The sequence below is a fragment of the Siccirubricoccus soli genome (assembly GCF_024178315.1).
Taxonomy (GTDB): Bacteria; Pseudomonadota; Alphaproteobacteria; order Acetobacterales; family Acetobacteraceae; genus Siccirubricoccus; species Siccirubricoccus soli.
Genome location: NZ_JAMZIK010000070.1, coordinates 55,340 through 107,348 on the forward strand (window position 1 = coordinate 55,340; position 52,009 = coordinate 107,348).

Sequence of the window (52,009 nt, forward strand, 5' to 3'; positions counted from 1 at the left end):
AGGCGACCCTGCCGTTCTGAGCGAAATGCGGGAAGCCCGGCACGCCGGGGACGGCCAGGCCGATGGCATCGATTTCCGGGCAGGCGAGCTGCCCCTGGGCATACATCCCCGGCACCTCGAAGACCCGGTGCGGGTCGCCCGCCAGCACCGGCCGGCCGGTCGAGGAGAGATGCCCCGCCACCACCCAGTTGTTGCTGCCGCCGCCCGTCGCGTCCGGCGCCGCCGCCTCCAGCAGCGCGGCGGCGGCCGGGGCAAGCTCGGCAAGGCTGGCACGCCAGCGCTCGGCTTCCACCCCCGCCGGGGTGATGAGCAGATCGCCGCCACCATCATCGTAGCGCAGCAGCGTCACCGCCTCGCCCGCGATCGGCAGGGCGGCGGCACGCCACAGCTTGAACCAGACCGAACCCATCAGCAGCCCGAGCCGACGCATGACGGCAAGGCAGTGCCAATCCTCCCAGGGCTCCGGCGTCGCGCCCAGCAGCGCGTATTCCACCGGCAGCGGCGCGCCGGAGGCGAGGAAGGCGTTCACCCCCGCGACATAGGCGGCGAGCATGGCGCGCGCCTCCCCGCCCAGCGCCTCGGTGTCGCGCCGGCAGGCCGCCGCCATGCCGAGGCGCCGCGCCAGCGCATCCGCGGCGAAGGCCACAGGGCCCAGCCATTCGGCGGAACGTCCCAGGGCGCGCCGCCGGTTCAGCTCCATCTGGAAGAGCCGATCCTGGGCATGGGTGAAGCCCTGGGCGAAGAAGGCATCCGCCATGTTCGCCGCCCGGATGTGCGGGACGCCGAAGCCGTCCCGCAGCACGGCGACGGGTGCGGTGAGTCCGGCGAGACGCAGCTCGCCCTCCAATGGCGGCACCGCCTGCTGCGCCGCCTCTGCCCATTGCCGCATGCCTGGCTCCCGCTCCCTCCCGCGCATCCTGGACCTGGCGGCGTGCGGTGCAAAGTGGTGCTGGACCCTGCTGCGGCGCCGGTCTCAAATGCGCCCAGAGGGAGGACCGGGGGCTTCCGGCCATCGGCGCCACAAGCGCCTGGCCCGGCATCGCCCCCGGCATGCGCAGGCGGGTCAGGGGACCCGCCGGCCATGTGCGGCATTCCCGAGGCGCCCCCCGCGCGGGGCAAGGATGCGGGGGGCGCGGCGCGGGCCCTCCCAAGCTGCTGGGAGCATCTCGATGCAGGGCATGTCCATCACCCGCCGCACCGCCTTGGGCGCCGGCCTGGCGATCCCCTTCTTCCCCCGGGCCCGGGCGCAGGCGGCGCCGGTGAACGTCATGCTGGAAAGCGAGGTGGTCATCCTCGACCCGCATGCCACCACCGCCGCCATCACCCGCACCTTCGCCACCCATGTCTTCGACACGCTGTTCAGCATGGACGGCCGGGGAATGATCCGGCCGCAGATGGTCGAGGCCTGGGAGCGCAGCGCCGATGGCCTCGCCTGGAGCTTCCGTCTCCGCCCTGGGCTCCGCTGGCATGATGGCGGGGAGGTCACCGCCGCGGATTGCGTCGCCAGCCTGGAGCGCTGGGCGCCGCGCGACAGCCTCGGCCGCATGCTCTGGGCGGCGAAGGCGGAGCTCGTGGCGCAGGACGCCCGCAGCTTCCGCCTGACCCTGACCCGCCCCTTTCCCCTGGTGCTGGAGGTGCTGGGCAAGCCCAACGCGCCCCTGCCGGTGATGCTGCCGGAACGCCTGGCGCGCATCCCGGTGGAGCAGCGCATCCGCGAGCCGATCGGCAGCGGCCCCTTCCGCTTCCGCGCCACGGAGTGGCGCCCCGGCAATGTCATGGTGCTGGAGCGCTTCGAGGCCTATGTGCCGCGCGAGGAGCCGGCCAATTTCCTCGCCGGCGGCAAGCGCGTGCACCTGCCGGCGGTGGCGCTGAAGACCCTGACCGACCAGACCACCGGCGCCAATGCACTGATGGCCGGCGAGATCGACTACATGCAGTACCTGCCCTTCGACCTGCTGCCGCGGCTGGAGCGCGCCCGCGGGGTGCGGGTGATCGGGCTCGGCGGCATCCACATGTTCCAGGGCAATTTCCGCATCAACCACGCGGCTTCGCCGATGGACGACCCCGCCATCCGCCGCGTGCTGTGGCGCTGCGCCGACCAGGCCTCCATCCTCACCGCCATCGGCGTGCCGCCCGCCTACCGGGCACCGGCCTGCCCCGCCTTCTTCCTCTGCGACGCGCCGCTCGACAGCCGCGCCGGCGCCGCCGAGATGGCCTATGACCCGGCCGAGGCGAAAAGGATGCTCGCCGCCACCCGGTACAAGGGGGAGAAGCTGGTCTTCATGACCACCGCCGGCGGCATCAGCCAGACGGCGACGGAGGTGATGATCCAGTCCATGCAGCAGGCCGGCTTCCAGGTGGAGGAGCAGGTGATGGACTGGGGCACGGTGCTGGCCCGGCGGGCGAAGCGGGAAGGCTGGCACCTCTTCGCCGTCTATGCCAACGGCACGGACATGTTCTCCCCGCTGACGCATTTCTACATCGCCAATACCTGCGCCGATTATCCCGGCTGGGATTGCGACCGGGAGGTGGCGGCGCTGCTGACCGCCTTCGCCGAAGCCGGTGACCCCGCCGAGCGGCGGCGGATCGCGGAGGCGATCCAGGCGGCGGCAGCGAAGCATGTGCCCGCCGTGATGTGGGGCCAGTTCACCATCCCGGCCGGGGTGCGGGAGCGGCTGCGCGACATGCCGCGCGCAGCCTACCCGATGTTCTGGGAGGCGCGGGTTTGAGGGCTGCGGCAGCGGGCGGCGCGTCCCATTCCCACGCGGCGCGGCGGCCGGAGGGGCGGGGCGGCTGGCCCTCGCCATGTCGGCCTCGAACCGCTCCTGCCGGGCTTCCGGACCGCCAGGCGATCCCGCCCGGCTTGGAGCATCTCCTGGCCGCAATTCCCCGGCCGCGGCGGCGGCGGAAGGCGCCGGGAGGTGGCAGGCAGCGGCCATGCCGGCCCGTCCGGCGCCTGGCGCGCCGCGCTGCCGGGGCATCACGGATGGACGCATCGCTGGCCCGCCATTATGACCGGCGGGCCATGGCGACGGGGCCGGACCGCATGGGATCGCAGCGCGCCCTTCGGGGCGGATGGTGAGCATCGGCCTTTCGCCGGAGGAATGGCAGGCCGTCCGGCTCAGCCTCGAGGTCGCGGCGCGCGCCGTGCTGGTGAACCTGCTGCCTGCCATCGCCGCCGCCTGGGTGCTGGCGCGCTGCCGCTTCCCTGGCCGCCTGCTGCTGGATGCGGCGTTGCACCTGCCGCTGGTGGTGCCGCCGGTGGTGGTGGGCTGGGCGCTGCTGCTGCTCTTCGGCGTGCGCGGCCCGATCGGCGCGCCGCTGCAGGAGTGGTTCGGCATCCGGCTGGTCTTCTCCACTGCCGGCGCCTCGCTGGCCACGGCGGTGATGAATTTCCCGCTCATCGTCCGGGCCGTACGCCTCGGGCTGGAGGCGGTGGATCCGGGGCTGGAGGCGGCGGCGCGCACCCTCGGCGCCGGCCCGCTTGACCGCTTCCTCACCGTCACCCTGCCGCTGATGTCGCCCGGCATCCTGGCCGGCGCGGTCACCGCCTTCGCCGCCGGCCTCGGGGAGTTCGGCGCCGTCATCACCTTCGCCTCCAACATCCCGGGCGAGACCCAGACCCTGCCGCTGGCCATCTATGCCGCCACCCAGACCCCGGGCGGGGAGGCGACGGCGGCGCGGCTGGCGCTGGTCTCCTTCGCCCTGGCCATCTGCGGCTTGGTGCTGGCGGAGCTGATCGCCGGCCGCATGCATCGCTGGCTGGGCCGCGCCTGATGCTGGAGGTGGCGCTGCGGCACCGCTTCGGCCCGGCCGGCTTCGCGCTGGAGGCGGCCTTCGCCACCCCGCCGCAGGGGGTGACGGCGCTGTTCGGCCCCTCCGGCTGCGGCAAGAGCACCATCCTCGCCGCCGTCGCGGGTTTGCTGCGGCCGCAGGCGGGGCGCATCGCCCTGGACGGCACCCTGCTGCTGGATACCGCCACCCGCCTCTTCCTCCCGCCCGAGCGGCGGCGCTGCGGCATGGTGTTCCAGGATGCGCGTCTCTTCCCGCATCTCGGGGTGGAGAGGAATCTGCGCTACGGCGAGCGCCGCGCGCCGCAGGACGCCACCGGCCCCGGCTTCGAGGAGGTGGTGGCGCTGCTCGGCCTCGGCCCGCTGATGGGGCGCCGGGTCGTGCAGCTCTCGGGCGGGGAGCGGCAGCGCGTCGCCCTCGGCCGTGCCCTGCTCTCCCGCCCCCGCCTGCTGCTGATGGACGAGCCCCTGGCGGCGCTCGATGCCGAACGCCGGCAGGAGGTGCTGCCCTTCCTCGCCCGGCTGCGCGATGTCGCCGGCCTGCCCATCCTCTACGTGACCCATGCGCTGGAGGAGGTGGACGCGCTCGCCGATGCGCTGGTGCTGCTGGAGGGCGGCCGGGTACTGGCCGCCGGCCCGGTGGAGGAGCTGACCGCCCGCACCGACCTGCCCCTCGCCCGGCGCCGCGATGCCGGGGTGCTGCTCGGCTGCCAGGTGGCGGAAACCGGGCAGGACGGGCTGACCCGCCTCAGCTTCCCCGGCGGCGCGCTGCTCACCACCCTGCCGCCCGGCCCCCCGGGCACGAAGCTGCGCCTGCGCCTCCGCGCCCGGGACATCGCTGTGGCGCTGGCGGAGCCGCGGGACATTTCCACCCGCAACGTCCTGAAGGCGCGCATCGCCGCCATCCAGCCTGCCCCGGCGCCGCAGGAGGTGTTCCTGGATCTCGCCATCGGCCCCAGCCATCTGCTGGCCTGCGTCACCCGGGACAGCGTGGCGCGGCTTGGCCTGCGTCCGGGCCTCGAGCTCTGGGCGCTGGTGAAGGCCGTCACCTTCGAACACCGCGTGGCGAGCGGGGAACCGCCCGCCGCCTCGGCGGCTATGGGGTGATCCGCCTCCTCGCGCCGGAGCCTGCCCATGCGTTCCTGCATTGCCTGCCGCTTCATGCTCTGCCACGCCGCCATCGGCTTCGGCATCGCCACCCTGTTCCTTGCCGCGCTGCTGCGGGCCGATCCGGGCGGCGTCGCCGGGGTGCTGCGCCAGGCCGGCGGCCATCCCTGGCCGCTGCTGCTGCTCTGGCTCTTCTGCGGCCTGACCTTCGGCGGCCTCCAGATCGGCGCCGCCATCATGCTGCTGGCGGAGCGGCCGGACGGCCGGGGGGAGGGGCATCTGCGGCCCATCCCCATCCGGGTCACTCGGCGCGGATCCCGAGCTGGCTGATCAGCGGGCCGAACAGCCCCCAGAGCTGGCGGAGCTGGTCGAGGAATTCGGTTGGCCCGCGCGGCCCGACCTCGACCGCGATGGTTTCGAAATGCTGGCGCAGCGCCGGCCTTGCCAGCCCGTCCCGCACCTCGGTCCAGAGCCGCTCGATGATCGGCTGCGGCGTGCCGGCCGGCACCATCAGCCCGTTCCAGCCGCCGATGTCGTAATCCCGCGGCCCGCCCACCGCGGCAAGGGGCGGGATCTCCGGCATCAGCCGCGACGGGGTGGCGGTGGTGAGGCCGAGGGCACGCAGCTTGCCCTCCCGCACCAGGCGCAGCGCCGCGGCGGGGGTGTCGAAGCCGAAATCCACATTGCCCCCGAGCAGCGCGGCAACCGCCGGGGCGCTGCCCTGGAAGGGGATGTGCAGCGCCTGCAGCCCCGCCTTCGCCAGGAACAGGGCGGTGACCAGGTGCTGCGCCCCGCCGACGCCGGAGGAGCCATAGCTGTACTTGTCTGGGGCGTCGTGCAGCAGGCGGAGGAAGGCGGCGAGGTCGGTGGCGGGGAATTCCGGCTTCACCAGCAGCATGAAGGGGGTGAGGCCGTAGCTGGCCACCGGTGCCAGCTCCCGCTCCACGTCATAGGGCGTGCGCTGGACCAGCGGGCTGAAGCTGATCGGCCCGATGGAGGCGGCGAGCAGGGTGTAGCCATCCGGCGGCGCCTTGGCGACCATGTTGGTGCCGATCTGCCCGCCGGCCCCCGGCCGGTTCTCCGGCACCACGATCTGGCCGAGCTTCTCGGTGAAGAGCTGGGCGACGAGCCGGCCCTGGACATCCGTGGACTGGCCGGGCGGCCAGGGGATGATCATGCGCATCTGCCGGCTGGGCCAGGGCGGCTCGGTCTGGGCCAGGGCAGGGCGGGCGAGGGGCAGCAGGGCGGGCATGGCCCGCAACAGGTGGCGGCGGCGTGGCATGGTCGTTTCCCCCGGGCCGGCAGCGGCCTCGGACGTGCCGCTTCGCTGGCCCGGCGCAGCCTAGAGCAGATATCCGGGAGGGCAAGGATCCCTGCGGCGGGCATTTCACCCTGAGACGTGATCGCCCCGGGCAGTGCGGAGGCGGGGAGGAGGCCGTGCCACCGGGCCGGAAGCGGGCGCGCGATTCCCATGGCGGGAATGTTTGTGGCTTGCCCGCCCCCGCGCACCTCGGTAGAGTTCTCCGACATTGCGAATGACTCGCAATTTGGCAAGGTGGCGAGAGTGTCAGGCATGCAGGCTTCGGTCATGCGAGAGTCGATTGCCGGGGCGGGTGGCACGATGCGGCGCTGCGAGCGGGCCGTGGTCAATGCCTACCGGGAGCTGCGCGAGGCCGGCTCGGACGATCTCATCGCCTTTCGTGCCTGCACCACCATCTACCGGGTGCACCACCCGGAGGCCTCCATCCAGGAGGCGCGGCATCTGGTCGCCGAATGGATCGACCACCACGTCATCCGCGGCGATGACGGCCCGACCGAGGGCTGCGACTGCGACTGAGGCCGCCGACCGCCACCACCGGCAGGCTGTGAAGGGCGCCTCGGGCGCCCTTTTTCATTTGCTTGGTGCGCCGAGCCGCCGGCCCCTTGCCCCGGCGGCCGATCCCTGACCGCCCGCTGCCAGTCGCGGCTTTGCCGCGGCTGGCTGTGCGAGGCCCTCGGGCCGGAAACGCCGCCGGGACCCCGGCGGCGTTGCGCGGCAACCCCGTAGGGGAGTTCAGCCCGGGCTGCCGCGCTGCCCGCCGCGCAGGCGGAGCGGCACGAAGCGCTGGCCCTGCTGGGTCTCGATCAGCAGCAGCGCGCTCGGCCGGTTCTGCTTGCGGAGCTGCTCCAGCCGCTGCTGCACCTCCTGCGGCGTGGTCACCCGCTCCTGCTGCACCTCGACGATGACGTCGCCGGGCCTGAGCTCGCGCTCCGCCGCCGGGCTGTCCGGCGCCACCTCCATGATGACCACGCCGCGCTGGTCCGGGCGCAGGCTGAAGCGGTCCCGCACCTCCGGCGAGATCGGCGCGACGCGGAGCCCGAGGCCCGACAATTCGGTCGGCCGGCTGGCCGGCGCCTGGGGATTCGCCGCCGCCTGCTGCTGGTCGCCCGGCAGCTCGCCCACGGTGACGGAGAGCGTCACCTCCTTGCCGTCGCGCCAGACCACCACCGGCACCTGCCGGTCCACCGGCGTATCGGCCACGATGCGGGGCAGGTTGCGCATCTCCCGCACCTCCTGCCCGTTGAAGCGGAGGATGACGTCGCCGTTGCGGATGCCGCTCTTGGCCGCCGGCCCGTCCTCCTGCGCCCGCGCCACCAGCGCGCCGCGGCCGCCGCCGGAGAGGCCGAGGCTCTCGGCGATCTCGTCCGTCACCTGCTGGATGTTCACCCCCAGCCAGCCGCGCCGCACCCGCCCGCCTTCCTGGAGCTGCGCCACGATGTTGCGCGCGAGGTTGGAGGGGATCGAGAAGCCGATGCCGATGGAGCCACCGGTCGGCGAGTAGATGGCGGTGTTGATGCCGATCACCTGGCCGTCCAGGTTGAACAGCGGGCCGCCTGAATTGCCCCGGTTGATCGCCGCATCCGTCTGGATGAAGTCGTCATAGAGGCCCTGGTTGATGTTGCGGCCGCGGGCGGAGACGATGCCCGCCGTGACCGTGCCGCCGAGGCCGAAGGGGTTGCCGATGGCCAGCACCCAGTCGCCAACCTGCGCCGTGTCGCTGTCGCCGAAGCGCACCGCGGTCAGCGGCTTGTCGGTGCGGATCTTCAGCACGGCGATGTCGGTGCGCGGGTCGGTGCCCAGCAGCTCGGCGCGGATGCTGGTGTTGTCCTGCAGGATGACGTTGATCTCGTCGGCGCCGTCGATGACATGGTTGTTCGTCACCACGATGCCGTTCTGCGCATCCACCACGAAGCCGGAGCCGAGGGCGCGGGCCTGGCGCCGCTGCGGCGCCTCCGGCGCGCCGGGGCCACCCGGCCCGCCCGGGCGGTTGCGGTTGAAGAAGTCGCGGAAGAATTCCTCGAAGGGGCTGCCGGGCGGCGCCTGCGGGGTGTCCGGCGCATCCGGCCGCTGGCCGGGCCGGGCGGCGTTCTGGCTGGTGGAGATGTTCACCACCGCCGGCAGCAGCTGCCGGGCGAGCGGGGCGAAGGAGGAGGGGGCATCCCGCATCGGCACCGCATGCGGGGCATTGGCCGAGGGGTCGGCCGGCGGCACCGCTGCCGGCGGCGTGGTGGGCGGGGCCGCCGGCGCCTGGGCGAAGGCGGGCCCCAGGGGCAGGGCGGCAACCAGCGTGGCCAGGGCAAGCGGGGCCAAAGCAAGCCGGGCAGGGGCAAGCCGGACCGGGGCGGGTGGGGAACTGCGCATCAGCTTGTCCTCATCTCCTCGCGGCGGGGTGCTTCCCCGGCCGCGGCGGTAGGGTGAGCGGACGGGCCGGCGGCCCGCCCTGGTCAGGGCTGCGCCGCGGCCGGGGCCGGCGCGGCGGCCGGGCCCGGGGGGGAGGCCGGGGCGGCCGCCTGGGGCAGGCTGCGGAAATAGCGGAAGAACTCGCTGTCCGGGCTCAGCAGCATGCGGGACTCCCCATCCGAGAAGGCTTCCCGCATCGCCTGCATGGTGCGCCAGAACTGGAAGAATTCCGGGTCCTGCTGGAAGGCCTCGGCGAAGATGCGGATGGCCATCTGCTCGCCCTGGCCGCGCAGGATCTCGGCCTGGGACTGCGCCTCGGCCAGCAGCACGGTGCGGTCGCGCTCGGCCGCGGCGCGGATGCGCTGGGCCTGCTCGGCGCCCTCCGCCCGCTGCTCCCGCGCCACCCGCTCGCGCTCCGACTGCATGCGGGAGAGGATGGCCTGGGTGTTCTCCTCCGGCAGGTCGGCGCGGCGGATGCGCACATCCGTCACCTCGATGCCGAAGTTCTTCGCCTCCTGGTCCACCCGTTGGCGGATCTCGCCCATGATCCGGGCGCGGTCGGCCGAGAGGACGGCGAGCAGGGTCTCGCTGCCCAGCGTATTGCGCAGGGTGGAGGAGACAATGGGGGCGAGCCGCAGGCGGATGCCACCCTCCGTCGCGCCCACCGTCTGGTAGAAGCGCAGCGGGTTGGTGATGCGGTAGCGGGTGAAGGTGTCCACCACGATCCGCCGCTGGTCGCCGAGGATCACCTCCTGCCCCGGCGCGTCGAAATCCAGCAGCCGCCGGTCGAAGGCGATCACCGAATCGACGAGCGGAACCTTCCAGTTCAGGCCGGGCTCGGAGATCACCCGGCGCGGTTCGCCGAAGCGGGTGATCAGCACCTGCTGGGTCTGATGGACGGTGAAGAGGGCGGACATGGCGCCGACGACCACGACGCCGAGCACCACGACAAGGAGGATGAGGCGATTCATCGCGCCGCCCCCGTCGCGCCGCGCGGCGCGTTGCCGAGGGTGGGCGCCGCGGCGCCTGGCGCCGGGCGCGGCGCCCGGGCGGCCTCGCCGCCGAGATTCAGGAAGGGCACCAGCCCCTGCAGCCGGTCATCGACGATGACCTTCGGATTGCGCCGCAGGATGTCCTCCATGGTTTCGAGATAGATGCGCCGCATGGTGATGTCGCGCGCCTGGCTGTAGGCCGCGAGCACCTGGGTGAAGCGCTGCGCCTCGCCGCGCGCCCTTGCTTCCTGGCTGTCGCGGAAGGCCTGGGCTTCCTGCAGCATGCGCTCCGCCTCGCCGCGGGCGCGAGGGATGATGTCGTTGCGGTAGGCCTCGGCCTCGTTGCGCTGCCGCTCGCGGTCCGCCGCGGCGCGCTGCACGTCGCGGAAGGCCTCGATGACGGCCGCCGGCGGATCCACCTTCTGCAGCTGCACCTGGGTGATGGCGACGCCCGCCCGGTACTGGTCCATGATGGCCTGGGTGCCCTGCGCCACCTGGGTCTCGATCAGCCCGCGCGCCTCGGTCAGCGCCGGCTGGATCGGCGTGCGGCCGATCACCTCGCGCATCACGCTCTCGGCCGCCGATTTGATGGTGGTTTCCGGGTTGCGGGTGTTGAACAGGAAGTCGCCGGCATCGCGGATGCGCCAGCGGACGACGAAGTCGATGTCGATGATGTTCTCGTCGCCCGTCAGCATGAGCGACTCCTCCAGCACGTCGCGCCCGACCGGGCCGCGCGCGGTCGGCTGCTCGCCGGAGCGGTAGCCGATGAAGACGAGGTTCTCCGTGGTGACGCGGGGCGTCATCACGCTCTCGATCGGCCAGGGGAGGTGGTAGTTCAGGCCGGGCTGGGTGGTGCCGGTGAAGGCGCCGAAGCGCAGCACCACGCCCTGTTCGTCCGGCTGGACGCGGTAGATGCCGGAAGCCGCCCAGGCGGCGAGGAGGAGGAGCAGCAGCACGCCGACGGCGAGCCCGCTGCCGCTGCCCTGCGGCAGCCAGCCGAGCGGGCCGCGCATCCAGTCCTGCGCGCGGCGGATGAGTTCGTCGAGATCCGGGCCCGGCCCGCCCCCGGGGCCGCGATTGCCGCCCCCGGGCGGGTTCGGCGGTGGCGTTCCCCACGGCCCCCCCGGACGGGGATTGCCCCAGGGGCTGGGTCCGCCATTGTTCAACGCCATTGCTTGTGTCGGCCTCCGCTGGTCGTCCCGGCCAGACCGCCAGGCAGCATCCGCGCGCCGGGGGCTGGATGCGTTCCGTCGGTCCAGCCATATGTCACCGCCCAGGCCGCCGCAAGTCGGGCGCCGCCCCTGCCGCAGGGAGCGGCCCCGGAGTGGCCCCGCGGGGCGACGGCACGGGCGGCGTGCTGTTTCGGCGCGATATTGTCGGGTGGTGGGAGCTTTTCAAGCGATGGCCGAACAACTGGTCGAGGCGGTGACGGCGGCGCTCCGCCGGGTGCAGGACCCGGTCTCCGGCCGCGACCTGGTCAGCGCCGGCATGGTGCAGGGGCTCGCGGCGCGGGACGGGCTGGTGCAATTCGCCCTCGCCGTGCCGCGGGAGCGGGCGCGGGAGATGGAGCCGCTGCGCCAGGCGGCGGAGCAGGCGGCGGCGGCCGTGCCCGGGGTGCTGAGCGCGACCGTGGTGCTGACGGCGCATCGCGAGCCGCAGGGGCCGAAGCCGGGCGGTGCCGGGCAGGCGGCGCCGGCGCATGGCCATGCGCATGCCCATGCGCCGCGCCCCGGCCCGAAGGCCCCGGCGGGCCAGGGGCCGCTGCTGCTGCCGGAGGTGTCGAAAATCGTCGCCGTCGCTTCCGGCAAGGGCGGCGTCGGCAAGTCCACCACCGCGGTGAACCTCGCGGTCGCGCTGGCGGCGCAGGGGCTGCGCGTCGGCCTGCTGGATGCCGACATCTACGGCCCCTCCCTGCCGCAGATGCTGGGGGCACGGGAGAAGCCGCGCACCGAAGGCCAGCAGATCATCCCGCTTTCCCGCTGGGGGCTGAAGGCGATGTCCATTGGCTTCCTGGTCGATACCGAGACGCCGATGATCTGGCGCGGCCCGATGGTGATGGGGGCGCTGGAGCAGCTCATGGGCCAGGTGGCCTGGGGCGCGCTCGACGTCATGCTCGTAGACATGCCGCCGGGCACCGGCGATGCGCAGCTCACCATGTCCCAGCGCGTGCCGCTGGCCGGCGCCGTCATCGTCTCCACGCCGCAGGACGTGGCGCTGCTGGATGCGCGGCGCGGCATCCGCATGTTCGAGAAGGTGAACGTCCCGGTGCTCGGGCTGATCGAGAACATGTCCTTCTATTGTTGCCCGAATTGCGGGCACCGGGCGGAGCTCTTCGGCCATGGCGGGGCGCGGGCCGAGGCGGAGAAGCTGGGGGTAGAATTCCTCGGCGAGTTGCCGCTGAAGCTCGAGATCCGGGAGCTGGCGGATGCCGGCACGCCGATCGTCGCGGCACGGCCCGAGACGCCGGAGGCGCGGGCCTATGCGGCGATTGCGGCGCGGCTCTGGGCGAAGCTTTCGGGCGCGGCGGCGGCGGCGGGGCCGCGGATCGTGATCGAATAGGGGAGGGCGGTTGCCGGCGCCGGGCCCCTGTCCCCCGGCAGCCGGGCCGCCGGAGGACAGGGGGACGCCTCGCCCGGGGGGCAGCGGGGCGTGGCGCGGTCGGGCTCAGTCCGGCAGGCGCATGAAATTCGCAGCCGCGGTGGCGCGCGACATCAGCGCCCGCATGTCCGGGTTGTCCTGCGAATTCTCCGCGATCAGCGCTTCCATGGGGCAGAAGAACTCATGCGCCTGGGCGATCTGGCTACGGGCGAAGCCGTCATAGTGCCGGCTCTTCAGGCCGAAGACCACGCGCACGTCGCGGACCGGCAGGATGAGCGGCGTCTGCGGCTCCGCCTTCAGCATGCGGATGAGCTTCCAGCGCGGCATCGCGTCATTCGGCTGCACCGGCGCCAGCAGCCAGGGCACCGGGCAATAGGCGAGCAGCGAGCTGGTGCTCGGCGCGAAGCGGGAGCGCTTGTCGAGCAGGTTCTGCAGGGAGGAGCAGGCCTCAATGCAGAGGATGTCCACATAGGGGTCGATGGCCGAGGGGCTGAAATGCAGCCACAGCCCGTCCGGCAGGGTGCGCAGCCGGTTGGAGCCGGGCAGCTTCAGGAAGGGCTGCGCCGCCACGCTCGGGTCCCCGGGACGGCCGCGGAGCCAGGTTCCCGGCTGCTTCGGGGAGGCTTCCACCCCGGGCGGTCGCTGGGGCCACTTCTTCAGTTGTGTCCGGACCATGTTGTCGAGAGCGTAGTGCGTGGAATAGGCCAAAGCCTCGCTCATTGGAAGAGTCCCGCCGAATGAATGCAACCTGCGGGTATAACAGAGCGCGAATAATTCTGTTTCGCAAGGGTTAATCGCATCGGCATCGTAATTTCCTTAAGCAATTCAGGGGATTCGCACTATCCGTCCGCCGATCCTGAAGCAGAATCTGACATCTGGCCCAGATAGCATTGTAATTGGGCCTAAATTTAAGCCACGGGCAGGAGGTATTCGTGCTGCTGGAAGCGGTCTCGCCAAGCGCGAGCAGTGGCGGCCGGAGAGATGCACCCACTTGGCATGCACCTTCCGGTGGTGGCTGTGCGGCAAATCCGTATTGTTAGTGCAATAATTTCGGATTTTCTAAAGATTGATACGATATTGGACGGCCCGCTTACCGGTGCGGATTGCTGCGCCGCAGTCCCGGCCAGCCCAGGGCCGCGGGCCTCGGCCGCCGGCATTCCCAGCCCCGGTTTGCCGGCGCCGCATCCTGTGGTCCGATGCGCCCATGCCTGTCCTCGTCTTCGGCTCCATCAACCTCGACTTGGTCTTCGCCCTGCCCAGCCTGCCGGTGCCGGGCGAGACCGTGCTCGCCCCCGGCTATCGTCCGCTGCCGGGCGGCAAAGGTGCCAACCAGGCGCTGGCCGCGGCGCTGGACGGCGCGGCAGTGGGTTTCGCCGGCGCGGTGGGCGAGGATGCCTTCGCCGAGCTCGCCCTGGCCGGGTTGCGCAGCGCGAGGGTGGATCTTTCCCGCTTGGCGCGCGTCGCCGCGCCCACCGCCTGCGCCGCGGTGCAGGTGGATCCGGCAGGGCGCAACCAGATCGCGGTCGGCAGCGGCGCCAACCGCCTGCTTCGCGCGGCGCAGGTGGAGGATGCGGCGCTCTCGCCCGCCACCACCCTGCTGCTGCAGATGGAGGTGCCGGCGGCGGAGAACGAGGCGCTGCTCCGCCGCGCCCGCGCTGCCGGGGTGCGGCTGCTGCTGAACCTGGCACCCGCCGCGCCGCTGGCGCGGGAGGCGCTGGCGGCGCTCGACCTGCTGATCGTGAACGAGCCCGAAGCAGCCTGGCTGGCCGCGCAACTCGGTTGCGGGGCCGGGGCCCTGGCGCTGCAGCGGGCGCTCGGCATCGACGTGGCGGTGACGCTGGGGGAGGCGGGGTCGGAGGCTGCCACCGCTGCGGGCCTGCTGCGGCAGCCGGCCTTCGCCGTGGCGGCGGTGGATACCACCGGCGCCGGCGATGCCTGGTGCGGCGTGCTGGCCGCCGCCCTGGACCACGGCCTGCCGCTGGAGCAGGCGATGCGCCGCGCCAGCGCCGCCGCTGCCCTCTGCTGCACCCGCCCCGGCGCCGCCATGCCCCGGGCGGCGGAGACCGAGGCGCTGCTGCGCGGAGGCTGAGGCGGCGCTTGCCAGGCGCGCCCGGGCCCGGGAGAGTCCTCGGCACAGCACGTGGTGGAAGAGGGGTGCGATGGACAAGGTGCTCGGGGTGCTGGGCGGCATGGGGCCGCTGGCCAGCGCGCATTTCATGGTGCGCCTGACCCTGCTGACGCCGGCGGCGCGGGACCAGGACCACCTGCCCGCCGTGCTGTGGTCGGACCCGCGCGTGCCGGACCGCACCGCCGCAAGGCTGCGCGCCGGCGAAGACCCCCTGCCGGCGCTGCTGTGCGGGGTACGCGGGCTGGAAGCGGCCGGGGCAGGGGCCATCGCCATTCCCTGCAACACCGCCCATGGCTGGTATGCCGAAATGCAGGCGGCGACGAGGCTGCCCATCCTGCACATCGTCGATGCCGCGGCGGCGGAATTGCGGCGGCTTGGCGTGCCGGAGGGGCGGATCGGCGTGATGGGCACGGCGGCGACGCTGGCGATGCGGCTTTACCAGGAGCGGCTGGGGCAGCTCGGCTATGACTGCTTGGTGCCCTCGGAGGCCGAGATGGCCTCGCGCGTGACGCCTGCCATCGCTGAGGTGAAGGCGAACCGGGTGGCGGAGGCTTACGCGCCCCTGGCCGAGGTCGCGCGGGCGCTGGTGGTGCGCGGGGCGCGGGCGGTGGTGCTGGGCTGCACGGAGATTCCGCTCGGCATCGCGGCGGGGCCGGTGCTGCCCTTCCCGGTGGCGGATACCATCGATGGGTTGGCGCGGGCGTCCCTGCGGTGGGCGGGGTATTGAGGGAGGGCGCTGGTTGCGGCAGTGCCGCAACCCCTCAAGCTCCCATCCGTCAACCCCATTGGAACCTTGAGTCGGCAGGTTCGGCCCGCGAGACTCGAACTCATGGTTTCCAAAGGCCCTTCGGGCTTTGGCGGAGGGAGTTTGAGGGAGGCAGAGCCTTCCTCAATCATACGGCGACGCCATCCACCGGATTGAACGGCCCCGGAAACACGCCCCGCGGCTGGATCATCTCGTAGGGCCCGCGCGGCAGGAACTGCCCGAAGCCCGGCGGCGCCAGCACCTTGCCCTGGTCCACCACCGTCACGCCACGCACCAGCGTCGTCTCCGGCCAGCCGGTGACCTCCATCCCCTCATAGGGGGTATGGTCATTGGCGTCCTGCATCAGCGCCGCCGTCAGCGTCACCTTCTTCTGCGGGTCCCAGATGGCGATATCGGCATCGCTGCCCACCGCGATGGTGCCCTTCCTCGGGTGCAGGCCGAACAGCTTCGCCGCATGGGTGGCGGTGATGGAGACGAAGGTCGGCAGGTCGATCCGCCCCTTCACCACGCCTTCACTGAACAGCACCGGCAGTCGCGCGGCGAGACCCGGCACGCCGTTCGGGATCCTGGTGAAGGGCGCGTCCAGCCCCACCGCACTCTTGCCGTCCGGTCCCGCATAGCGCGTCGGCGCATGGTCCGAGGTGACGTTCTGGATGACGCCGCGGCGGATCATCTCCCACAGCGCCGCCTGGTCCGCGGTGCTGCGCGGCGCCGGGCTGCACAGCCATTTGGCGCCCTCGAAGCCCGGGCGGTCGAGGTCATCGGCGGTGAAGACCAGGTATTGCGTGCAGGTCTCACCCCACACCTGCACCCCGCGCTGCTGCGCCCGCTCGATCTCCTCCGCCGCCTCGCCGCCGCTGACGTGGAAGACCTGGATCGGCACGTCCAGCGCCTCCGCCATGGCGGCGACGCGGTTCACGCATTCCCGCTCCACGATCATCGGCTTGGCCCAGGCATGGTGCTTCGGCCGGTCGAGCCCCGCCGCCAGCAGCGCCTTGGTGTAAAAGTCGATCAGCTCGTGATTCTCGGCATGGATGCAGGTGAGGGCGCCGAGCCGCCGCGCCGTGGCCAGCACCTGCAGCGCCTCGGCATCCGAGATGCGGGCGCCCTCATAGGTCAGGAAGATCTTGAAGCTGCGATGGCCGCTCTCGACCAGCTTCGGCAATTCCTGCGCCAGGACCTCCGGCCGTGGGTCGGTCAGGACCATGTGGAAGGAGTAGTCGATGCGGGCGGATTTTGCCCGCTCATGGTGCTCCGCCACCCCGGCCGCCATGGAGCCGCCGCGGGCCTGCCGGGCGAAGCCGATGACGGTGGTGGTGCCGCCCGCCGCGGCGGAGGCGGTGCCGGAGGCGAAGCTGTCGGCATTGACGGTCGGCCCGCCGCGCGGCTCCTCGATATGGGTGTGGGTATCGACGCCGCCGGGCAGCACCAGCTTGCCGGTGGCGTCAATCTCCTTCGCGCCGGGGCCGAGCGCCCTGCCCAGCGCCGCCACCTGGCCGCCGATGATGCCGATATCGGCGGCGAAGACGTCGCTGGCCGTGGCGACGGTACCATGGCGGATGACGAGGTCGAATTCGGGCATTTGCGGGTCTCCCGTATCAGGTGCCCAGCCTCGCCGCTTCGCTGCCCTGCGGCAAGCCCGGGCGTGCGGCCGGCGGCACGTGGCTTGCTCACATGCATCGCCTGCGTCGCCGGTCCGCGGGCACCGTGCGGCTTGGGCGCAGATGGGAAGGGGATGGATGATGGCGGATGCAGGTCTGGATCTGGCCGGGGCGATGTTCGCGGCGCTGCGGCAGGCCTCGCTGGACCCGCCGGGCGTCAGCCGCGCCAGCTACGGCGCCGGCGAGCGCGCCGCCCATGCCATCGCCCGCGCCGAAGCCGAGAGGCTGGGGCTGGAGATCCGCACCGACCCGGTCGGCACCCTGTTCATGACCCTGCCCGGCGCCGATCGCGGGCTGAAGCCGCTGCTCATCGGCTCGCATCTCGATGCCGTGTCGCATGGCGGGAATTTCGACGGCGCGGCGGGGGTGGTGATGGGCCTGGCCCTGGCCGCCAGGTTGCGCGCCGCGGGCCGGGTGCTGCCGCGGGATCTCACCGTGCTCGGCATCCGGGCGGAGGAGATGGTGTGGTTCCCGATGCTCTATCTGGGCAGCCGCGCCGCCTTCGGCCTGCTGCCGCCGGAGGCGCCGGATGTCCTGCGCCGTACCGACAGCCAGCGGACGCTGGCCGAGCACATGACGGAGGAGGGGTTCGACCCTGGCTTCATCCGCGCCGGCAGCGCCTCGCTAGACCCGGCCCGCATCCACGCCTTCCTCGAGCCGCATATCGAGCAGGGCCCGGTGCTGGTGGCGGAGGGCGTTCCTGCCGCCGTGGTCACCGGCATCCGCGGCAGCATCCGCTACCGCGCCTGCACCGCGACCGGCGCCTGGGCGCATGCCGGGGCGGTACCGCGCGACCGGCGCCGGGATGCGGTGCTGGCGGTCGCCGACCTGGCCATGACCTTGGAGCGCTTCTGGCGCAAGGCCGAGGCGGCGGGCCGCGACCTGGTGCTGACCATGGGCGAGTGCTTCACCGACCCTGCCATGCAGGGGGTGACCAAGGTGCCGGGCAAGGTCACCTTCACCCTCGACATCCGCAGCGAGGATGCGGCGATGCTGGAGGAGGCCGAGGCGCTGCTGGGACGCGAGGCCGCGCGCATCGCGGCGGAGCGCGGCGTCGCCATCGCCTATGGCGAGAAGCTGCCGGTGCCGCCGGCGGTGATGGATGCCGGGCTGCGGGCGGCGCTGCTGCGAGGTGCCGAAAGGGCCGGCGTGCCGGTGCGCCAGATGGCCTCCGGCGCCGGGCATGATGCGCTGACCTTCGCCGGCCTCGGCGTGCCGACCGCGATGCTGTTCATCCGCAATGACCATGGCAGCCACAACCCGGCGGAAGCCATGGAGCTGGCGGATTTCGCCGCCGCCCTCGATGTGCTGGAGGCGGCGATCGGGGAGATCGCCGCCTGAGGTCGGCCGGACGCCGCTCACTGCCTGCCCCGCCTGGCGCTGTCCTGGCCGCCCAGGCCTGGGCGTGACGGTGAGGGAGCCGGCGAGGGCGCCCCCAAGGCCGGTCAGGGAATCGTATAACCCCGCGCCGCGCCCACGGTGCGGTTCCACACCGCGGCGCATTCGCCCCAGACGCGGTTGCAGCTGTCGCGGAAGGTGGGCAGCACCACGGCGTTCACCGCCTCCCGCACCCGCGCATCATCCTCGGCCGGGACCGGGGAGATCACGCTGTTGAAGCGCCGTCCGGTGCAGTCCGGTTTGCCCTCGAGGCAGGCAAGCGACTGCGCGTCGCTCACCTTGGCGAAGTCCCACAGCTCGGCCTCCAGCTTGCGGAAGGCGGCGGCGATCGCCTGCTGCTGCGGCGGGGTGAAGCGGCGCCAGGCGGCCGCGCTCATGAAATGCCCCTGGATGCCGCCAGCGACGGAGAGCGGCAGCACATGCGTCGTCACCTCCCCCCAATTCCCGGTATGGGCGGAGACGGCGGAGGTGACGCCGCAGGCCACCAGCCCGCGCTGCAGCGCCGGGTAGACCTCGCTGAACTGCAGGGTCACCGGGATGGCGCCCCAGTGCTGCAGCAGTGCCGTCATGGAGGGCGTGTAGCTGCGCACCTTCAGGCCGCGGAGGTCGGCCACGCCGCGCACCGGGGCGTTGCAGAAGAAGATCTGCGGGCCGAAGGGCCAGATGGCCAGGGCGTGGGCGCCGAAGCGCTCCTGCAGCCTTTTGTCGAAGGCCTCCCGCCCCGCCGCCACCGCCTTTTCCAGGTCGGCGACATTGGTGGAGACGCCGATCAGGTCCAGCCCGTCGAAGAAGGGCTCGTCGCGGGAGGTCTGGCCGATCAGCACCGCCATGACGTCGAAGGCGCCGGCGCGCAGGTGACGCAGCGCATCGGCGGCCTGGAGCCCGATCTGGTCCATCGGGTTGAAGGTGATGGCCAGGTTGATGCCGGTCTCCGCCGGCAGCCGGTCGTAGAAGGCCCGCTCGATCTCCACCTGGTGGGTGTTGGCGGAGAAATGCCCGACGGCGCGCAGCGGCATGGGCGCGGTCTGCGAGAAGGCGGGCAGGGCGGCGGCGCAGAGCAGCGCGGCGGCGAGGGCGAGGCGGCGGATCATGGCGTCTCCGTCTGGGCAGGCTCGGCACGGGTTGTGCAAGAACGGTGCCGAACAGAGGAGCATTGCGATGCGCCGTGACCTTGTCGGCTATGGGCTCAACCCGCCACGCCTCGCTTGGCCCGGCGGCGCCGCGGTCGCCGTCTCCATCGTCGTGAATTACGAGGAGGGGGCGGAGATGGCGATCGAGGCCGGCGATCCGGAGAATGAGCGGATCGGCGAGGTCATCAGCGTCGTCCCGCCCGGCCGGCGCGATTATGGGCAGGAGGCGATCTTCTCCTACGGCACCCGCGCCGGCCTCGGCCGCTTCCTGGAGGCCTTCGACCGCCATGGCGTGAAGGTCAGCTTCTTCATGTGCGGCCGCGCGGTGGAGCGCAGCCCGGAGCTGGCGGCAGAGTGCATCCGCCGCGGGCATGAGGCGGCGAACCATGGCTGGGTCTGGCGCCCCAACGCCGACTACGCCAGCCGGGAGGAGGAAGCGGCGGCGCTGCGGCGCGCCGCGGCGGCGATCAAGGCGGCGACGGGGGAGCAGCCGGTCGGCTTCTTCTGCCGCGGCAGCCCGAGCCCCTGGACGCGCGAGCTGCTGGCGGAGCAGGGCTACCTCTATGACAGCAACGCCTTCGACGACGATTTGCCCTATTGGGACCGGGAGGTGAAGGGCGGGCCGATGCTGGTGCTGCCCTATGCGCTCGACTGCAACGACATGAAATTCTTCCACCCCAATGGCTTCGTGGTGCCGGAGCAATTCGTGCAATACGCCGAGGCGGCGCTGGACCAGCTCATCGAGGAAGGCGAGCGGGGGGTGCCGAAGCTGCTGAATATCGGCCTGCACCTGCGGATCTGCGGCCGGCCGGCCAGGTTCCGGGCGGTGGAAGGGATCCTGCGGGCGCTGGCGCGGCGGAAGGGCAAGGTGTGGGTGGCGCGGCGGCGGGACATCGCGGAGTGGGTGCGGGGAAGGTTGCCGCCGGGCTGAGGGAGGGCTCTGGTTGCGGCAGTGTCGCAACTCCCCCGGCTGCCATCTGCCAGGAGTGGAAGGCCCTGGCCCCCCGACTTTGCAGGTTGAGCCTTCAGTTCAGAAGCCTATCCCTCAACCTGGCGGAGTGTCTGTTCCGATCCCTACGGCTTCATGCGACGCTGCCTTGCTGCCGATGTCGCTGCGGGTTAGGCGTTAGCCATGGCGCGTCTCGATCTTCCCGGATGGGTCGCCGTGCGATCCGGAGCGTCCGGCGATGCGGTTTATCGCCGGGGCGACGGCGCCGCCTTCGCCAAGGTCGCAGGCCCGGATCGCAAGGCCGAGCTCAAGGGCGAGCGGGATCGTCTGTTGTGGCTGGAGGATTGGGGCATTCCCTGCCCGCGTCCTCGAATGGCAGGAAGCCGAGGCCTGCCTCGTGACCAGCGCGGTGCCTGGCGTCCCGGCCAGCGAATTGTCGGGCGGCGACCTGTTCGCTGCCTGGCCATCGATCGTGGCGACGCTCGGAGCGCTGCATCAGCTCGATCCTCGCGGCTGCCCTTTCGACCGGGGGCTCGGGCAAATGCTCGCGCGGGCGCGCGACGTCGTGGCGCGCAGTGCCGTGAATCCGGACTTCCTTTCCGAAACGGACCGGCCTGTGCCGCCGGCGATGCTGCTGGCACAAGTGGAGAGCGAGATCCCGGCGTGCCTGGAGGCCGAGGCGCACGAGAGGGTAGTCTGCCACGGCGATGCCACCATGCCGAATCTGATGGTCGATCCGGTTACGCTTCGCTGCACCGGCTTCGTCGATCTTGGCCGCATGGGCACTGCCGATCCCTATGTCGACTTCTCCCTCATGCTGGCCAACGCGGGCGAGGCCTGGACGTCCGAGGCGCAGGCCCGCCATGCCTTCGAAACCTTGTTCCGTGAGCTCGGCATCGACCGTCCGGATCACGGGCGCCTCGACTTCTATCTCAGGCTCGATCCATTGACCTGGGGCTAAGGCAGGATCCTCGGGAGGGGCAACGCCCCCCCCGGCTATTGCGTATAGGTCAGCCGCGGCAGCCAGGTCGCCATCTCGGGAAACGCGATCAGCAGCCCCGTCATCACCACCATGGCCAGGAAGAACGGCACCGTGCCCGCGAAGACCTGCGCGATCGTCCCCTCCTTCCGCACCGCTTGGATGACGTAGAGCGTCATCCCCACCGGCGGGGAGATGAGCGAGATCTCGCACATCAGCACGATGAACACCCCGAACCACACCGGGTCGATCCCCGCCGCCATGATCACCGGGAACACCACCGGCACCGTGCCGACCAGCATCGGCAGCGTCTCGAAGAAGATGCCGAGCAGCAGGTAGAACACTGTCAGCGCCAGGATCAGCCCGAGCTGGGAGACATCCATCTGCGCCACGAAGGCCCCCAGCGCCGGCGTTACCCCCAGCAGCCCGAGCACGAAATTCAGGTAGAAGGCGATGGAGAGGATCAGCAGGCTCATTGCGGTGAGACTTGCCGTCGCCACGAAGCACTCATGCAGCATGCGGATGGACAACCGGCCATAGAGCGCCGCGATGGGCAGCGCCGCCAGCACCGCCAGCGCCGCGCTTTCCGTCACCGTCGCCCAGCCGGTATAGATGCTGCCCATGATGATGGCGAAGATCACCAGCGGCGGCAGCAGATCCACCAGCCGCCGCAGCCGCACCGCCAGCCGGTCCACCGCCTCCTGCTGCCGGACCAAGCCCGGGCGGACTAATGCGATCAGCATGATGGTCGCCATGAACAGCGCCGTCATGACGATGCCCGGCACCACCGCCCCGGCATAGAGCTGCCCGACCGAGGTATTGGTCATGGCGCCATAGACGATCAGCGCAATGCCCGGCGGGATCAGGTTGCCAAGCGACGCCCCGGCAGCGATCGAGCCCAGCACCAGCCGCTCATCGTATTTCCGCGTCCGGAAGCTCGGCAGTGCCACGGTGGCGACGGTGGCCGCTGTGGCGACGGAGGAGCCGGAAACCGCCGAGAAGATGGCCGAGGCCCCGACATTGGTGTGCAGCAAGCCGCCCGGCAGGATGTTCAGCCAATCTGCCAGGCTGCGGTACAGCCGGTCCGTGCTGCCGCTTCGCACCAGGATCTCGCCCAGCAGGATGTAGAGCGGGATGGAGAGCAGGACGTAGTCCTCCATCGAGGCCCAGAGCTGGGTCCCGAGCGCCTCCACCAAAGCGGGCGAGAGGTAGAGCGAGGCCCCCAGCACCGCCACCAGGAACATGGCGGTCGCCACATGCAGGCCGAGGAAGAGCAGCACCACCAGGATGCCGAAGCCCATCGCGGCCTCGCCGACGCCGATCATCGTGCGACCTCCCCGCCCGCCCCACGGGGCAAGGCCCCGTCCGGCTCGGGAGCCAGGGCACTGCCTTCCACGCCGCGGGCCATGATGGCGCTGGCCTCGGTGGCGACCTCCTCTTCCAAGGTCAGCGGGCCGTAAAGCCGGTTCACCCGCCGCCAATCCGTCAGCAGCAGCAGCACCGCATGGGCGGCGAAGGCGCCGGCGGCGATGGCGAAGGCCACCAGCCCTGCCAGCCAGGCGCTCTGCGGCAGCCAGAGCGGGGTCTGCAGCGGGGAATTGGCATGGCTCTGGAACTCCAGGCTTTCCTCCAGCACCGCCCAGCCCCGCCAGGCGCCGTAGATGGCCAGCGCCGCCAGCAGCACATAGGCGAGCGCGTTCAGCACGGCGCGCACTGGCCCCGGCATATGGCCCAGCAGGAAATCCACGCGGGTATGGGACTTCACCAGCAGTGCATGGGCGAAGCTGAGCGTCGAGAAGACCGCCAGCGTATAGGCGCCGATCTCATCCACCCCCTGCAGCGAGACCGAGAGGAATTTGCGGCAGAAGATCTCCACCACCGTCAGCGCGGAGAGCGCCATCAGCCACCAGCCGCCGAGGATGGCGATCCAGCGCGCAGGCGGCTCCAGCCAGCGCGCCACCGGGTTCCCGCCGCTCATGCCGGCAGGCCCGAAAGGGCACGCCAATGCGTCGCGATGTCCCGCCTGCGGGCGATCCAGACGCCCGGCTGGCGGGTGACGTAGTCCAGCAGCAGCTCCAGCCCCCTTATCCGCCCCGGACGGCCGATGGTGCGCAGATGCAGCCCCACCGACATCATCTTCGGGCTGGTCCGCGCCTCCCGCATCAGCCAGTCGAAGGCGCCGATGCAGTAGTCGGAGAAATCGGTCGGCTGGACGAAGCCCTGACCCGGAGCGAAGCGCATGTCGTTGGTGTCGAAGGCATAGGGCAGCACCACATGCGGCCGGCCGGCCACCGCCACCAGCCGTGGCAGGTCGTCGTCATAGGCGTCCGAATCGTAGAGGAAGCCGCCTTCCTCGACCAACAATCGGCGGGTGTTCACCGAGGCGGCGGATTTGGTGTGCCAGCCCACCGGCCGCGCCCCGGCCTGCTCCGCCAGCACCGCCACGGTCCTGGCGATCACCGCCCGCTCGGTCGCCTCCGCCATGCCGGCATGAGATTCCCAGCGCCAGCCATGCGCGCTCACCTCATGCCCGCCGGCGGCCGGCGCGGCGGCGAGGGCAGGGGTCGCCGCCACCGCCCGGCCGCAGCAGGAGAAGGTCGCCTTCACGCCGTAGCTGTCCAGCAGATCCATCACCCGCCACAGCGCGACACGGGCGCCATAGGCGAAATGCGTCTCCATGCACGGGTCGGGATGGCCCTCCACCAGCTGCCGGGTCTCCGGCACCCCCTCGTTGCGCTCGTCGCCGCTGGCGATGGAGAGCTCCGCCCCCTCCTCGACATTCACCACGAAGGAAAGGGCGAGGCGCGCGCCATCCGGCCAGCGCGGATCGGGCGGGGTGCGGCCATAGCCGACCAGGTCGCGGAAGGCGGGCGGCATGCCGCCGGGGATGGTCATGGCACGTGCTCCGGGCGGATGCGGCCGGCGGCCTGCGATGCAGGGGACGGTTCGGCCCGGCGGTTTGGCAAGCGATGTGCCAAGGCCCGGACCCGCCGGGGAGCCGATGCCGGGCATCCGCTGCCCGCCATGCTGGCGGGTTCCTGCGCATCCTGCCGAAAGCGGGGGCAGGGAGACAGCATCGGGGCCGAAGATCATGGCGTTGCCCGTTGGCGGCAGTGCTGCCATCTCCCCGCCGCGGGATGGACCACCCCCGGACCCCGATGCGGGTCTCAGAGCCGGAGGTTCAGCCCGCCGGCCTACGCCGTCTTCGCATTCGCGCATTCGGCGCGCAGCCGCGTCATCGCCTCATCCAGCGCCGCCAGGGAGTCCGCGGCGACCGCCAGCACCGCCTCCCGCAGCGCCAGGCGTTCCGGCGGCGGAAGCTGCGCCGCGTGCTCCTGCAATTGCCGGGCGCCGGTCGCCAGTCGCGTTGCGCCGAGCGTCGAGGCCGCCCCGACCAGGCGATGCGCCGCCGGGATCACCGCCTGCTCCGCCGGCGCATCCGGCGCGGCGGCACCCAGCGCGGCGGCAGCCAGGCGGATCTCGCTGATGAACTCCGGCGCCAGCCGCAGCGCCGTCCGGGCATCCAGCCCCGGCAGGCTCAGGGCGGCGCCGCCGCGCTGGGTCAGCAGCGGCAATTGCCGGAAATCCACCGCCGCCGCGCTGGGGGCCACCGCCTCCTGCGGCGCCTCGCCGCCGGTCAGCCGATCCAGCGTCGCCAGCAGCGAGTCCCGCTCGATCGGCTTGGCCTGATGCGCATCCATGCCGGCGGCGAGGCAGGCGGCCACATCCTCGGCGAAGGCACTGGCGGTGATGGCGAGGATCGGCACCCGGCCGAGCGGGCCCGGCAGCTCGCGGATGCGCCGCGTCGCCTCCAGCCCGTCCATCACCGGCATCATCACATCCATCAGCACGGCGTCGAAGCGCCGCCCGTCCTGGCCCGCCTGCACCGCCTCCAGCGCCTGGGCGCCGTCCGCGACGCAATGCACCCGGTGGCCGGCGGATTCCAGCAGGGCGCGGGCGACGGCGAGGTTGGCCGGCACGTCGTCCGCGACCAGGATGGCCAGGGAGCGGCGCCGCGGCGGGGCCGGCTCCGCCTCCTTCGGCCCGGCATCGGCCTCCGCCTCCGCCAGGGGCCGCAGCGGCACCTCGAACCAGAAGAGTGCGCCGCTGCCGGCAGGGTTGTCGCAGCAGCCGATCCGGCCTTCCATCTGTGCCACGATGCCGGCGGCGATGGCGAGCCCAAGGCCGGTGCCGCCCATCCGGCTGCCGGGCTCGAGCTGGACGAAATCGCCGAACACCACGCCCCGCTCCGCCTCCGGCACGCCGGGGCCGCGGTCGCGCACCTCGATGCGTACCGGCACCCGGCCATCCGCACCGGGCGGGCCGGCCGGCCGCGCCTCCAGCTCCACCGTGCCGCCTGCGGGGGAGAATTTCACGGCGTTGGAGAGCAGGTTGAGGATCGCCTGTTGCAGCCGGGTACGGTCGGTCTCGAACCGGGTCGGCAGCCCGGGCCCGATCTCGACGCGGAGCAGCACGGATTTCTCCTCCGCTGCCGGGCGGATCAGCGCGGCGCAGCCTTCCAGCACCTGCCCCAGGGTCGCCGGGGCCAGGCGCAGCTCCAGCCGCCCGGCCTCGATCCGCGCCAGGTCCAGCACGTCGTTCGCCACCGCCACCAGGTGCCGGCCGGCGGCTTCCAGGGTGCGGGCCCGGGCCCGCTGCTCGCCGGTCAGCACCGGGTCCCGCGCCAGGGCCTGGGCCAGGCCGAGCACGCCGTTCAGCGGGGTGCGCAGCTCATGGCTCATCCGCGCGAGGAAGCGGGATTTCGCCTCGGTCGCCGCCGCCGCCTGGTCGCGCGCCTGGGCCAGCTCGGCCATGGCCTGCTTCAGGGCGGTGATCTCGGTGCGGATGCCCACCGTGCCGCCATCCGGCGTGCTGCGCTCCGTCACCATGACCCAGCGGCCATCCGGCAGCAGGCGTTCCATGCTGGGGCGGTTGCCGCGGCGCCAGGCGGCCATCTCGATGACGAAGCCTTCGATGTCGTCCTTCACATAGGGGTACTGGCCGCGCCTGGCGCCTTCCCGGATGATGTCCTCGAAGCGCGCCCCGGGCACGATGAAGGGGGCGCTGATGGCGTAGAGGTCGCGGAAACGCTGGTTGCAGATCACCAGCCGGTCGTTGGCGTCGTACATGACGAAGCCGTCCGGCATGGTCTCGATAGCGCTTTCCAGCACCACCCGGGCCTGGGCCCGCTCGGCTTCCACCTTCTCCCGCTGCCGCAGGGCGAGGGTGAGGGCGAGGGCGAGCAGGATCAGCAGCGCGCCGGTGCCGGTGGCGACGCCCAGCACCCGCCGGCGGTCCAGGGTCCAGGTGGCGAAGGCGTCGTCCAGCTCGTAGCTGACCGAGATGTGGACGTCCTGGTAAAGGGTCGGGCGGGTGGCGAGGAAGCTCTCCTGCCCGTGGGGCTGGGTGCGGAGCGTGATGGCGCCGCCATCCCTCGCCGGGGGCGCGGCGCCCTCGGCCGGCTTGCGCCCTAGCAGCTGCTCGTCATGCGGCAGGCGCAGCAGCACCATGCCGTCCGCGCGCTCGATGCCGATGGCAAGGCCCGGCACTTCCCCGACCGGGCTGAGCAGGGTGGAGACCAGGGTGAGAGGCACCTCCGCAATGGCCACCAGCGGCCCGACCTCGGGCAGCGCGATGGCGCGGAGGAAGAAGAGGGCCCATTCCCCGGTCAGCGGGTTGCGGGCCGGCCCGCTGATGAGCGCGGCACCGATCCGCTGCGCCTCCGTCAGCCGCTCCGCCTCCACCGGCAGCTCGCGGCTGCGGGAGGCGGGCAGGGCGGAGGCCCAGGGCCGCCCGTCCGGGCGCACCAGCACCAGGTCGCGGAAGTTGAAATTCTGAAAGTTCAGCTCCCGCAGCACCCGCGTGGCGGAATCCTGGTCGAGCGTCACGCCGCCATGGACCTGGGCAAGGATGGCGGGCAGCCCTGCCAGCATCCCGTCCACGGCGAGGAATTGCCGGTTGACCGTGCTTTCCACCACCCGAGCGACGCGCTGCACGGTCTGGCGCGCATTCTCCTCTGCCGTATGGCGCATCCGCCCCACCAGCAATTCGGTGCCGAGGGAGAGGCCGGCCAGCAACATGCCGGTGGCACCGATGATGGTGAGGCGGAGGCGGCGAGTCGGCATGGCTCAGTGTGCCGTCGCGCGCAGTCCGCGCACCGGGGCGATGTAGCGGTTCCACGCCTCCGCGCAGTCCGGGCCGCAGCGCTGGATCCAGCTCGGCAGCACGGTGTCGCGCAGCAGCTGGGCGCGCAGCGCGCGGTCGGCCGGGCTGTCCTCGACGACGACCATGCGGCCGCGACGGCCGCCGCGGCAGGCCTCGCCCCCGGCGTTGCAGATCAGCCCGTCCTCCGTCTCCCGCGCCGCGGCCTGCCATATCTGCTCCTGCAGCTCGGCCAGCCCCGCCCGCAGCTTCGCCTGCAGCTCCGGCGGGATCCGCGCCCAGGCGGCCTGGTTGGTGGCAAAGAGGGAGATGCCCCAGGTGATGGCCACGGGGGAGACATGGGTGGTCACCTCATGCAGCCCGATCGTATTGCCCGAGAGGGTGCCGGTGATGGCGCATTCCACGATGCCGGCGCGCAGGGCGCCGATCACCTCGGCGAAGGGCACCAGGATGGGGATGGCGCCGAGGCCGGTGACCAGCTCCGCCTGGGCGACGGAGGAGACGCGGATGCGCCGCCCGGACAGGTCGCCGAGGCCGGTGAAGGGCCTCTGGCAGAACATCACCTGCGCCGGGTAGGTGTAGATGGCCAGCAATTCCACGTTGTAGCGGGTGCGCAGCAGCGCCTCGATGCGCGGCCGGTAGAGCGCGACGGTCTCCCGCAGCGTCGCCTGGTCGGGGCTCATCACCGGCAGGTCGATGGCGTTCAGCTCCGGCTCATCCGCCGCCGACAGGCCAAGTAGTGCGGTGGCGAAGGGCACCACGCCGAGGCGGAGCAATTGCAGGGTTTCCTGCCCGCGCACCCCGCTGCGGTCGAAGGGCGAGATCTCGCCGCGGATCCGCCCGCCGGTGAGCTCCGGCACCCGCCTGGTCCAGAACGGCGCTTCGAAGCTGACATACTGGCTGACCCCGGCGAGCCCGCCCAGCACCTTGACGGTCATCGCATCCCGGTCCGCCCCGCGCGCGGACAGGGTGCCGAGCAGCAGGGCGAGGAGCGCCAGGATCCACTGGGGCCGCGGCCGGGCTGGGGCTGCAGGTGTCATCGGGACATCGCGGGACATTTCCCCAATCATACACCGGAATGGAAACCATACACCGGAATGGATCGGCGCAAGGGAGTCGCTGCCCCTGCGTGGCGCCCGCGGCCCGGACGGACCCGATGCCGTGCCTGCCGGGGCCGGGGCTGCGCCTGCCCTGCCCGTTCCTGCGTCCCTGCCGGCCCAGCTCCGGACGCGGCGGCGTGGCGGCGCCGGTGCGGACTATCCAGGCGGAAGGGCGACGCGTCCATGTCATTTTCCGCCGCCCATGGCGCAAGCGCCGCGGGTGGCCGGAAGGCAAGGCAACGCGCGCCGGGCGAGGCGCGCCCGGTTCAGCCTCGCGGCGCCCAGGCGGGCGGCGCCACGCTGCCGGTCTGGGCGGTGATGCGGCCATAGGCCTCCGGCCGGCGGTGCCGGGCAAAATCGAAGATGGTCTTCCGCCCCAGCTCGCACATGCCAAGGTCGCATTCGGCGACGATCAGCTCATCCCCCCAGCTCGTCGCTTGGGCCATGATCTCGCCCTGCGGGTTGACGATGATGGAGTGGCCGAACAGCTCATGCCCGTCCTCGTCGCCCGCCTTGGCGACGCCGGCGGCGAAGCAGGCATTCTGGTAGCAGCCCGCCTGGATGGAGAGGTGGCTGTGGAAGACGCGCAGGTGATGCGCCTCGAAGCCCCGGTTCTCCATGTTCAGGGAGGGGGTGTTGTAGCCGAGCATGACGAGTTCCACCTGCTGCAGCCCGAGCACCCGCCAGGCTTCCGGCCAGCGGCGGTCGTTGCAGATCATCATGCCGATATTGACCTGGGTCTCGCCGACCGGGGCGCGGACCACCGGGAAGCCGAGATCGCCCACCTCGAAATAGCGCTTCTCCAGGTGCTGCACGCGGCGCTGCGGGTCGTATTCCTTGTGGCCGGGCAGATGCACCTTGCGGTACTTCAGCACCACCTCGCCCGAGGGATGCACATAGACCGCGGTGTTGAAGCGGCGCCCCTCCGGCGTCTTCTCGGCATAGCCGAGATGGAAGCCGATGCCGTATGTCCGCGCCGCCGCGAAGAGCGGGGCGGTGGCGTTGGAGGGGAGGGCGGTCTCGTACCAGTGGTCGGCGTTGGCGAGGTCTTCCTCATACCAGCGGGGAAAGAAGGTGGTCAGGGCGAGTTCGGGAAAGACCACCACCTCCGCGCCGCGGCGATGCGCCGTCTCCATCAGCCGGACCATGCGGCCCACGGCGACCTCGCGGCCCTCCGCCTTCTGGATGGGACCGAGCTGGGCGGCGGCGAGGACGAGGCGGCGGGACATGCGGCGGGCTCCGGTGCTGCGACCCTACTGGTCGCATCCCGGGCGGCGTGGGGGCAAGTGGTCGGGCAGGGGGAAGGCGGCGGCCCGCGCCGCGCCCGGCCGCTACCAGGGGAAGACCGGGTCCGGCGCGATCTCCACGGCTTCGATGACGCCCTGGAAGCCCGGGTCGCAGAACAGCCGGACCTCCACCTGGTCCAGATCCGCCTCCGAGCTGAAGGGCAGCGTCACCGCGCCATCGCCCGAGGCCATGATCATCCCATCGAGCGCGCGGGTGGCGAGGATGGCGTTGCCGGCATGGGCCGCCACATCCATCCGCGCCGCGCCGCGCGGGGCGTCGTTCCGGGCGAAGCGGATCATCGCCCGGTAATGCCCGGCCGGCAGGGCGATATAGGGCCCGTAGAGCCCGGTGCCAGGCGCCTTGGCCGCCAGCACGATGCCGCGCCCGGTCCGCTCGCCGATGGCGGTGTTGATGCGCGGATCGGCGCCGGCGGCGCGGAACACCGGCTGGCCGAGCCGCCGCGCCTCCCACAGCGTCATCCACCCCGGCTCGCGGCAGGGGAGCTTCAGCCCGAACCAGCCGGTGCGGCGGAGCGCCTGGCGGAAGTATTCCTCGCGGAAGCCCAGCTCCAGCCAGCCATTCTTGCGGATGGCCCAGAGCGAGTTGCCGTCCAGCCGCAGCCCCCAGGGCATCGGGAACTCCGGCTGGATCGGCTCCGCGGCGAAGAAGATGCGGGCCTCGGGCGTCAGCGCCGGGCCCAGCGCCTGCAGCAGGCGCAGATGGTCGGCGCAATGGTGGAAGCATTCGAAGAACAGCGCGGCGTCAAAGCGGTCGCGCGCCTTCTCCACCCAGAGGAAATCGTCGTTCACCACCTCGATCTCGAGACCCTCCATCGCGGCGCGGCGGCGGATCAGCTCGCAGAAGCGAGGCTCGATATCGACGGCGGTGACCCGGTGGCCGAGCTTCGCCAGCATCAGGGTGGTGTGGCCCCAGCCCGGGCCGAACTCGATCACCCGGGAGCTGGGCGGCAGCGCCATCGCCCGCAGCAGGGCGCCGATGGCCATGAAGTAGTCGCCCGTCGTCACGCCGCTGGCGGTGGAGAAGGGGAAGGGCCGGCGGATCGCCGCCTCGATGTCGAAGGGCGTGGCCTCGTTGCCGAGCGCGTAGTCGCGCCCGGCGATGCGGCAATAGAGCGCCATCTGCGCCTGGCGGTAGGCGTCCGAGAGCGGGTCGGCGGGCAGGTCCCAGGGCGGCTCCATGCGGAAGGTGCCGAAGACGGCCCGCATGGCATCGTCCGAGATGGCCTCGGCGCGGTTGCACTCGGCGATTTTCTCGTCGAGTTCGCCGAGCGTCGTGATGATCTGCATGCGGTCGTCCTGTCGCGGCGCGGCAGGGCCGTGGGTGCGGCCATGCCCTGGCAAGGGTGATGTCCGGGGCAGCCTATCCCGATCCGTCCGGACCGGGGAGCGGTCCGGGCAGCCTGTCCGGGGGCGGCGACGGCTAAGCGGTGCGGCGCGGCACCGGGCGCCGGCAGGGCCAGCCATCGGTGACCCAGTCGTTGAACGCGGTTGCTCCGGATGGACGACCTGCAAGTGGCGGGGGCCCCGCAGGGTCGCCGCTGCGATAGGAATATCCTGCGTCGGCAGCACCTCCGACGGGGACAATATTCCCGCGCATCGTAATCTGACACGATCGAAACATCCGGCCCCGTGACAAGTGCTTCGGGCTACGGCATGCAGCCTCCCGGAGGACCGCCATGAACTTCACCCGCCGCGCCCTGCTCGCCGCCAGCCTCGCGCCCCTCGCCACGCCGACGTTGGCCCAGGGCGAATTCCCCAACCGCCCGCTCCGCATGGTCATTCCCTTCCCGCCGGGCGGCGGCAGCGACATCCTCGGCCGCCTCCTGGCCCAGCGGATGGGCGATGTGCTCGGCCAGCCGGTGGTGCCGGAGAACCGCGCCGGCGCCGGCGGCAATATCGGCACGGACATGGCCGCCAAGGCGGCGCCGGACGGCTACACCATGGTCACGGTGTTCAACACCATCGTGGTGAACCAATTCATCTTCCGCTCCATGCCCTTCGACCTGAAGCGGGACCTGACGCCGCTCGGCCGGGTCGCCCTGGCGCCGACGCTGATCGCCGGCGGGCCGAAGCTGCGCGCCGCCGATCTGCGCGAGGTGGTGGAGATCACCCGCCGCCAGCCCGGGTTGCTGAACCATGGCACCCCTGGCCTCGGCACCATCACCCATGTGAGTGCCGAGCTGATGGACAGCATGTCCGGCGGCAAGCTGACGCATGTGCATTACCGCGGCACCGGCCCCGCCGTGACGGCGGCGGTGAGCGGGGAGGTGGAACTGGTCTCCGCCCCGCTCTCCGCGGTGGATGAGCTGATCAAGGGCGGCCGGCTGCGGGCGCTGGGCAACCTCGCCGGCCAGCCCAGCCCGCTGATGCCCGGCCTGCCGACCGTGGCGGAGGCCGCCGGCCTGCCCGGCTATGCGGTGGACAATTGGGGCGCGGTGCTGTTGCCTGCGGGGGTCCCGGCGCCCATCCTGGCGAAGCTCGCCGCTGCGCTGCGCCAGGCGGTGGACACGCCGGAGGGCAAGGCCGCCCTCGCCGCCCGCGGCATCGAGGCCGCCTGGGCCGATGGCGCCACCGTCACCCGCATCATCCAAGAGGATGAGGCACGGTGGGAGCCGGTGATCCGCAAGGCCGATATCAAAGTGGAGTAGCGTCCGCGGCGCCGTGCCGCGGCCCCGGGCACGCTTGCCGGTCCCTGCGGCGGGGGCTGGCGACCCGCAGGCCGGCATCAAGGCAGAGTAGCGCCCGCGGCGCCCTGCCGACGCCCGGGCAGGTTTCCCGGCTCCCGCGGCGGGGGCCGGCGATCCGCAGGCCGGCGCCAAGGTAAAGCAGCGCCCATGGCGCCCTGCCGGAGTCCCAAGCGCGCATCCCTCTTCCCTCATCCCGGACGGACACCGCTGGAGAGCGGTGCGGCGCCGGCCGCCGCGCACGCGCCCCCGTACCCTTCAGGCCCGGTGGCCGCTCCACGCCGCGGTTATGGCAGCCGCGGCCCGCCCCGCGGCACCACATCGCGTGCGGTCAGACCACGTCCAGCTCCGCCGGCACGGCGGCCCCCAGCATCGCCGCCACCGCCTGCAGCGCCTCGCGCAGCGCCGCCCGTCCCGGCGCGGCGCCGAGGGAAAGGCGGACGGCATCGGGCGGCGGCACGGCGGGGTCCGGGGCGAAGGCATCGCTCGGCACTACGGCCAGGCCGCGCTCCTCCCGCAGCCGTGCGATGAAGTCGCGGCGGCCCCAGGGCGCCGGCAGGCGCAGCCAGAGATGCAGCCCCTCCGGCGGGGCGGTGATCAGGGCGGCGGGCAGGATGTCCCGCGCCAGAGCTTGACGCGCCATCGCCTCGGCGCGGACGGCATCCCGCAGCCGGGCGGCGGTGCCGTCTTCCATCCAGCCGGTCGCCAGGCCGCTCAGCAGCGGGGAGGGCATCAGGACATTGGCCCGCAGCGCTGCCGCCAGGCGCCCGGCCGCCGCCGCGTCCGGCGCCGCGACATAGGCGAGGCGCAGCGCCGGGGAGAGCAGCTTGGCGAGGGTGGAGACATGCCAGACCAGCTCCGGCGCCAAGCTGGCCAGCGCCGGCAGGGGCCGGGCGGGCAGCAGGCCATAGGCATCGTCCTCGAGGATCGGCAGGCCGTGCCGCCGGGCGATGTCGGCGATGGCGTGCCGCCGCTCCGGCGGCAAGGTGACCGCCATCGGGTTCTGGAGGGTGGGGATGCAGTAGAGCGCCCTGGGCCGCAGCGTCCGGCAGGCGGCCTCCAGTGCCTCCGGCAGCAGCCCCGCCGCATCGCCCGGCAGGCCGTGCAGGCGGAGGCGAAGCCGGGCGGCGGCGTTGCGCAGCCCGGGATAGGTGAGCTGCTCCGTCAGCACCAGCTCCCCCGGCGCGGCGAGCAGGCCGAGCACCGCCAGCAGGGCCGGCTGGGCCCCGGGCGAGAGCAGCACGCGGTCCGGCTCCAGCCCCGGCAGCACGGGGGAGAGCCAGGCGGCGCCGGCGGCGCGCTCCGCCAAGGCGCCGGCGCCGCGGCGATAGGTGAGCAGCTCGGCGGGATCGCCCTCCGCCAGCAGCCGGGCGAGGCCGCGCTGCAGCAGCCCGGGCAGCTCCGCCGGCATGGGCGGCAGGTTCATGGTGAGATCAACCTTCCCGGCCGTGGCCGCCGGCGTGGAGCTGGCCGCCCGGATGAAGGTGCCGCGGCCGACCACCGCCTCGACCAGCCCGCGCCGCCGCGCCTCGGCATAGGCGCGGGTGACGGTGGTGAGATCGACCCCGAGCGCCTCGGCCAGGGCGCGGTGGGTGGGCAGGCGCTCGCCGGGGCGCAGCTCACCCCGGACGATGGCGGCGGCGATCGCCTCGGCGATGGCGAGGTAGATGGGGCCGGCGCCAGGGGCAAGGCGAGGGGTCCATACAGACATCTTGCGAACGGAACCTACAATCCATATAATACGGGCCACATCCGGCGATTGTATGTATATCGCTGCGGATTGTATGGCAAGCGGAGACGCAAGATGGGCGAGGGCTCACGGGTCTGGCTGGGCATGCGGCGGGGCCTTGCCCTGCGCTGCCCGAATTGCGGGGAGGGCAGGCTGTTCGCCGGCTTCCTCAAGCTGCGCAGCCCCTGCGAGGCCTGCGGCGAGGACAATTCCGCCTATCCTTCGGATGATGCCCCGCCCTATCTGACGCTGGTGCTCGTCGGGCATGTCATCCTGCCCTTCATGTTCTGGTCGGACCGGGTCTTCGCGCCGGCGATGTGGGTGCAATTCGCCATCTGGCTGCCCCTGGTCACGCTGATGACCGTGGCTCTGCTGCCTTTCATGAAGGGCGCGGTGATCGGCTTCGCCTGGGCCAACGGCGTCACCCGCAACCCGGCCGCGGGTCGCTGACGCCGGGCCTTCGGCCCGCGGGTTGAAGCGCGCGGACCGGGGGCGGGGCCGGATTCTGGCCCTGTGGTCGGGCGCTGCCGCCGAAGGCAGCGCCCCCATTTCTCGCTCTTAAGGCAGTGGCGGTTCGACGGCGCCGACGCGCTCCACGATCGGCTTGTACCATTGCGGCCGGCGGTGGGCGGCGAAGTTGAACATCTTCTCCTTGCCCTGGCGGCAGGCGTCGAAATCCACATCCGCCAGGATCAGCTCGTCCCCCAGCGTCTGCGCCTGCGCCACCAGCCTGCCGTTCGGATCGACGATGCAGGAGCCACCGATCAGCCCCGCGCCGTCCTCGACGCCGGCCTTGGCCACCGCCACCGCCCAGCAGGCATTCATATAGGCATTGGCCTGCGCCGCCAGGGTGGAGTGGAAGGTGCGGAGCTCCAGATCCTCGGCCTGGCCGCCATTGGGGTCGTAGGCGGCGGAATTGTAGCCCACCATCACCAGCTCCACCCCCTGCAGCCCCAGCACCCGCCAGCCTTCCGGCCAGCGCCGGTCATTGCAGACCAGCATGCCGAGGATGGGCGCGTTCCAGCTCTTCGGCCCCCAGAAGGCGGGGAAGCCGAGATCGCCATATTCGAAGTAGCGCTTCTCGAGCTGCTGGTATTGCTGCTGCGGCCGGAACTCCTTCGAACCTGGCAGGTGGATCTTGCGGTACTTGCCGAGGATGCGGCCATCCGGCCCGACGGTGATGGCGCTGTTGAAGCGCTTGCCTTCCGGCGTCAGCTCGGCATAGCCGATGTAGAAGCCGACGCCGAGCGCCTTCGCCTTCTCGAACAGCGGCTTGGTCTGCGGCCCGGGCATCTCCCGCTCGAAATAGCCGAGCAGCTCGGGGTCGTCCTCGGCCATCCACCAGCGCGGAAAGAAGGTGGTGAAGGCGAGCTCGGGGAAGACCACCAGCTCCGCCCCCTGCTTCGCCGCGCCTTCCAGCAGGGCGATCAGCCGCTCCATCGTGTGGGCGCGGCTGTCGGCGCGCTGGATGGGGCCAAGCTGGGCGCCGGCGAGGCGAAGGGTGCGGGTCATGCGTCGAACTCCGGTCGGATGGCAGCGACCGCGGTCCCTCCGGCCTGCCCGAAGCTGCGGGCAGCGGCCCGGAGGCAGCGCGGGAGGCAGGCTTGCCGAGGCGGCCCACGCCCCCCGCCGGCCCGGCGAGGAGGGCGGGCGGCGGCCCGGCCGGGCGAGGATACCGTTCCGTGACAGCGGCCGGAAGCCGGCGGTGCCAGGGGCTTCGCTGGCCACCGCCAGGACCGGCGGAGTTGCAACGCTTCGTTAACCGGCTTCCCAGAATAAGAGAGGCTTCACCCTCGTCCCGGTTCCGGAGATTGCCATGGCCGCCATCTCATCTCTTGGTCCCAGTGTGACACCGCCTCGTCCCGCAGCTGGCATGGCGCGGCCGGGGGCGGCGACCGGGACGGCGGCACCGGATGGCACGGCGCCGAGGGCGGCCGAGGCATCCGGCAATGGCCGGGCGCAGTTCAGTGCCGGCGCCGGGGCGGCGCTGCTGGCGGCGCAGGGCAGCGTCGCGACCAGGCCCGCCGGTGCGGGCAGCAACACCACGCCGGGCGCGACCAGCCCGCCCGCCGCCCCGCTGCAGCCCCAGGAGGCGCTGCGCCAGGCGCTGACGTCGCACGCCCCCGCGGGCAACCCGGTCACAACGACCCCCGGCGGCCCGAGCCGACCCGGCAATGCCACGGCCAGCAGCCCGGACATGAGCAGCGGCAGCCAGGCCGGCAAACCCGGCAGCATGGGCGGCGCGCAGGGCAGCACCCCCGTCCAGGCGGGCCGCCAGAGCCAGCCCCCGGCGCCGCCGCTACAGCCGCACCAGGCGCTACGCAACGCCAGCGAGCGGCTTGCGGCACTGCACGGCACCAGCACGGAGCCAGCAGGCAGCGCGCGCGACGGCGCCGAGGCCGGCCGCGGCGCCGAGGGCAGCCGCCCGGCGGAGTCCGGCACCGACGCATCCGGCGGGAATGCCACAGCCTCGCCCGCCCAAGCGCTGCGCACCACGATCGACAGGCTGATCGCCTTGAAGAAGGGCGGCGCCCAGGCTCCGGCCGGGCAGGGCGCCGCCCGGCAGGCCACCAGCAGCAGCCCGGCGCCAACCGCCCCGCCCAGCCAGCAGGAGGAAGCCAGCCGGTCGAGCGCGGCAAGGTCGGCGCAAACCGCCTCCGCCAGCGCCGCTGCCCAGGCGCCGGCCCGGACGCAGCAGGAACGCAGCGTCGCGGTCAGCGCCTATGCCGCCCGCAGCGACCGCGCGCCGAGCGCCCCGGCGATGGAACTCGCGGTGTGATCCCGGCGGGCTGAAGTGCTCACTGGCCGGGGCAGGGGCGGCCATCGCAGGCGAGCGGCATCCGCACCCCGGCTGCGGGTCGCCGGTTGCCCTGCCACGGCCGGCGCTGGGTGGAGGCGCGTCCGGGGGCCCCGTGGCGCTGGGCGCAGCATCGGCACGGGACAGGAGCCGAGGCTCCCAAGGCGGCGCTCGGCGAGGGCGCGAGCGTGAAGGCCCGCGGCTATTGGCGGCGCAAAGCGACACCCTGCGGGCCCAGAACCTTCCCGCGATACCGCTGTGCGGCTGGCGGCGCGGCCATTGGGGCAATCCTGCGAAGCCCTCAGCGGTCAGGCCCTGGCAGGTGGGCGCATCGGCGCGCCCATGTGCTACCCGCGAAGTTCGCAGGATCTCCCGTGAACGGAGCGGACGAGCAGCCATTCGAGTCTGAGGCCACCGGACGGAGGACGAAGTCCGCAGGACATCGGGACCGGGCCACTGGAGCAGATCGCGTTCAGATGGACTCATCTGGACGCGTGAAGATGCTCGTAAAACAACGGCCTAAAGCATGCTGCGTGAGCGCAAGCGAACGCAGCATGCCCTAGGCGATGCCGAAGACCTGTCGCGCGACGCCGACCGCGGCCTGCGCGGCATCGCTGGCGCGCTCCGCATTCCACACCAGGGCCACGCCCACCGAGCCAACCGGCCCGGCCAGCGTCCGGAAGGCCACGCCCTGCGGCCGCAGCCGCGCCATGCCGGAACTCACCAGCGCCACGCCGAGCCCGGCCGCGACGAAGGCAAGCTGCGCCATGGCGGAGCCCACCTCGCGCATCGCCACCGGCTCGAACCCCGCCTCGCGGCAGGCGCTCACCTGACGGTCGAAATAGGCCGGGCTGATGGACCGCGGCAGCAGCACCAGCGGCTCCTGCGCCAGCGCTGCCAGCGGCAGCGGGTCATCGCCGGCGGCCAGCGCATGGTCCTCCGGCAGCGCCGCCACCAGCGCATCCTGGCCGAGCGGCAGGACGCTGAGCGGCGGCCGGTCGCGGTCCAGCCGCGCCAGGGCGAAATCCACCTCGCCGCGGCGCAGCGCCTCGACCGCATCGGCCGTGTCCATCTCCTGCACCGTGATGGCGGAGTCGGGCTGCGCGGCGCGGAGCGCGCGGACCAGCGGCGGCAGGTAGTCGAACAGGGCGGAGGTGACGCAGGCCAGCACCATCGGCGCGTGCCGGCCGGCGCGCAGCTCCCGCGCCAGCGCCTCCACCTGCTTCGCATCCTCGGCCAGGCGGCGGAGGATGGGCAGCAGCGCCTCGCCCTCCCGCGTCGGCCGCGCTCCCTTTCTCGTGCGTTCCAGCAGCCGCACGCCGAGCTCGGCCTCAAGCGCCTGGATCTGCGCCGTCAGCGGCGGCTGGCTGAGGCCGAGCCTGGCGGCGGCGCGGCCGAAATGCCCTTCCTCGGCGACCGCAAGGAAATGGCCCATGCGGCGGAGGATGCGGAAATCCATGCGATGCGCCTCCCTGCAGGCCGAGTCCGGGGACCCAGACTAGCCCCGTATCGGCCCGGCCGCCTTAAGCTGATGTGGGGTCCGTCCTGCGCCGATCGGCAGGCGCGGCCGTCCTCTGCCCTGCCGGCATTCCGCTCCGGCAAAGGCGACGATCCGAAAAAACGATCAAAGCCGCGGCTCAATCGGAATGGACGAATGCGCCAAGGCGGGGGAGAAGTGCAGCCCATCTCATCCACAGGGGAGAACGCCGGCCCATGCAGCTCCATCCCGTCAAGCTCTACCCGTCCAAGGCCCTGCTGAAGCGGGAGGACCAGCTTGCCTGGAAGATCGCGGGCGTCGCCGCCGACAAGGTCGCCGTCCAGAAGGACGTGCAGGAGATGATCATCAACCGGATCATCGACAACGCCTCGGTCGCCATCGCCGCCATCAACCGCCGCCCCGTCGTCTCCGCCCGCGCCATGGCGCTCGGCCATCCGCGCAAGGGCGGCGCCACCATCTTCGGCATGCCCGCGGGCAAGACCTTCTCCCCGGAATGGGCGGCCTGGGCGAACGGCACGGCGGTGCGCGAGCTCGACATGCACGACACCTTCCTGGCCGCCGACTACTCCCACCCCGGCGACAACATCCCGCCGATCCTCGCCGTGGCGCAGACCATGGAGAAGTCGGGCAAGGACCTGATCCGCGGCCTCGCCACCGGCTACGAGATCCAGATCGACCTCGTCCGCGCCATCTGCCTGCATGAGCACAAGGTGGACCACATCGCCCATCTCTGCCCCTCGGCGGCGGCCGGCATCGGCACCCTGCTCGGCCTGAAGCAGGAGGTGATCTACCAGGCGGTGCAGCAGGCGTTGCACGTCTCCATCAGCTTCCGCCAGAGCCGGAAGGGCGAGATCTCCTCCTGGAAGGCCTATGCCCCGGCCCATGCCGGCAAGCTGGCCGTCGAGGCCGCCGACCGCGCGATGCGCGGGGAGGGGGCGCCGAGCCCGATCTACGAAGGCGAGGACAGCGTCATCGGCTGGGTGCTCTCCGGCCGGACCAAGGCGGACAAGGACGGCCGCGCCGCGGCCTATGAGCCGGTCTATTACGAGGTGCCGCTGCCGGCGCCGGGCGAGCCGAAGCGCGCGATCCTCGACAGCTACACCAAGGAGCACTCGGCCGAGTACCAGTCCCAGGCGCTGATCGACCTGGCCTTCCGGATGCGGGAGCAGATCAGCGACTTCGAGGCGATCGAGAAGATCGTCATCCACACCAGCCATCATACCCACTATGTGATCGGCACCGGGGCGAACGATCCGCAGAAGATGGACCCGAAGGCGAGCCGCGAGACGCTCGACCATTCCATCATGTACATCTTTGCCGTCGCCCTGCAGGACGGGCGCTGGCACCATGTGGACAGCTACGCGCCAAAGCGGGCCGGGCGGGCGGACACCGTGCGGCTCTGGCACAAGATCGAGACCACCGAGGATCCGGAGTGGACCCGGAAGTACCATTCGCGCGACCCGAACGAGCTTTCCTTCGGCGGCCGGGTCGAGATCTTCTTCAAGGACGGCACGAAGCTGGTGGACGAGCTCGGCGTGGCGAACGCGCACCCGAACGGCGCCAAGCCCTTCGGCCGGGCGGACTACATCAACAAGTTCCGCATCCTGACGGATGGTATCATCTCCGCCCGCGAGGCGAACCGCTTCCTGGAGGTGGTGCAGGACCTGCCGCGGCTGAAGGCCGGGGAGCTGGGCGAGCTGACGGTCGCCCTGCCGCGGGGCGAACTGCTGGACGGCAAGCCCGGCATCTTCTGAGCGCCATCGCCTTGGCGCCCCGCTGCAAGCGGCGGGGCGCCCACCGGCCACGGGGCTCGCGGCCCCGGGCCCAACCAAGAAGAATGCCCAGTCCAAACTGACGCCGCCTCCGCCGCCCGCGGGCCTGCCGCGGGTGGCTGTGCGAAGCCCGGGGCGCCACCACATCCGCGTGGCGCCCTGAAGCGCCTGACCCGGGCCATGGCGGGATGGCGGCGCCGCATCGCCCGAAGACCGAGAGGAGCGAACGCATGAGCGAGTCCACCGAGAAGCCGACCATCTACAAGGGCCTGGTTGGCGTCTATGCCGATGTCTCCAGCATCTCCAAGGTGATGCCGGAGACCAACAGCCTCACCTATCGCGGCTATGCCGTGCAGGACCTGGCCGAGAACTGCTCCTTCGAGGAAGTCGCCTACCTGCTCTGGGAAGGGGAGCTGCCCAACCAGCAGCAGCTCGAGGCCTTCAAGGCGGAGACGGCGGCGGAGCGGGAGATCAGCCCGGCGCTGCACCGGGTGATCAAGGAATTCCCCGCCGACGCCCATCCGATGGACACGATCCGCACCGCCGTCTCCTTCATGGGGCTCGAGGATCCCGAGACCGGCGACATCTCGGACGCGGCGCAGCGGCGGAAGGCCAAGCGGCTGTTCGCCAAGATCCCGACCGCGATCGGCGCCGCCTACCGCGCCTCCAAGGGGCTGGAGCCGCTGGCGCCCAACCCGAAGCACAGCTTCGCCGAGAACGTCTTCCACCTCGTCCAGGGGCGGGTGCCGGAGCCGGAGGTGCTGAAGGCCTTCGACGTCTCCATGATCCTCTACGCGGAGCACACCTTCAACGCCTCCACCTATACCGCCCGGCTGGTCACCTCCACCCAGGCGGACATGCATGGCGCCATCACCGCCGGCATCGCCGCCCTGAAGGGCCCGCTGCATGGCGGCGCCAATGAGGCGGTGATGCACATGCTGAAGGAGATCGGCGACCCGGCGAAGGCGAAGGACTGGCTGCACGGAAGGTTCGACCACAAGGCGCTGGTCATGGGCTTCGGCCACCGGGTCTACAAATCCGGCGACAGCCGGGTGCCGACGATGACCAAGTACGCAGAGAAGATGGCGGAGGTGGTGCAGGACCGGACCTGGATGGAGATCAGCCGGATCCTCGCCGCCGAGATGCTCGAGAAGAAGAACATCCACCCGAACCTCGATTTCCCGGCCGGCCCCGCCTACCACCTGATGGGGTTCGAGATCCCGCTCTTCACCCCGCTCTTCGTCGCCTCCCGCATCACCGGCTGGTCGGCGCATGTGCTGGAGCAGGGCGAGGACAACCGGCTCATCCGCCCGCTCTCCTGGTACACCGGGCCGGAGCAGCGCCCGGTGCCGCCGATGGCGTCGCGCTGAGGGCGCGGCGCCCCGGGCGCCGGCCGCCAGGGGCGCCGCGACGCAAGGTGCAAAGCCTTCCCTGAGGCAAGAAGACGGCCGCCGGCATCGCCGGCGGCCGTTGCCGTTTCCGTCATGCGCCGGCCTTGGCGGCATGGCGATGCGGTGCGGCGCGACGCACGCGCATGAGATGATGGGTGGCGCGATGCGCGGCGCGACATCGGCCGCAATGCGTCGCGCGAAAAATGCGCGCGTCTTCGCGCGGTTTCTGTTGACACGAAGGATGCGTGTGAAGATAGCGTGATTCGCGCGCACGGCGATGCACACGATTCGACGCGATGGAATTCGCTGCCCGTCGCCTCGCTCAACGTCAACGGCGTGCCGCAGCAGGGAAGGACGGTCCATGGACCGCGGACAGGATGGGATGACGGCAGGCTCTCACGCCGCGCATCCCGCAGCGCTGCGAGGTGCGCGCGGCGCGCTTCGCAGCCAGGGCGAGACCGCCAGGACGGCGTCGCGGCAAACCGCGCACGGCAGGGCGGTGGCGCGGCCTGCGCGCGGGCTCAGGACAGCGACCGAGACGGCACGCCGCGCCACGGGATCCGCGCGCTGCCCGCTCCGCACGACCGCCCCCGCTGTCACCACGGCCTGGCCTGCCGGCTTCCCGCGGAAGCCGGCGCATGGCGCGGCCCGACCAACACCGGAACGCTGAAGGAGATCCTGACTGTGACCGATACCCCCGAGACGCCGACGGCCCGCGCCCAGGCGATGGCCGTCTCCACCACCCGCCGCACCGCGAAGAAGCCGGCGACGGCACGCGGCCGCGTCGCCGCGAAGAAGCCGGCGGCGCGCAAGCCGGCGGCGAAGAAGGCCGCCCCCGCGAAGAAGGCCACCACCGCGCGCAAGCCGGCGGCGAAGAAGGCGGCGCCGAAGAAGGCTGCCACCGCCCGCAAGCCGGCGGCGAAGAAGGCCGCCCCCGCGAAGAAGGCCACCACCGCGCGCAAGCCGGCGGCGAAGAAGGCCGCCCCCGCGAAGAAGGCCACCACCGCGCGCAAGCCGGCGGCGAAGAAGGCCAGCACGGCTCGCAAGCCGGCGGCCCGCAAGGTGGCCGCGCCGAGGAAGGCCGCTGCCGCGAAGAAGCCGGCTCGCGCCGCCGCGCCGCGGAAGGCCGCCGCGGTGAAGGCGACCAACCCCTCGCGCTCCGAGGCCGCGAAGAAGGCCGCCGCCACCCGCGCCGCGAAGAAGGCCGCCGCCGCCGCCGCCGTCGAGGCACCGGCATCCAACCCGGCCGAGGGCGAGACCCCCGCGGCCTGACATCGCCATCGATCCCGGCGAGAGGGCGCCGTCCCGCGAGGGGCGGCGCCCTTTTCGCGACCGCATCCGGTGAATGTCCCGGCAGGCGGCATCGCGGGGCCGGATACCGCCGCGGACGCGCGGTATCCGGAGCAGCTCATCTCCGGTCCGATGGAGCGGTCCCGCGGGTCGAAGGCCGCGCTACTGCGCCGGCCCGCCCGCCAGCCAGCGCGCACCGCGCGCGTAGAGCGCCTCCACCTCCCGCCCTTGCAGCCCGGGCATGTCCGGCTTCACCGCATAGCCGATCCGGGTCTGCAGATAGGCGAGGTGGCGGTAGCCGGCGGGGAAGCGCGCCAGCAGCGCGGCGTCGAGCTCCCGCCGCGCGGCCGGGTCCACCGGGTCCATCCGGTCCTTCTCGTAGATCGGCTGGCGCAGCACCATGCCCCAGCGTCCCTCCCGCTTCTCCAGGAAGTCGTAGAAGCGGCCGGTGCAGACGGCATCCACCTCCACCCCCTCCACCAGGGCGCGCTGGCTGATGGTCATCTTGGTCTGGGCGATGGCGCGGTGGCCGGCGAGGTCGGCGCTGTGGCCGCCGAGGAAATGCAGGATGGAGACGCCCTTCTCCCAGCCCGCGCGGCTGGCGGCGATGAACTCCCGCCAGGGCGCCTGGCACTAGGTGGCCATCATCACGCCCTCCTCGTGCCAGCAGGTGGCGAAGCGGTTCCAGTCGCCGGCATCCCGCCACACCGCCCAATTCTCCACCAGCGCCCGGATGGCGATCCGGTCGAGCAGCGCGTCCTCCATGCTCCTCCCCTTCTTCTTCTGCGCTCAGCCGAAGGTGGTCAGCAGCTCCTCGATCTGCGCCGGGGTCAGCGTGCGGGCCGGCAGGCCGCGCAGCATCAGGGCAAGGCGCGCCGCCTCCTCCAGCTCCTCCGCGGCATAGACGGCGTCGTCCAGGCTCTTGCCGCTGACCACGGGGCCGTGATTGGCCAGCAGCACGGCGCGGGCCTGGGCGGCGGCGGCGGCGATGGCGGGCTCCATCGCCGGATCGCCGGGGCGGTAATAGGGCACCACCGGCAAGGCGCGGCCGATGCGCATGACGAAATAGGGCGTCAGCGGCGGGATCGGCGCCGCTTCCCCGGGCGCGGCGAGACAGGCGATGGCCGTCGCATGGGTGGAGTGGAGATGCACCACCGCGCCCGCCTCCGGCCGCGTCTCCAGGAAGGCGCGGTGCATGAACACCTCCTTCGAGGGCTTGTCGCCGCCGACATGGCGGTACTCGCGGTCCAGCTTGCTGATCCGCGCCGGGTCCAGCCTTCCGAGGCAGGAATTGGTCGGCGTGATGAGGAATCCGTCCTCCAGCCGCACGCTGATGTTCCCGGCCGAGCCGACCGAGAAGCCGCGGCCGAAGAGCAGCCGCCCATGCTCGGCGATGGCCTCGCGCAGCCTTGCCTCCTCGCTCATGCGGCGCTCTCCGGCATCTCGAAGGCCTTCAGGAAGAAGTCGCGGGCGCCGAAATTGCCGCTCTTCAGCGCCAGGTGCAGCCCGACGGGCTCGGCATAGGTCCAGGGCACGCCGGGGTCGATCTCCGGGCCGATGCGCAGCGCGCGGACGCCGAGGCGGGAGACGACGGCGCCCGAAGTCTCGCCGCCCGCCACCACCAGCCGCGTCACGCCGCGTGCCACCAGCCCTTCGGCGATGGTCGAGAGGGCGTACTCCACCAGCGCGCCCGCGGCGTCGCGGCCGAGCCGCGCCTGCAGCGCCGCCACGCGCTCCGGCGAGGCGCTGGCGGCGATGACGATGGGGTGGTCGCCGAGCTTGCCCTCCGCCCAGGCGAAGGCCTGGGCTGCCAGCGCCGCGGCATCCGGCGTGGCGAGCACGTCCAGCTCCAGCGTCGGCGCATGGTCCCGCGCGAAGCCGATCTGCCCCAGCGTGGCGCGGGAGCAGGAGCCGGCCAGCACCGCCGCGGCACCGCGCATCGGCGGCAGCGCGCTGGCCGCCGCGCCGCGCTCCGGCAGCTTCCCCTTGGCGCGGAAATTCGCCGGCAGCCCCATGGCGACGCCGGAGCCGCCGGTGATCAGCGCATGCTCCGCCGCCGCCTCGCCGATCGCGATCAGGTGTGCGTCGGTGACGGCATCGACGATGGCGTAGCGCCGGCCGCTTTCCTTCAGCACGGTCATGGCGCGGCGGATGGCGGCGGCGCCCTGTTCCACGGTGGCGAAGGGGACGAGGCCGACCGCGCCATCCGTCTGCCGCCCCAGCACGCGCACCAGGTTGGCGTCCTTCATCGGCGTCAGCGGGTGGTTCTCCATCCCGCTCTCGTTCAGCAGCGCCTGGCCGACGAAGAGATGGCCCTGGTAGACGGTGCGGCCATTGGTCGGGAAGGCGGGGTTGGCCAGGGCGAAGCCGCAGCCCAGGCGCTTCACCAGCGCATCCGCCACCGGACCGATATTGCCGGTCTCCGTGCTGTCGAAGGTGGAGCAGTATTTGAAGAAGATCTGCTGCGCGCCGGCGGTGAGCAGCGCCTCGCAGGCGGCGAGGCTGTCCGCCACCGCCTCCCGCACCGGGGCGGTGCGGGATTTCAGGGCGACGATGACGGCATCCGCTTCCGGCAGGGGGCCGGTGGGGGCGCCGATGACCTGCACGGCGGACATGCCGCCCTTGACCAGGGTGTTCGCCAGGTCGGTGGCGCCGGTGAAGTCGTCGGCGATGCAGCCGAGCAGGGGCATGGGAGGGTCTTCCGCGAGAAGGAGGGCCAGGTGCCAGGATATGGCCCGGGTCTCGGGCGATGCTATGGCCTCCGCCGGCGCAGGGGAACGGCGATGAGGGGCGGTGCCGGGCTCAGAGCGGCGTGCCGTCCTTCCGGGCGTAGCGCCACTTGCCGTCCGGGCCGAGCACCGCGGTCAGGTCGTCATCCGGATAGACCACGCTGTCGCCCGGGGAGCGGTCGCCGATCTCGAGGTAGAGCACATCCTCGCCGCCGCGGTTCTCCAGCCGGTGGGCATCGCCGGTGCCGGCCTTGAAGCCGGCGCACATGCCGGGCAAGAGCGGCGTCTCCCCGGCATCGGTCAGCAGCACCGGATGGCCCTCCAGGATGTAGACGAACTCATCCTGCGCCCCATGGGCGTGGCGAAGGGAGGAGGCGGCGCCGGGCGGCAGACGGGTGAGGTTCACCCCGAAATTGGTCAGGCCAAAGCGGTCGCCCAGCACCCGCTTCTCCCGCCCGCCGATCTTCGCCGCGAGGTCGGGCGGGTAGCCGGTCTGCCGGGCGCGGGGCGGCACCTCCAGGGCGTGCAGCGCGACGGGGCGGTCCTCCATGGGGCGTCTCTCCTTCAGGACGGGCCGGATGGCCGCGTGCCGATATAGATCCCGACCGCCAGCATGCAGGCGCCGGCGATGCCCGAGGCGAGCCAGCTCCGGAGCGCCAGGGTCATCACGATCCAGCTCACCGCCATGACGGAGAGCGCGGCGCGCTTGGCGCGCAGGCTGATCGCGCCATGCGCCCGCCAGGCGCGCAGCCCCGGCCCGAAGCGCGGATGATTCAGCAGCTTTGCCTGCAGGGTGGGGGAGGCGCGGCCGAAGGCCCAGGCGGCGATGAGGAGGAAGATGGTGGTCGGCATCACCGGCAGCACGGCGCCGATCACCGCCAGCGCCAGGCACAGATAGCCCAGGGCCAGCAGCGCCAGGCGCTGCGGCCGGGGGAGAGTGGTGGTCTCTGTCTCGTCGCGGCGGGCCATGCCGCCAGAGCCTACAATGCCGGCCGCGCCCTGCCAGCCCGCGGCTGAGTCTAGAGCGTTTTCGGGTCACATGCGTTCACCGAAAGCGCTCTAGGCCCTTATTTGCAGAGCGGATTCACGCCTTCGGGCGATGCCGTCCTACTACGATCTGCTCTAGCCTTTGGTTGCAGAACAGATTCATGCCTTCGGACGATGCCGCCCTACGGCGATCCGTTCTAGCAGGCGGGCGCACGGATCATGGCCGGTCCCGGTTCGGCATAGGTTGCAGCTTCGGCGCTCTGCGCGTCGGCGTTCGCGCTGGGGGTTCGGCGCGATGCGCAGCTCAGGCCGTTCCGCGCCCCGGCAGCCGACACCGGCAGTTCAGTATGCGCTGCGCATCCAAGCGTTACGCGCTCCGGCGGTCCTGTGCCGGCGGCTCAGCCCGCGGGTCGCGCCTCGTCCATCCTGCCCGCTGGCGCTCCCACGCAAGGCTTGCGGCCTCAGCCGCCGGCGACGCCCTCGATCACGAGGCCGGTACCGTTGCAGGTCTCGCAGGGCACGCCGCCCAGCTCGCCCTTGCCCTGGCAATCCGGGCAAAGGGCCTCCCCGGTGCCGGGGGTGCCGGGTGGGGCGACATCGCCCGGGTTCAGCCTCTCGCGCTCATCCTCCTGCGCCATGGCTCTCCACTCCCTCACTGCCGGCGGCAACGTACGGCGAGGGGTGGGGTTCGGCTCAGCGGCCGGGCGGGATGGCGAGGAGGTCGCGATGGCCGATGCGCAGGCCGAGCCGCCGCATGGCGATCTGGTTGAGCCGGGCATCGGTCCAGTCGCCGATGGCGCCGCCGCCGCGCCGGTCCTGCCGCCGCGCCGCCTGGGCATGGCCCAGCACCAGCTCGGTCAGGAAGGCATGGGTCCGCATGCCGGGCGCTGCCATGGGAAGCGGCCCGCGCTGCCGCACCCGCCAGTCGCTGGCGCCACGCAGCACGGAGAAGCCATGCGCGGCGAAGGCGGCGGCGATGGCGGCAGGGGCCAGGGGGCCGAGGGCGGGGCCACCGAAGCCCTTGTCGCGTCGCTGGTCGCGGCGGAAGGCGGTCAGCACCGCGGCATCGGCAGGGTGCGGCGGCGCGAAGGCCGCCCGCCCATTGACGCAGAGCGCCGCGTAGAAGGGCAGGCGCAGGGAGGCCGCCATCCGCTCCACCCAGGCGGCGGAGACGAGGTCGCAGAGCGCCGAGCTCAACACCGCGTCATGGCTGGCAAGCGGCAGGATCTCCGGCGCCTCGGCCAAGTCGGCGGCGAGCGCCTCCACCCGCCAGGCGCCGCCCGGTGCGTGCACCAGCATGGCCTTGCGGTTGGGGAATGTGACCTTCAACCCCACCTGCTCCGCTCGGTCGGCGATGGTGTCGAAGGCGGCCTCCAGCATCGCCTTGTCCCGGTCCACCAGCGTCCAGGCCTGGGCGCGGCCGATGCGCGGCGCCAGCCAGCGGAACAGGCTGCCCGTGCCGGCGCCGAGATCCAGCAGCCGTGGCCGTGCGGGCAACAGGGCCAGCAGCCGCGCCGCCACCGCCTCGGACCGCGCCAGCGCGTCCTGCGGCTCCCGCAGATCCAGCCAGTCCAGGTCGAAGCCCTCGCTCATGCCCGCTGGAGCTCGGCGAGGAAGGCGGCCGCGCCGTCGCTCCAGCGGGGCAGGCGCTGGCCGGTCTGCCAGGCGGCCTCAGCCATCTCTGCCCGCAGCGCATGATCGAACAGGCAGCGCCGCAGCGCCTTGGTGTAGGAGACGAGGTCGCCGGGCGGGGAGACCACCCCGGCCTCGATCGGCACAATATCGGCGATGGCGCCACCGGCGGTGATGGCGACGGGCAGGCCGCGCGCCATCGCCTCGGCCGCGGCCATGCCATAGCCTTCCCAATAGGTCGCCAGGGCGAAGAGATCGGCGCCGGCATAGAGGGCTTCCAGCGCCTCCTGGCCCACCTCCCCGGCGAAGGTCACGCGCTGGGCGATGCCGAGTTCCTCGGCCAGGGCGCGCAGCCCGTTCGCATGCACCCGATCCCGCACGGCGCCGACGATGGTGAGGCGCCAGTCGAGATCGGGCAGCCGGGCGAGGGCCTGCAGCAGCAAATCATGCCCCTTGCGCGGGGTGAGGGCGCCGACCGAGAGGATGGCAACGCCCGGACCGCCCGAGCCGCGGGCGCGCGGCGCCGGGTCGGTGCCCGGCTCCACCACGCCGATCCGCGCCGGGTCCACGGCGAAATCGGCGGCGAGGCGCTGGGCGGTGAGGGGGGAGGTGGCGACCAGCCGGGCAAGGCGCGGGAGGAGCGCCGCCTCCATCTCCCGCAGCGCCGCGCGATCGGCCTGCGGCGCGCCATGCTCCAGCGCCGTCGGATGATGGATCAGCGCCACGGCGCGGCGGGCGGCGAGACGCTCGGCCAACGGCGCGAAGGCGGGCAGGCCGAGGCCGTCGATGACGATCCGGGTGCCCTCCGGCAGCGTCTCCAGCGCGGTGCGTGCGGCATCGGTGGCCGCCGCATCGGGCAGCGGGTGGCGGCCGGCGAGCTCCACCACCTGAACCTCCTGCCCCAGCGCTCGCAGCCCCTCCACCATCCGCCGGTCATAGATGTAGCCACCGGAGACCAGGTCGAAGGGTCCCGGCACCAGCAGGGCGACGCTCATGCCACCGGCGCCTCATAGGCGGCCCAGGCATTCGGGCTTTCGCGCAGCAGCACCTTCAGCGCGGTGACGTTGCCGCTCTGCGGGCCGAGCCGGCCCTCCTTCAGGGCGGCGCAGAGCTGACCGTGGATGTGGTGGCAGAGATATTCCGTCGTGGTGTTCAGCCCGGCGAAGACCGGCTCCGCATCCAGGTTGCGGTAGTCGATCGGGTCCAGCGCCCGGCGCAGCTCCTGCTTCGCCAGGCCGATATCGACGAGGAGGTGCAGCGCATCCAACTGCGGCGCGCGGAACTCCGCCTCCACCGCGAAGGTGGCGCCGTGCAGCCGCTGCGCCGGGCCGAATTCGGCGCCGCGGAAGCTGTGGGCGATCATGATGTGGTCGCAGACGGTCAGGCTGAACATGCGGACGCACTCTTATCTATGTGTAGGTGACGAGCGGACAGGGGGCGCCGCCGCCCGCCAGCAGGGCCGGCAGCGCGTCCGGCAGCGCGGCGAAGCGCGTCGGCGGGGCGAGTAGCGCATCGAGGCGGGGATCGTCGAGCAGCGCCAGTGCCAGCGCCAGCCGCTCCGCGTGGCTGCGGCGGCCGCGCATGGCGGGGGCGACGGCGCCGACCTGGGTGGAGAGCAGGGCGAGGCGCTTTGCGTGGAACGCCTCGCCGAGCGGCAGCGCCACGGTGCGGTCGCCATGCCAGCTCGCTTCGAGGATGCGGGCCTCGAAGCCGGCGCGGCCGAGGGCAAGGCGCAGCCCGGCTTCGCTGGCGCTGGCATGGAGGATGAGTTCCTGCTCGCCGGGCACGGACTCCGGCGGCAGGTAACGGGCGCCAAGCGCCTCGATGAGCGGCGCGCGGCTGGGGTCGAGATCGGTGACGATGAGCTCGAGGCCGGGGATGCGGGCGAGCAGCGCGGCAGCGAGCAGCCCGACCACGCCGGCGCCGATGACCAGTGCCCGCTCCCCCGGCAGGGGCCGCGCATCCCAGAGGATGTTCAGCGCCGTCTCCATATTGGCCGCCAGCACCGCGCGGTGATCCGGCACGGCATCCGGTACGGGGATGCACATGGCGGCGGGGGCGAGGAAGCGATCCTGGTGCGGGTGCAGGCAGAAGATGCGGCGGCCGCGCAGCGCCGGCGGGCCGTCCTCCACCACTCCCACTGCGGCGTAGCCGTATTTCACCGGAAAGGGGAACTCACCCGCCATCAGCGGGGCGCGCATGGCGGCCCATTGGCTTTGCGGCACGCGCCCCTGGCTGACGAGCCGTTCCGTGCCGCGGGACACGCCGCTGGCGAGGCTGCGCACCAGGGCCTGGTCCGGGGCGCGCGGGGGCAGGGTTTCGGCGCGCAGCTCCGCCCGGCCCGGGGCGGTGTACCAGAGGGCGGTGGCGCGGCGGCTCACCGGCAGATCTCCGGCCGGGCGCGGTGCAGCGGGATATCGAACAGCACGTCGCCCTCCAGCGGATGCACCACCCAGGTGAAGCGCAGCCCATCGGCGATGCGGGCGGCCTCCGGCAGGGTGAAGGCGGGGATGCCGGAGCCGAGCAGGACCGGGGCCACCGTCACATGCAGCCGGTCCAGGCAGCCGGCGGCAAGGAAGCGGGAGACAGTGACGCCGCCGCCCTCGACGAAAAGGCGGGTCAGGCCGCGCGCCGCCAGCGTCGCGAGGATGGCGGGGATGGTGAGGCCGCCTTCCGGGCCGCGCGGCAGGCGGATCACCTCCGCCTGGCCGCAGCGTTCCGGGCCGGCGGCGTCCTCGGCGGTGAGGAGGAGGGTCGGCGGGCCCTCGCGGAACACGCCGTAATCCGGGCCGAGGCGGCGATTGGTATCGAGGATCACGCGCACCGGGTGTGGCCCGGGGCAGAGCCGGGTGGTGAGGCGGGGATCATCCTGCCGCACCGTCCCGGCACCGACCAGCACGGCATGGCAGAGGGCGCGGAGCCGGTGGGTGTGCAGCAGGTCGCCGCGGCCGCCGATCCATTGCGAGGAGCCGGTGACGGTGGCGATGCGGCCATCCAGCGTCTGGGCCAGGCGGCCGATGACGCGGCAGCCATCTAGGGCCTCAGCCGGGGCCAGCACCGGGCCGAACAGAGCGGCAAGCGGCCCGGGCGGCAGAGCGCCGGGCGCGTCGCGCCGGGCAAGCAATTCGGACCATGCATCGGGGGCGCCGGGTGGAGACATGCGGCCCCGACCATGCCGGAAGCCCGGGCGCGGGGGGAGAGGCATTCCGCTTCGGCGGGGCGCCTGGCCTGCCGAGGCGTAGGATCGTGCAGAACGGGAAACCGCCAGGCAGGGAGGCGCCCGGCGGGATCGGTATCTGGCGCCTGATCGGGTGACCCGGCGCGAGGAGGCAGCGCGCCCGCCTCAGAGGAAGAGGGCGTTGATCTGCGGATTTGTCATGGCACCGATCTGGGTGGAGGTGAAGGCGCTGGTCTGGGTGTCGCTCATGGCGACGATGTCTGTCGTCTCCAATGCCTGGACCTGAGTGGTGGTGAGCGCACCGATCTGGGTGGAGGTCAGGCCCGCCATCTGGGCCGTGGTGAAGGCGGCGATCTCGGTGGTGGTGAGGGCCACGAGCTGAGTGGTGGGGAGCGCCGCGATCTGGGAGGTGGTGAGCGCGGCGGTCTGGGTGGCGGTCAGCGCGCCGAGCTGGGTGGTGGTGAGCGCCGCGATCTGGGAGGTGGTGAGCGCGGCGAACTGGGTGGAAGCCAGCGCGGCGAGGTCGGTGGTCT

The 52,009-nt window shown here is 72.2% G+C and carries 47 protein-coding genes and 1 pseudogene (1 of these 48 only partly in view); 17 read left to right on the top strand and 31 right to left on the bottom strand.

What is annotated here, in order from left to right:
• On the bottom strand, window positions 1-889 hold the 5' end (the start) of the coding sequence (locus tag NJ376_RS11845; RefSeq protein ID WP_252953471.1) for a penicillin acylase family protein. 1,406 nt of this gene lie to the left of the window's left edge; 889 of the gene's 2,295 nt are visible here — the first part of the coding sequence; its start codon is at window positions 887-889; its stop codon lies off the left edge, out of view.
• A 280-nt stretch (window positions 890-1,169) separates the two neighbouring features.
• Here NJ376_RS11845 and NJ376_RS11850 point away from each other — a divergent pair, with 280 nt between their 5' ends.
• The 4 genes from NJ376_RS11850 to NJ376_RS11865 all read left to right on the top strand — a co-directional run bounded on the left by NJ376_RS11850 (window position 1,170) and on the right by NJ376_RS11865 (window position 5,228).
• Window positions 1,170-2,729, top strand: coding sequence for an ABC transporter substrate-binding protein (locus NJ376_RS11850; RefSeq protein WP_252953472.1), 1,560 nt, complete (start codon window positions 1,170-1,172; stop codon window positions 2,727-2,729).
• A 349-nt stretch (window positions 2,730-3,078) separates the two neighbouring features.
• Entirely contained in the window at window positions 3,079-3,777 is a 699-nt protein-coding gene (modB, locus tag NJ376_RS11855; RefSeq protein WP_456309273.1) for a molybdate ABC transporter permease subunit, read from the top strand.
• Window positions 3,777-4,898 carry a molybdenum ABC transporter ATP-binding protein gene (gene modC / locus NJ376_RS11860; protein ID WP_252953474.1) on the top strand — a complete coding sequence of 374 codons (1,122 nt, stop codon included), beginning with the start codon at window positions 3,777-3,779 and terminating at the stop codon, window positions 4,896-4,898. Before modB ends, modC begins: the two co-directional genes overlap by 1 nt.
• A 27-nt stretch (window positions 4,899-4,925) precedes the next feature.
• Entirely contained in the window at window positions 4,926-5,228 is a 303-nt protein-coding gene (locus NJ376_RS11865; protein ID WP_252953475.1) for a hypothetical protein, read from the top strand.
• Here NJ376_RS11865 and NJ376_RS11870 read toward each other — a convergent pair.
• On the bottom strand, window positions 5,200-6,180 hold the full coding sequence (locus tag NJ376_RS11870) for a Bug family tripartite tricarboxylate transporter substrate binding protein (RefSeq protein ID WP_252953476.1): 981 nt from the start codon (window positions 6,178-6,180) through the stop codon (window positions 5,200-5,202). The two genes, NJ376_RS11865 and NJ376_RS11870, sit on opposite strands and share 29 nt — an antisense overlap.
• Before the next feature lie 306 nt (window positions 6,181-6,486).
• Here NJ376_RS11870 and NJ376_RS11875 point away from each other — a divergent pair, with 306 nt between their 5' ends.
• Complete coding sequence (locus tag NJ376_RS11875) at window positions 6,487-6,735, top strand: hypothetical protein (protein ID WP_252953477.1); 249 nt, start codon at window positions 6,487-6,489, stop codon at window positions 6,733-6,735.
• A gap of 216 nt (window positions 6,736-6,951) precedes the next feature.
• Here the strand turns inward: NJ376_RS11875 and NJ376_RS11880 are convergent, their stop codons facing one another.
• The 3 genes from NJ376_RS11880 to hflK all read right to left on the bottom strand — a co-directional run bounded on the left by NJ376_RS11880 (window position 6,952) and on the right by hflK (window position 10,624).
• Window positions 6,952-8,580, bottom strand: coding sequence for a DegQ family serine endoprotease (locus NJ376_RS11880; protein ID WP_252953478.1), 1,629 nt, complete (start codon window positions 8,578-8,580; stop codon window positions 6,952-6,954).
• Window positions 8,581-8,663: 83 nt separating this feature from the next.
• Window positions 8,664-9,590, bottom strand: coding sequence for a protease modulator HflC (gene hflC, locus NJ376_RS11885; protein WP_252953479.1), 927 nt, complete (start codon window positions 9,588-9,590; stop codon window positions 8,664-8,666).
• Window positions 9,587-10,624 carry an FtsH protease activity modulator HflK gene (gene hflK / locus NJ376_RS11890; protein ID WP_252953480.1) on the bottom strand — a complete coding sequence of 346 codons (1,038 nt, stop codon included), beginning with the start codon at window positions 10,622-10,624 and terminating at the stop codon, window positions 9,587-9,589. Before hflK ends, hflC begins: the two co-directional genes overlap by 4 nt.
• Window positions 10,625-11,012: 388 nt before the next feature.
• Between hflK and NJ376_RS11895 the strand changes: the two genes are divergently transcribed.
• Entirely contained in the window at window positions 11,013-12,170 is a 1,158-nt protein-coding gene (locus tag NJ376_RS11895; protein ID WP_252953481.1) for an Mrp/NBP35 family ATP-binding protein, read from the top strand.
• A gap of 105 nt (window positions 12,171-12,275) precedes the next feature.
• Here NJ376_RS11895 and NJ376_RS11900 read toward each other — a convergent pair whose 3' ends face one another.
• A complete protein-coding gene (locus tag NJ376_RS11900) occupies window positions 12,276-12,929 on the bottom strand; it encodes a hypothetical protein (RefSeq protein WP_252953482.1) in 654 nt (217 codons plus the stop codon).
• Window positions 12,930-13,413: 484 nt separating this feature from the next.
• Between NJ376_RS11900 and NJ376_RS11905 the strand changes: the two genes are divergently transcribed.
• A complete protein-coding gene (locus NJ376_RS11905) occupies window positions 13,414-14,298 on the top strand; it encodes a ribokinase (protein WP_252953483.1) in 885 nt (294 codons plus the stop codon).
• 70 nt (window positions 14,299-14,368) lie between these two features.
• Window positions 14,369-15,064, top strand: coding sequence for a cysteate racemase (gene cuyB / locus NJ376_RS11910; RefSeq protein WP_252953484.1), 696 nt, complete (start codon window positions 14,369-14,371; stop codon window positions 15,062-15,064).
• 166 nt (window positions 15,065-15,230) lie between these two features.
• Here cuyB and hydA read toward each other — a convergent pair whose 3' ends face one another.
• The gene (gene hydA / locus NJ376_RS11915; RefSeq protein ID WP_252953485.1) at window positions 15,231-16,685 is read right to left on the bottom strand and encodes a dihydropyrimidinase; all 1,455 of its coding nucleotides are present in this window, start codon (window positions 16,683-16,685) and stop codon (window positions 15,231-15,233) included.
• A 160-nt stretch (window positions 16,686-16,845) separates the two neighbouring features.
• Between hydA and NJ376_RS11920 the strand changes: the two genes are divergently transcribed.
• Window positions 16,846-18,105: a Zn-dependent hydrolase gene (locus NJ376_RS11920; RefSeq protein ID WP_252953486.1), complete on the top strand. Its 1,260-nt coding sequence runs from the start codon at window positions 16,846-16,848 to the stop codon at window positions 18,103-18,105.
• 104 nt (window positions 18,106-18,209) lie between these two features.
• On the opposite strand, the gene NJ376_RS11925 is transcribed toward NJ376_RS11920, so the two are convergent.
• Window positions 18,210-19,253 (bottom strand): TRAP transporter substrate-binding protein, encoded by a 1,044-nt coding sequence (locus tag NJ376_RS11925; protein WP_252953487.1) that lies wholly within the window; start codon window positions 19,251-19,253, stop codon window positions 18,210-18,212.
• Window positions 19,254-19,320: 67 nt separating this feature from the next.
• On the opposite strand from NJ376_RS11925, the gene NJ376_RS11930 reads away from it, so the two are divergent.
• Together NJ376_RS11930 and NJ376_RS11935 are read left to right on the top strand one after the other, a co-directional pair.
• Window positions 19,321-20,223, top strand: a complete 903-nt coding sequence (locus NJ376_RS11930; protein ID WP_252953488.1) for a polysaccharide deacetylase family protein — start codon at window positions 19,321-19,323, stop codon at window positions 20,221-20,223.
• 201 nt (window positions 20,224-20,424) lie between these two features.
• Window positions 20,425-21,202 (top strand): annotated as a pseudogene (locus NJ376_RS11935) (APH(3'') family aminoglycoside O-phosphotransferase).
• Between the two features lie 35 nt (window positions 21,203-21,237).
• On the opposite strand, the gene NJ376_RS11940 reads toward NJ376_RS11935, so the two are convergent.
• The 7 genes from NJ376_RS11940 to NJ376_RS11970 all read right to left on the bottom strand — a co-directional run bounded on the left by NJ376_RS11940 (window position 21,238) and on the right by NJ376_RS11970 (window position 31,076).
• Window positions 21,238-22,545 (bottom strand): TRAP transporter large permease, encoded by a 1,308-nt coding sequence (locus tag NJ376_RS11940; protein WP_252953489.1) that lies wholly within the window; start codon window positions 22,543-22,545, stop codon window positions 21,238-21,240.
• Window positions 22,542-23,198, bottom strand: coding sequence for a TRAP transporter small permease subunit (locus tag NJ376_RS11945; protein ID WP_252953490.1), 657 nt, complete (start codon window positions 23,196-23,198; stop codon window positions 22,542-22,544). The genes NJ376_RS11940 and NJ376_RS11945 overlap by 4 nt, the downstream gene beginning before the upstream one ends.
• On the bottom strand, window positions 23,195-24,115 hold the full coding sequence (locus NJ376_RS11950) for a polysaccharide deacetylase family protein (protein WP_252953491.1): 921 nt from the start codon (window positions 24,113-24,115) through the stop codon (window positions 23,195-23,197). Before NJ376_RS11950 ends, NJ376_RS11945 begins: the two co-directional genes overlap by 4 nt.
• A 299-nt stretch (window positions 24,116-24,414) precedes the next feature.
• A complete protein-coding gene (locus NJ376_RS11955) occupies window positions 24,415-27,345 on the bottom strand; it encodes a PAS-domain containing protein (RefSeq protein WP_252953492.1) in 2,931 nt (976 codons plus the stop codon).
• Between the two features lie 3 nt (window positions 27,346-27,348).
• Window positions 27,349-28,440, bottom strand: a complete 1,092-nt coding sequence (locus NJ376_RS11960; RefSeq protein ID WP_252953493.1) for a TRAP transporter substrate-binding protein — start codon at window positions 28,438-28,440, stop codon at window positions 27,349-27,351.
• A gap of 308 nt (window positions 28,441-28,748) precedes the next feature.
• On the bottom strand, window positions 28,749-29,711 hold the full coding sequence (locus tag NJ376_RS11965; RefSeq protein ID WP_252953494.1) for an N-carbamoyl-D-amino-acid hydrolase: 963 nt from the start codon (window positions 29,709-29,711) through the stop codon (window positions 28,749-28,751).
• Between the two features lie 102 nt (window positions 29,712-29,813).
• Window positions 29,814-31,076, bottom strand: a complete 1,263-nt coding sequence (locus NJ376_RS11970; RefSeq protein ID WP_252953495.1) for a class I SAM-dependent methyltransferase — start codon at window positions 31,074-31,076, stop codon at window positions 29,814-29,816.
• A 389-nt stretch (window positions 31,077-31,465) separates the two neighbouring features.
• Here NJ376_RS11970 and NJ376_RS11975 point away from each other — a divergent pair, with 389 nt between their 5' ends.
• Window positions 31,466-32,437, top strand: coding sequence for a Bug family tripartite tricarboxylate transporter substrate binding protein (locus NJ376_RS11975; RefSeq protein ID WP_252953496.1), 972 nt, complete (start codon window positions 31,466-31,468; stop codon window positions 32,435-32,437).
• Between the two features lie 367 nt (window positions 32,438-32,804).
• On the opposite strand, the gene NJ376_RS11980 is transcribed toward NJ376_RS11975, so the two are convergent.
• On the bottom strand, window positions 32,805-34,184 hold the full coding sequence (locus NJ376_RS11980) for an aminotransferase-like domain-containing protein (RefSeq protein WP_252953497.1): 1,380 nt from the start codon (window positions 34,182-34,184) through the stop codon (window positions 32,805-32,807).
• Between the two features lie 93 nt (window positions 34,185-34,277).
• Here NJ376_RS11980 and NJ376_RS11985 point away from each other — a divergent pair, with 93 nt between their 5' ends.
• Window positions 34,278-34,652, top strand: a complete 375-nt coding sequence (locus NJ376_RS11985; RefSeq protein ID WP_252953498.1) for a DUF983 domain-containing protein — start codon at window positions 34,278-34,280, stop codon at window positions 34,650-34,652.
• A gap of 108 nt (window positions 34,653-34,760) precedes the next feature.
• Here the strand turns inward: NJ376_RS11985 and NJ376_RS11990 are convergent, their stop codons facing one another.
• On the bottom strand, window positions 34,761-35,714 hold the full coding sequence (locus NJ376_RS11990) for an N-carbamoyl-D-amino-acid hydrolase (protein WP_252953499.1): 954 nt from the start codon (window positions 35,712-35,714) through the stop codon (window positions 34,761-34,763).
• Between the two features lie 361 nt (window positions 35,715-36,075).
• On the opposite strand from NJ376_RS11990, the gene NJ376_RS11995 reads away from it, so the two are divergent.
• Entirely contained in the window at window positions 36,076-36,981 is a 906-nt protein-coding gene (locus NJ376_RS11995; protein ID WP_252953500.1) for a hypothetical protein, read from the top strand.
• Between the two features lie 577 nt (window positions 36,982-37,558).
• On the opposite strand, the gene NJ376_RS12000 is transcribed toward NJ376_RS11995, so the two are convergent.
• Window positions 37,559-38,458 carry a LysR family transcriptional regulator gene (locus NJ376_RS12000; protein ID WP_252953501.1) on the bottom strand — a complete coding sequence of 300 codons (900 nt, stop codon included), beginning with the start codon at window positions 38,456-38,458 and terminating at the stop codon, window positions 37,559-37,561.
• A 254-nt stretch (window positions 38,459-38,712) separates the two neighbouring features.
• Between NJ376_RS12000 and NJ376_RS12005 the strand changes: the two genes are divergently transcribed.
• The 3 genes from NJ376_RS12005 (at window position 38,713) to NJ376_RS12015 (ending at window position 42,932) form a co-directional block, all read left to right on the top strand.
• Complete coding sequence (locus tag NJ376_RS12005; protein ID WP_252953502.1) at window positions 38,713-40,251, top strand: MmgE/PrpD family protein; 1,539 nt, start codon at window positions 38,713-38,715, stop codon at window positions 40,249-40,251.
• Window positions 40,252-40,499: 248 nt separating this feature from the next.
• A complete protein-coding gene (locus NJ376_RS12010) occupies window positions 40,500-41,639 on the top strand; it encodes a bifunctional 2-methylcitrate synthase/citrate synthase (RefSeq protein ID WP_252953503.1) in 1,140 nt (379 codons plus the stop codon).
• Between the two features lie 279 nt (window positions 41,640-41,918).
• Window positions 41,919-42,932, top strand: a complete 1,014-nt coding sequence (locus tag NJ376_RS12015; protein ID WP_252953504.1) for a hypothetical protein — start codon at window positions 41,919-41,921, stop codon at window positions 42,930-42,932.
• Window positions 42,933-43,112: 180 nt separating this feature from the next.
• Here NJ376_RS12015 and NJ376_RS12020 read toward each other — a convergent pair whose 3' ends face one another.
• The 13 genes from NJ376_RS12020 to NJ376_RS12080 all read right to left on the bottom strand — a co-directional run.
• Window positions 43,113-43,454: a hypothetical protein gene (locus tag NJ376_RS12020; RefSeq protein ID WP_252953505.1), complete on the bottom strand. Its 342-nt coding sequence runs from the start codon at window positions 43,452-43,454 to the stop codon at window positions 43,113-43,115.
• A 129-nt stretch (window positions 43,455-43,583) separates the two neighbouring features.
• The gene (locus NJ376_RS12025) at window positions 43,584-43,715 is read right to left on the bottom strand and encodes a nuclear transport factor 2 family protein (protein WP_252953506.1); all 132 of its coding nucleotides are present in this window, start codon (window positions 43,713-43,715) and stop codon (window positions 43,584-43,586) included.
• 24 nt (window positions 43,716-43,739) lie between these two features.
• Window positions 43,740-44,375, bottom strand: coding sequence for a 3-oxo-tetronate 4-phosphate decarboxylase (otnC, locus tag NJ376_RS12030; RefSeq protein WP_252953507.1), 636 nt, complete (start codon window positions 44,373-44,375; stop codon window positions 43,740-43,742).
• Entirely contained in the window at window positions 44,372-45,640 is a 1,269-nt protein-coding gene (gene otnK / locus NJ376_RS12035) for a 3-oxo-tetronate kinase (protein ID WP_252953508.1), read from the bottom strand. Before otnK ends, otnC begins: the two co-directional genes overlap by 4 nt.
• 112 nt (window positions 45,641-45,752) lie before the next feature.
• Window positions 45,753-46,229: a cupin domain-containing protein gene (locus NJ376_RS12040; RefSeq protein ID WP_252953509.1), complete on the bottom strand. Its 477-nt coding sequence runs from the start codon at window positions 46,227-46,229 to the stop codon at window positions 45,753-45,755.
• Window positions 46,230-46,243: 14 nt separating this feature from the next.
• A complete protein-coding gene (locus tag NJ376_RS12045; protein ID WP_252953510.1) occupies window positions 46,244-46,648 on the bottom strand; it encodes a YbaN family protein in 405 nt (134 codons plus the stop codon).
• Between the two features lie 479 nt (window positions 46,649-47,127).
• On the bottom strand, window positions 47,128-47,304 hold the full coding sequence (locus NJ376_RS12050) for a hypothetical protein (protein ID WP_252953511.1): 177 nt from the start codon (window positions 47,302-47,304) through the stop codon (window positions 47,128-47,130).
• 55 nt (window positions 47,305-47,359) lie between these two features.
• A complete protein-coding gene (locus NJ376_RS12055; protein ID WP_252953512.1) occupies window positions 47,360-48,259 on the bottom strand; it encodes a class I SAM-dependent methyltransferase in 900 nt (299 codons plus the stop codon).
• On the bottom strand, window positions 48,256-49,293 hold the full coding sequence (locus NJ376_RS12060) for a glycosyltransferase family 4 protein (protein WP_252953513.1): 1,038 nt from the start codon (window positions 49,291-49,293) through the stop codon (window positions 48,256-48,258). The genes NJ376_RS12055 and NJ376_RS12060 overlap by 4 nt, the downstream gene beginning before the upstream one ends.
• Window positions 49,290-49,691 (bottom strand): 6-pyruvoyl trahydropterin synthase family protein, encoded by a 402-nt coding sequence (locus tag NJ376_RS12065; RefSeq protein ID WP_252953514.1) that lies wholly within the window; start codon window positions 49,689-49,691, stop codon window positions 49,290-49,292. The genes NJ376_RS12060 and NJ376_RS12065 overlap by 4 nt, the downstream gene beginning before the upstream one ends.
• A 16-nt stretch (window positions 49,692-49,707) precedes the next feature.
• Window positions 49,708-50,679 carry a zinc-dependent alcohol dehydrogenase gene (locus NJ376_RS12070; RefSeq protein WP_252953515.1) on the bottom strand — a complete coding sequence of 324 codons (972 nt, stop codon included), beginning with the start codon at window positions 50,677-50,679 and terminating at the stop codon, window positions 49,708-49,710.
• On the bottom strand, window positions 50,676-51,458 hold the full coding sequence (locus tag NJ376_RS12075; protein ID WP_252953516.1) for a RibD family protein: 783 nt from the start codon (window positions 51,456-51,458) through the stop codon (window positions 50,676-50,678). The genes NJ376_RS12070 and NJ376_RS12075 overlap by 4 nt, the downstream gene beginning before the upstream one ends.
• Window positions 51,459-51,641: 183 nt before the next feature.
• A partial coding sequence (locus NJ376_RS12080; RefSeq protein ID WP_456309279.1) for a hypothetical protein occupies window positions 51,642-52,009 on the bottom strand: 368 nt, incomplete at its 5' end.

Excerpts from the sequence above, each read along its gene's own strand:
- NJ376_RS11850 (WP_252953472.1), top strand. The coding sequence starts at position 1,170 with ATGCAGGGCATGTCCATCACCCGCCGCACCGCCTTGGGCGCCGGCCTG.
- modC (WP_252953474.1), top strand. The coding sequence starts at position 3,777 with ATGCTGGAGGTGGCGCTGCGGCACCGCTTCGGCCCGGCCGGCTTCGCG.
- NJ376_RS11865 (WP_252953475.1), top strand. The coding sequence starts at position 4,926 with ATGCGTTCCTGCATTGCCTGCCGCTTCATGCTCTGCCACGCCGCCATC.
- NJ376_RS11870 (WP_252953476.1), bottom strand. The coding sequence starts at position 6,180 with ATGCCACGCCGCCGCCACCTGTTGCGGGCCATGCCCGCCCTGCTGCCC.
- NJ376_RS11875 (WP_252953477.1), top strand. The coding sequence starts at position 6,487 with ATGCGAGAGTCGATTGCCGGGGCGGGTGGCACGATGCGGCGCTGCGAG.
- NJ376_RS11880 (WP_252953478.1), bottom strand. The coding sequence starts at position 8,580 with ATGCGCAGTTCCCCACCCGCCCCGGTCCGGCTTGCCCCTGCCCGGCTT.
- hflC (WP_252953479.1), bottom strand. The coding sequence starts at position 9,590 with ATGAATCGCCTCATCCTCCTTGTCGTGGTGCTCGGCGTCGTGGTCGTC.
- hflK (WP_252953480.1), bottom strand. The coding sequence starts at position 10,624 with ATGCGCGGCCCGCTCGGCTGGCTGCCGCAGGGCAGCGGCAGCGGGCTC.
- NJ376_RS11895 (WP_252953481.1), top strand. The coding sequence starts at position 11,013 with ATGGCCGAACAACTGGTCGAGGCGGTGACGGCGGCGCTCCGCCGGGTG.
- NJ376_RS11900 (WP_252953482.1), bottom strand. The coding sequence starts at position 12,929 with ATGAGCGAGGCTTTGGCCTATTCCACGCACTACGCTCTCGACAACATG.
- NJ376_RS11905 (WP_252953483.1), top strand. The coding sequence starts at position 13,414 with ATGCCTGTCCTCGTCTTCGGCTCCATCAACCTCGACTTGGTCTTCGCC.
- cuyB (WP_252953484.1), top strand. The coding sequence starts at position 14,369 with ATGGACAAGGTGCTCGGGGTGCTGGGCGGCATGGGGCCGCTGGCCAGC.
- hydA (WP_252953485.1), bottom strand. The coding sequence starts at position 16,685 with ATGCCCGAATTCGACCTCGTCATCCGCCATGGTACCGTCGCCACGGCC.
- NJ376_RS11920 (WP_252953486.1), top strand. The coding sequence starts at position 16,846 with ATGGCGGATGCAGGTCTGGATCTGGCCGGGGCGATGTTCGCGGCGCTG.
- NJ376_RS11925 (WP_252953487.1), bottom strand. The coding sequence starts at position 19,253 with ATGATCCGCCGCCTCGCCCTCGCCGCCGCGCTGCTCTGCGCCGCCGCC.
- NJ376_RS11930 (WP_252953488.1), top strand. The coding sequence starts at position 19,321 with ATGCGCCGTGACCTTGTCGGCTATGGGCTCAACCCGCCACGCCTCGCT.
- NJ376_RS11940 (WP_252953489.1), bottom strand. The coding sequence starts at position 22,545 with ATGATCGGCGTCGGCGAGGCCGCGATGGGCTTCGGCATCCTGGTGGTG.
- NJ376_RS11945 (WP_252953490.1), bottom strand. The coding sequence starts at position 23,198 with ATGAGCGGCGGGAACCCGGTGGCGCGCTGGCTGGAGCCGCCTGCGCGC.
- NJ376_RS11950 (WP_252953491.1), bottom strand. The coding sequence starts at position 24,115 with ATGACCATCCCCGGCGGCATGCCGCCCGCCTTCCGCGACCTGGTCGGC.
- NJ376_RS11955 (WP_252953492.1), bottom strand. The coding sequence starts at position 27,345 with ATGCCGACTCGCCGCCTCCGCCTCACCATCATCGGTGCCACCGGCATG.
- NJ376_RS11960 (WP_252953493.1), bottom strand. The coding sequence starts at position 28,440 with ATGTCCCGCGATGTCCCGATGACACCTGCAGCCCCAGCCCGGCCGCGG.
- NJ376_RS11965 (WP_252953494.1), bottom strand. The coding sequence starts at position 29,711 with ATGTCCCGCCGCCTCGTCCTCGCCGCCGCCCAGCTCGGTCCCATCCAG.
- NJ376_RS11970 (WP_252953495.1), bottom strand. The coding sequence starts at position 31,076 with ATGCAGATCATCACGACGCTCGGCGAACTCGACGAGAAAATCGCCGAG.
- NJ376_RS11975 (WP_252953496.1), top strand. The coding sequence starts at position 31,466 with ATGAACTTCACCCGCCGCGCCCTGCTCGCCGCCAGCCTCGCGCCCCTC.
- NJ376_RS11980 (WP_252953497.1), bottom strand. The coding sequence starts at position 34,184 with ATGTCTGTATGGACCCCTCGCCTTGCCCCTGGCGCCGGCCCCATCTAC.
- NJ376_RS11985 (WP_252953498.1), top strand. The coding sequence starts at position 34,278 with ATGGGCGAGGGCTCACGGGTCTGGCTGGGCATGCGGCGGGGCCTTGCC.
- NJ376_RS11990 (WP_252953499.1), bottom strand. The coding sequence starts at position 35,714 with ATGACCCGCACCCTTCGCCTCGCCGGCGCCCAGCTTGGCCCCATCCAG.
- NJ376_RS11995 (WP_252953500.1), top strand. The coding sequence starts at position 36,076 with ATGGCGCGGCCGGGGGCGGCGACCGGGACGGCGGCACCGGATGGCACG.
- NJ376_RS12000 (WP_252953501.1), bottom strand. The coding sequence starts at position 38,458 with ATGGATTTCCGCATCCTCCGCCGCATGGGCCATTTCCTTGCGGTCGCC.
- NJ376_RS12005 (WP_252953502.1), top strand. The coding sequence starts at position 38,713 with ATGCAGCTCCATCCCGTCAAGCTCTACCCGTCCAAGGCCCTGCTGAAG.
- NJ376_RS12010 (WP_252953503.1), top strand. The coding sequence starts at position 40,500 with ATGAGCGAGTCCACCGAGAAGCCGACCATCTACAAGGGCCTGGTTGGC.
- NJ376_RS12020 (WP_252953505.1), bottom strand. The coding sequence starts at position 43,454 with ATGACCATCAGCCAGCGCGCCCTGGTGGAGGGGGTGGAGGTGGATGCC.
- NJ376_RS12025 (WP_252953506.1), bottom strand. The coding sequence starts at position 43,715 with ATGGAGGACGCGCTGCTCGACCGGATCGCCATCCGGGCGCTGGTGGAG.
- otnC (WP_252953507.1), bottom strand. The coding sequence starts at position 44,375 with ATGAGCGAGGAGGCAAGGCTGCGCGAGGCCATCGCCGAGCATGGGCGG.
- otnK (WP_252953508.1), bottom strand. The coding sequence starts at position 45,640 with ATGCCCCTGCTCGGCTGCATCGCCGACGACTTCACCGGCGCCACCGAC.
- NJ376_RS12040 (WP_252953509.1), bottom strand. The coding sequence starts at position 46,229 with ATGGAGGACCGCCCCGTCGCGCTGCACGCCCTGGAGGTGCCGCCCCGC.
- NJ376_RS12045 (WP_252953510.1), bottom strand. The coding sequence starts at position 46,648 with ATGGCCCGCCGCGACGAGACAGAGACCACCACTCTCCCCCGGCCGCAG.
- NJ376_RS12050 (WP_252953511.1), bottom strand. The coding sequence starts at position 47,304 with ATGGCGCAGGAGGATGAGCGCGAGAGGCTGAACCCGGGCGATGTCGCC.
- NJ376_RS12055 (WP_252953512.1), bottom strand. The coding sequence starts at position 48,259 with ATGAGCGAGGGCTTCGACCTGGACTGGCTGGATCTGCGGGAGCCGCAG.
- NJ376_RS12060 (WP_252953513.1), bottom strand. The coding sequence starts at position 49,293 with ATGAGCGTCGCCCTGCTGGTGCCGGGACCCTTCGACCTGGTCTCCGGT.
- NJ376_RS12065 (WP_252953514.1), bottom strand. The coding sequence starts at position 49,691 with ATGTTCAGCCTGACCGTCTGCGACCACATCATGATCGCCCACAGCTTC.
- NJ376_RS12075 (WP_252953516.1), bottom strand. The coding sequence starts at position 51,458 with ATGTCTCCACCCGGCGCCCCCGATGCATGGTCCGAATTGCTTGCCCGG.